The organism is Ferrimicrobium sp. (assembly GCA_022690815.1).
Taxonomy (GTDB): domain Bacteria; phylum Actinomycetota; class Acidimicrobiia; order Acidimicrobiales; family Acidimicrobiaceae; genus Ferrimicrobium.
In genome coordinates this window covers 1-57,671 of the sequence record JALCZJ010000001.1, presented here as the reverse complement: position 1 = coordinate 57,671, position 57,671 = coordinate 1, and the positions used below count along the sequence as shown (strand labels likewise).

General features: G+C 57.7%; 40 protein-coding genes and 1 tRNA gene. 15 read left to right on the top strand and 26 right to left on the bottom strand.

The window, feature by feature from the left end; genetic code table 11:
* Positions 1 to 38: 38 nt before the first annotated feature.
* Positions 39 to 1,280 carry a glycosyltransferase gene (locus MP439_00205; GenBank protein MCI2974496.1) on the bottom strand — a complete coding sequence of 414 codons (1,242 nt, stop codon included), beginning with the start codon at positions 1,278 to 1,280 and terminating at the stop codon, positions 39 to 41.
* Between the two features lie 86 nt (positions 1,281 to 1,366).
* Positions 1,367 to 1,864, bottom strand: coding sequence for a hypothetical protein (locus MP439_00200; protein ID MCI2974495.1), 498 nt, complete (start codon positions 1,862 to 1,864; stop codon positions 1,367 to 1,369).
* 503 nt (positions 1,865 to 2,367) lie between these two features.
* On the opposite strand from MP439_00200, the gene sodN reads away from it, so the two are divergent.
* Both sodN and MP439_00190 read left to right on the top strand, forming a co-directional pair.
* Positions 2,368 to 2,781: a superoxide dismutase, Ni gene (sodN, locus tag MP439_00195; GenBank protein ID MCI2974494.1), complete on the top strand. Its 414-nt coding sequence runs from the start codon at positions 2,368 to 2,370 to the stop codon at positions 2,779 to 2,781.
* A gap of 38 nt (positions 2,782 to 2,819) precedes the next feature.
* Positions 2,820 to 2,892, top strand: a tRNA-Lys gene (locus MP439_00190).
* An 825-nt stretch (positions 2,893 to 3,717) separates the two neighbouring features.
* Here the strand turns inward: MP439_00190 and MP439_00185 are convergent.
* The 5 genes from MP439_00185 to MP439_00165 form a co-directional block, all read right to left on the bottom strand.
* Positions 3,718 to 4,614, bottom strand: a complete 897-nt coding sequence (locus MP439_00185) for a biotin-dependent carboxyltransferase family protein (protein ID MCI2974493.1) — start codon at positions 4,612 to 4,614, stop codon at positions 3,718 to 3,720.
* A 13-nt stretch (positions 4,615 to 4,627) separates the two neighbouring features.
* A complete protein-coding gene (locus MP439_00180; protein MCI2974492.1) occupies positions 4,628 to 5,242 on the bottom strand; it encodes an allophanate hydrolase subunit 1 in 615 nt (204 codons plus the stop codon).
* A 179-nt stretch (positions 5,243 to 5,421) separates the two neighbouring features.
* On the bottom strand, positions 5,422 to 6,189 hold the full coding sequence (locus MP439_00175; protein MCI2974491.1) for a LamB/YcsF family protein: 768 nt from the start codon (positions 6,187 to 6,189) through the stop codon (positions 5,422 to 5,424).
* A gap of 1,036 nt (positions 6,190 to 7,225) precedes the next feature.
* The gene (locus tag MP439_00170) at positions 7,226 to 8,470 is read right to left on the bottom strand and encodes an amidohydrolase (GenBank protein ID MCI2974490.1); all 1,245 of its coding nucleotides are present in this window, start codon (positions 8,468 to 8,470) and stop codon (positions 7,226 to 7,228) included.
* Between the two features lie 157 nt (positions 8,471 to 8,627).
* Positions 8,628 to 10,574, bottom strand: a complete 1,947-nt coding sequence (locus MP439_00165) for a S9 family peptidase (protein ID MCI2974489.1) — start codon at positions 10,572 to 10,574, stop codon at positions 8,628 to 8,630.
* Between the two features lie 1,067 nt (positions 10,575 to 11,641).
* On the opposite strand from MP439_00165, the gene MP439_00160 reads away from it, so the two are divergent.
* Complete coding sequence (locus tag MP439_00160; protein MCI2974488.1) at positions 11,642 to 14,212, top strand: M1 family metallopeptidase; 2,571 nt, start codon at positions 11,642 to 11,644, stop codon at positions 14,210 to 14,212.
* A 689-nt stretch (positions 14,213 to 14,901) separates the two neighbouring features.
* Here MP439_00160 and MP439_00155 read toward each other — a convergent pair.
* Positions 14,902 to 17,442: a polynucleotide kinase-phosphatase gene (locus MP439_00155; protein ID MCI2974487.1), complete on the bottom strand. Its 2,541-nt coding sequence runs from the start codon at positions 17,440 to 17,442 to the stop codon at positions 14,902 to 14,904.
* On the bottom strand, positions 17,439 to 18,884 hold the full coding sequence (locus tag MP439_00150; protein MCI2974486.1) for a 3' terminal RNA ribose 2'-O-methyltransferase Hen1: 1,446 nt from the start codon (positions 18,882 to 18,884) through the stop codon (positions 17,439 to 17,441). Before MP439_00150 ends, MP439_00155 begins: the two co-directional genes overlap by 4 nt.
* A gap of 552 nt (positions 18,885 to 19,436) precedes the next feature.
* Between MP439_00150 and MP439_00145 the strand changes: the two genes are divergently transcribed.
* From MP439_00145 to MP439_00135, 3 genes are all read left to right on the top strand, one after another.
* Positions 19,437 to 20,540, top strand: coding sequence for a DUF58 domain-containing protein (locus tag MP439_00145; GenBank protein MCI2974485.1), 1,104 nt, complete (start codon positions 19,437 to 19,439; stop codon positions 20,538 to 20,540).
* Positions 20,537 to 22,612 carry a DUF3488 and transglutaminase-like domain-containing protein gene (locus tag MP439_00140; GenBank protein ID MCI2974484.1) on the top strand — a complete coding sequence of 692 codons (2,076 nt, stop codon included), beginning with the start codon at positions 20,537 to 20,539 and terminating at the stop codon, positions 22,610 to 22,612. Before MP439_00145 ends, MP439_00140 begins: the two co-directional genes overlap by 4 nt.
* A 518-nt stretch (positions 22,613 to 23,130) precedes the next feature.
* Positions 23,131 to 24,093, top strand: coding sequence for a MoxR family ATPase (locus tag MP439_00135; GenBank protein ID MCI2974483.1), 963 nt, complete (start codon positions 23,131 to 23,133; stop codon positions 24,091 to 24,093).
* A 374-nt stretch (positions 24,094 to 24,467) separates the two neighbouring features.
* Here MP439_00135 and katG read toward each other — a convergent pair whose 3' ends face one another.
* On the bottom strand, positions 24,468 to 26,678 hold the full coding sequence (gene katG, locus MP439_00130) for a catalase/peroxidase HPI (GenBank protein ID MCI2974482.1): 2,211 nt from the start codon (positions 26,676 to 26,678) through the stop codon (positions 24,468 to 24,470).
* Between the two features lie 115 nt (positions 26,679 to 26,793).
* Positions 26,794 to 27,243, bottom strand: a complete 450-nt coding sequence (locus MP439_00125; GenBank protein ID MCI2974481.1) for a transcriptional repressor — start codon at positions 27,241 to 27,243, stop codon at positions 26,794 to 26,796.
* A gap of 186 nt (positions 27,244 to 27,429) precedes the next feature.
* On the opposite strand from MP439_00125, the gene MP439_00120 reads away from it, so the two are divergent.
* Both MP439_00120 and MP439_00115 read left to right on the top strand, forming a co-directional pair.
* Positions 27,430 to 29,004: an AAA family ATPase gene (locus tag MP439_00120; GenBank protein MCI2974480.1), complete on the top strand. Its 1,575-nt coding sequence runs from the start codon at positions 27,430 to 27,432 to the stop codon at positions 29,002 to 29,004.
* 263 nt (positions 29,005 to 29,267) lie between these two features.
* On the top strand, positions 29,268 to 30,767 hold the full coding sequence (locus MP439_00115) for a beta-lactamase family protein (GenBank protein MCI2974479.1): 1,500 nt from the start codon (positions 29,268 to 29,270) through the stop codon (positions 30,765 to 30,767).
* 355 nt (positions 30,768 to 31,122) lie between these two features.
* Here MP439_00115 and MP439_00110 read toward each other — a convergent pair whose 3' ends face one another.
* Positions 31,123 to 31,554 carry an OsmC family peroxiredoxin gene (locus MP439_00110; protein MCI2974478.1) on the bottom strand — a complete coding sequence of 144 codons (432 nt, stop codon included), beginning with the start codon at positions 31,552 to 31,554 and terminating at the stop codon, positions 31,123 to 31,125.
* 349 nt (positions 31,555 to 31,903) lie between these two features.
* Between MP439_00110 and aspS the strand changes: the two genes are divergently transcribed.
* Positions 31,904 to 33,673, top strand: a complete 1,770-nt coding sequence (aspS, locus tag MP439_00105; GenBank protein ID MCI2974477.1) for an aspartate--tRNA ligase — start codon at positions 31,904 to 31,906, stop codon at positions 33,671 to 33,673.
* A 2-nt stretch (positions 33,674 to 33,675) separates the two neighbouring features.
* Positions 33,676 to 34,815: an AAA family ATPase gene (locus tag MP439_00100; protein MCI2974476.1), complete on the top strand. Its 1,140-nt coding sequence runs from the start codon at positions 33,676 to 33,678 to the stop codon at positions 34,813 to 34,815.
* An 8-nt stretch (positions 34,816 to 34,823) separates the two neighbouring features.
* Here MP439_00100 and MP439_00095 read toward each other — a convergent pair whose 3' ends face one another.
* From MP439_00095 to MP439_00085, 3 genes are all read right to left on the bottom strand, one after another.
* Positions 34,824 to 36,098: a cytochrome P450 gene (locus tag MP439_00095; GenBank protein ID MCI2974475.1), complete on the bottom strand. Its 1,275-nt coding sequence runs from the start codon at positions 36,096 to 36,098 to the stop codon at positions 34,824 to 34,826.
* 214 nt (positions 36,099 to 36,312) lie between these two features.
* Positions 36,313 to 37,719 (bottom strand): M20/M25/M40 family metallo-hydrolase, encoded by a 1,407-nt coding sequence (locus MP439_00090; GenBank protein MCI2974474.1) that lies wholly within the window; start codon positions 37,717 to 37,719, stop codon positions 36,313 to 36,315.
* 117 nt (positions 37,720 to 37,836) lie between these two features.
* A complete protein-coding gene (locus MP439_00085) occupies positions 37,837 to 38,439 on the bottom strand; it encodes an MBL fold metallo-hydrolase (GenBank protein MCI2974473.1) in 603 nt (200 codons plus the stop codon).
* Between the two features lie 264 nt (positions 38,440 to 38,703).
* Here MP439_00085 and MP439_00080 point away from each other — a divergent pair, with 264 nt between their 5' ends.
* Positions 38,704 to 40,827 (top strand): hypothetical protein, encoded by a 2,124-nt coding sequence (locus MP439_00080; GenBank protein ID MCI2974472.1) that lies wholly within the window; start codon positions 38,704 to 38,706, stop codon positions 40,825 to 40,827.
* 142 nt (positions 40,828 to 40,969) lie between these two features.
* On the opposite strand, the gene MP439_00075 is transcribed toward MP439_00080, so the two are convergent.
* The 6 genes from MP439_00075 to MP439_00050 form a co-directional block, all read right to left on the bottom strand.
* Positions 40,970 to 41,614: a response regulator transcription factor gene (locus MP439_00075; protein ID MCI2974471.1), complete on the bottom strand. Its 645-nt coding sequence runs from the start codon at positions 41,612 to 41,614 to the stop codon at positions 40,970 to 40,972.
* Positions 41,572 to 42,768: a sensor histidine kinase gene (locus MP439_00070; GenBank protein ID MCI2974470.1), complete on the bottom strand. Its 1,197-nt coding sequence runs from the start codon at positions 42,766 to 42,768 to the stop codon at positions 41,572 to 41,574. The genes MP439_00075 and MP439_00070 overlap by 43 nt, the downstream gene beginning before the upstream one ends.
* Before the next feature lie 53 nt (positions 42,769 to 42,821).
* Positions 42,822 to 43,547, bottom strand: a complete 726-nt coding sequence (locus MP439_00065; protein ID MCI2974469.1) for an ABC transporter permease — start codon at positions 43,545 to 43,547, stop codon at positions 42,822 to 42,824.
* Positions 43,547 to 44,452, bottom strand: a complete 906-nt coding sequence (locus tag MP439_00060; GenBank protein MCI2974468.1) for an ABC transporter ATP-binding protein — start codon at positions 44,450 to 44,452, stop codon at positions 43,547 to 43,549. The genes MP439_00065 and MP439_00060 overlap by 1 nt, the downstream gene beginning before the upstream one ends.
* 936 nt (positions 44,453 to 45,388) lie before the next feature.
* A complete protein-coding gene (locus MP439_00055; GenBank protein ID MCI2974467.1) occupies positions 45,389 to 47,251 on the bottom strand; it encodes an MFS transporter in 1,863 nt (620 codons plus the stop codon).
* A 292-nt stretch (positions 47,252 to 47,543) separates the two neighbouring features.
* Positions 47,544 to 48,332, bottom strand: a complete 789-nt coding sequence (locus MP439_00050) for a dioxygenase (protein MCI2974466.1) — start codon at positions 48,330 to 48,332, stop codon at positions 47,544 to 47,546.
* An 80-nt stretch (positions 48,333 to 48,412) separates the two neighbouring features.
* On the opposite strand from MP439_00050, the gene MP439_00045 reads away from it, so the two are divergent.
* Both MP439_00045 and MP439_00040 read left to right on the top strand, forming a co-directional pair.
* A complete protein-coding gene (locus MP439_00045) occupies positions 48,413 to 49,318 on the top strand; it encodes a DMT family transporter (protein MCI2974465.1) in 906 nt (301 codons plus the stop codon).
* 152 nt (positions 49,319 to 49,470) lie between these two features.
* On the top strand, positions 49,471 to 50,307 hold the full coding sequence (locus MP439_00040) for a hypothetical protein (GenBank protein ID MCI2974464.1): 837 nt from the start codon (positions 49,471 to 49,473) through the stop codon (positions 50,305 to 50,307).
* A 153-nt stretch (positions 50,308 to 50,460) separates the two neighbouring features.
* On the opposite strand, the gene MP439_00035 is transcribed toward MP439_00040, so the two are convergent.
* The 5 genes from MP439_00035 to MP439_00015 form a co-directional block, all read right to left on the bottom strand.
* Positions 50,461 to 50,916, bottom strand: coding sequence for a hypothetical protein (locus tag MP439_00035; protein ID MCI2974463.1), 456 nt, complete (start codon positions 50,914 to 50,916; stop codon positions 50,461 to 50,463).
* 93 nt (positions 50,917 to 51,009) lie between these two features.
* Positions 51,010 to 52,056, bottom strand: a complete 1,047-nt coding sequence (locus tag MP439_00030; GenBank protein ID MCI2974462.1) for a helix-turn-helix domain-containing protein — start codon at positions 52,054 to 52,056, stop codon at positions 51,010 to 51,012.
* A complete protein-coding gene (locus tag MP439_00025) occupies positions 52,053 to 53,072 on the bottom strand; it encodes an ATP-binding cassette domain-containing protein (GenBank protein ID MCI2974461.1) in 1,020 nt (339 codons plus the stop codon). The genes MP439_00030 and MP439_00025 overlap by 4 nt, the downstream gene beginning before the upstream one ends.
* On the bottom strand, positions 53,059 to 53,841 hold the full coding sequence (locus MP439_00020; GenBank protein MCI2974460.1) for an ABC transporter permease subunit: 783 nt from the start codon (positions 53,839 to 53,841) through the stop codon (positions 53,059 to 53,061). The genes MP439_00025 and MP439_00020 overlap by 14 nt, the downstream gene beginning before the upstream one ends.
* Before the next feature lie 6 nt (positions 53,842 to 53,847).
* Entirely contained in the window at positions 53,848 to 54,834 is a 987-nt protein-coding gene (locus MP439_00015; GenBank protein MCI2974459.1) for an extracellular solute-binding protein, read from the bottom strand.
* Positions 54,835 to 55,439: 605 nt separating this feature from the next.
* Between MP439_00015 and MP439_00010 the strand changes: the two genes are divergently transcribed.
* Both MP439_00010 and MP439_00005 read left to right on the top strand, forming a co-directional pair.
* Complete coding sequence (locus tag MP439_00010) at positions 55,440 to 56,786, top strand: FAD-binding oxidoreductase (protein MCI2974458.1); 1,347 nt, start codon at positions 55,440 to 55,442, stop codon at positions 56,784 to 56,786.
* Entirely contained in the window at positions 56,779 to 57,366 is a 588-nt protein-coding gene (locus tag MP439_00005) for a class I SAM-dependent methyltransferase (protein ID MCI2974457.1), read from the top strand. Before MP439_00010 ends, MP439_00005 begins: the two co-directional genes overlap by 8 nt.
* Positions 57,367 to 57,671 lie beyond the last annotated feature (305 nt).

Here is a 57,671-nt window from a genome sequence, read left to right as displayed (position 1 = left end):
AAGGGTAGTCGCGCTACTCAGTACGGGGAAGTTGCAAACTATGCACAACTCGTGCAGCTGGCCAACACCCCTTGTTGCACGACGCGTTCGACAACGCCCGTCAATCTCTCAGCACTCGCAGCCCAGGTAAACTCCTCAGCCCGAGTTGCAGCACGCTTGGCCATCACTCGATACTGCACAGGGTTGCATAGCAACCGCTCAATGGCGTCGGCAAATGCGCCGGCACGACGTTCTTGTACCAAGATGCCGGTCTTGCCGTCATCTACGACTGTCCTGAGTCCACCGACATCGGTGGCAACGACCGGCGTGCCACACCCCATCGCCTCGAGCGCAACCAACCCAAAAGACTCGCTCACCGAAGGCACCAACACCACATCAGCAGCCCGGTAGTACGTCGAGAGGATTTCATGTGGCATCGGATCAAGCACGGTCACCCAATCCTCAAGGTGATAACGATGAATCAGACTTTGCACGCGATCGAACTCTTGCGCGCCATCGTGACCAGACGGCCCACCCACGATCAGCAACCGAGCATTGCGATGAGCACGCATGGCAACCAATGTCTCCACCGCGAGCGCAGTACCCTTTAATGACTGAATGCGCCCAACGTAGAGTACAATCGGAACACCATCATTGAAACCAATGGCTTCGCGCGCTGGTCCAGATGACCCAGGTGAGAAAAACGCGCGATCGATGCCAAGTGGCAGATGGACGATCTTGGCTTCAGGCGCCTGATACATGTCGAGTAACCACCGCGCCTCATCCTGGCCAGATGCTAGTACCGCATCGGAGCAGCCCAAGATGCGTGACTCCTGGTGAATACGTAGGCTCGATCGATCGTCCACCGATGCACCAACGGATCGTTTGGCCTTTTCCAACGTGTGAAACGTAGTAATCATTGGAATGTTGAGATCATGCTTGACGCGATGTGCAGCGACTCCAGAGAGCCAGTAGTTCGCGTGCACGGCATCGTAACGAACTGACGATCGAAGCATGTGTTCGATCACACGATCCGCAAACTCGGGAATTCCCAGATAGTCCGGCCCTGCAGCTTGGCCCTCGCCAGATCGAACAGGCAAGGAGTGCAGCCAGAGGCCAGACTCGAGGCGGAATGACTGTTGATCAGCGGTACCGACATTAGCCGAATAAACGTCACAGTCGACACCAGCGCGGGCAAGATGGGTCGCAAGGGCCCTCACGTAAACATTCATGCCACCGTTGACTCCCGACCCTGGCACCGCCACGGGAGAGGCGTGGTAGCTAATTACTGCTAGTCTCAAGATGCTTTACCCCTGGCACAAGTAGCTATCATGGCTAGCCTAACCGCCAGACCAAGCCACTTGTTCCGAAACAACAGCGAGGCTGACTAGGTGCCGCTGACCGGATGCTGTTGATAACGCCTCACAAGCTCGCTGCCAAGGAGGTCTAGACGCTGGTGCAGCTGCCTTCGCAACCCAGAAATCGTTCGCTCACCTTCTTGCAAACGTGCCTGATAGCTGACAAGCTGAGATGCATCGAGAAGGTCGAGCGAATGCGTTCGATCACCTCCAACGAGCAGGCGCAAATAGGCCTCCGCGCTGACCATATCGTCCTCTGGGATCTCAACCTCCACATGGCGCTCGGCCAAAGGCGCAGGATCCGAATGCGGCGTTACCACAGAAACGATGGCACCTGTCCCCGCAGTATGGAGTTCAGTCGCGATATCGAGTCGCGCCTGGAGGACTCGTCGTGCATACGACACCGAGTTTTCAAGTCTGCGGCCTGCTTCACGCATCGACCGGAGGGTCTCAACGGGAGCCGCGCTCAATTCGAGCTCGTCTGCCTCCTGAAGCCACTCATTGATCTGAACCCGGAGGTCCACCATGCTCACCCCTTTGTCACTACCAGCTTACTCTACCCACCCAGCAGGCTTCCCACTCTCTCCGGAGGATAATATCGGTAAACGGCCCATCCGATCACGCTATCACGCGGGAGCCAACCTAACTGGCGACTATCCGTCGAGTATTTATCGTTGTCTCCCTGCACCCAGACCTTTGCGCGGCGACGAAATCGTAACCGTTTGACCATGTCATCGCTGGAACGTGCATCCCGAACGATGATGATCTTGCCAATTGGTGGCCAAGGAAACTTCACCACCAAGAGCCGATCGCCGTTCAACAACGTAGGTTCCATCGATGGACCGCTCACCTCGTACCTGCTAATCGCAAACAATGTCGAGGCTAACGCCATTGTGGCTAACGACAGCACAGCTCGATTCCGCCTTTTTGACCGACGAGCCCGTGGGTCGCACCTGCCACTGGTCCGATTCATGCGGCGCACCCCTGGTAAGATACTGGTGTCCATGCATAACAAGAGAAAGGACAACCTATGTTGCTCACAAAAATGCTCACGTTGGTAGATACACTACGCGCCCCGGCACAGGCCTCGGCGCACTGCGATCTGCCCTGCGGTGTCTACGACCCAGCGCAAGCAAGGATTGAGGCCGAGTCGATCAAGGCAATCGTTGAGAAATATAACGCGTCTGATGACCAATACTTCCGCGACCGGGCAACGCTCATCAAAGAGGAGCGCGCCGCAGAGGTCAATCGTCATCTTGACGTCCTTTGGTATCAGTACTTTCAGCCGGCCCACCTCGAAAAGTATCCGCAGTTGCATGAGGTCTTTTGGAATGCCAAGAAGCTGACGAGCCAGGTGAAGCGCACCAATGACACCGCAGTGGCTGATCAACTTCTTGCCAGCATTGGGCAGATCAGTGACATTTTCTGGGAGACCAAGAAGTAGTATCTTCCGGGACCGTGCCCGCTCCAGCGGGCACCGCCGGGCCGCTAGCTCATCCGGTAGAGCAGGGGACTTTTAATCCCAAGGTGCAGGGTTCGAGACCCTGGCGGCCCACCGTTTGACCAGGGATAATCGACTTTGTGACATGAGTTGCAAGCTAATGTGACATGAGTTGTGACATGGCGAGACTTGCGAACCCCCAGCTAAGCAATAAAATTGTCCGATGCGCGGCAGTATCGCACCTCACAAGGGTCAACCAGACGTTTGGAGGCTTCGCGTCTATCTCGGAACAGATCCAGTTACAGGCAAAGAACCGTACCGCTCGAAGGTAGTTCACGCACCCAAACGTCGGGCCGAGAAGATCCTGAATCAGATGGACCAGGAGGCAAATGCCCCAGTCTCGACTACCTCGTCTATGGCGGCAGAGCAACTTCTGGGCCACCTAATCAACTACCTTCGCACCAACGGACGATCACACACGACAAAAAAGCGGGCTACGAGTGACGAATCCGCGACCATCTAGTACCGGCGATAGGTGATATCCCCATTGGACCTCCTCACCAGATGGGACACACAACTCTGCTTAGCTATGCGGTCTTTACTCCCGCATTTCTATGGATACCCTGATCGCTGACACGCATTCCAGCGCTAACGGTCAGGCTGCTCTCGATAGTTATCAGAACTTCGCGGCCCTACAACTCCCCGTTGTCTACCAACCGAAGGCACCGTACATGCTGTCGATGATATCGAGCAAGCTTAAGGGCGTCGTGCAGAGTCCATATCTGGAGCTGAATGCCCAAGATTGGTACTTCACGAAATGAGCCACGTGTTGTCGTTAGCGAACACATCATGCAACAGTGAACGACCCAGCTTCAATGGCTCAGCCCTATCATAGGCTTGGTCGGCCAACCCGAATCGGCGAGATCCGGCCAACGCAAATCAGATTTGGCCCTCTCGGGTTCTCCATGACCGCGCGCGCACGAGATTGACTTCGTCTCCGGAGCGAAGCTGAGCACAGAGGCTCGCCGAGGCCTCGTCGACGACACCGATCACCGGATAACCCCCGGTGGTCGGATGGTCAGCTAGAAAGACCACGATGTCCCCAGTTGGTAAGAGCTCCAGCGCGCCCCACACCACCGCCTCACTAGCGAGCTCTTCGTTCGAGTCTCGATCGATTGGGTTGCCCTTTAAGCGCAGAGCTATCCGATTACTTTCCGGTAGCACCTGGTAAGTTTGGCCAAAGAGAGCGTGCTCTGCCGCTCTTGTCAGGTATTCGCGACGGGGTCCAGGGTGCACCTCTACTTTCAGGTAGTCGCCAAGAGGGAGGTAGGGTGCAAAGTCGACGGCCGGCATGCTCGGTGGGCATGGGCCGATCTTAATCAACTGATTGGCTACCAACGGAGGTGGACCAAGGCCAGAGAGCAGGTCTCGTGAGCGACTGGAGAGTACCGGCGTAACTTGAAATCCACCCGCTACCGCGACATAGTTACGCAAACCGACCGCTGCCGTGCCAACATTCAGGCGACCCCCTGGCGGCACGTACACAGGCATGCTCCAGCTGACCGTTTGATCATTGACACTCACGTCAGCCAAAGCTCCGGTCACCGCAACGAGGGCGCCCGAAGAAAAAGAGAGTGAGACGCCATCGAAGGTGGTTTCAAGAACGGCGGCTCCCACCTGGTTGCCAACCAGGCGGTTTGCGAGATGGTAGCTCTTGGGGTCCAAGGCACCGGAGCGAGGTACTCCAAGATGGGCGAAACCTGGTCGTCCAGCATCTTGAAAGGTCGTGAGCATCCCAGGGCGTACAACAGTGACAAAGTCTTGCTCGCGCTCCATCAGTCACCCTGTCTCAGATCGGTACGAAGATGACGCGAGTGCCCGGGGTGAGAAGCGCTGGAGGTTCTCGGTTCTCGTCCCAGATACTGGTGTCACTACGACCGATCAACTGCCAGCCCCCGGGAGAGGATCGGGGGTAGATGCCAGTGTATGAACGTGCAAGTCCAACACTGCCGGCACCAACGTTCCCCCTTGGGGAGGCTCGACGTGGTACCAAGTGATCCTGGTCCAGGCTTTGGATGTATGCGAACCCGGGCGCAAACCCACAGAATGCCACTCGATGGGGAAGTCGCGAGTGGTAGTACACTACATCTTCGTTCGACATCTCCCAAAGTTCGCCGACTCTGTCAAGGTCCGGGCCGTCGTAGCGACATTCGATCTCCACGGTTGTTGTGGGCCGAACTTCACCAGCTTGAAGTTGCCACGAGCACACGTCAGCCTTCGCAGTATGAAGATCGGTGACGCCGTCGAAGAGCACCGTGCGTTCGCCGGGCACAATATCGACCACTTGGGCGATCCAGCCGGTGTCGTTACGATTCGCCACCTCGTTAAGCAAAGCCATGACCTGTGAATCGTCCTCTACCTCGACGAGAAACGCCTTCGGTCCTGATGGAAGGATGCGGAGCATTAGAACACTTCACACAAGATGGCAATCGTTCTCATTACCCTCGTGTCGACAGATACCAGCCCGGCATTTGTGTGATGACTTGAGCTGATAAGCTTCTCGGCCAATATGAGTCCTCCTCTCAATTCTGTTGCGGATGGTCTTCTCCTTGTCGGCGCAGCTCGTGTAGGTTCATCGTTGTGCTATCCAAAGGAAGCGACAAGCACTTGCGCATCCTCCAGGGTCTTGCGCACCGCCGCTGCGAGAGTTAGCGCCCCGGGGCTGTCGCTATGAATACAGATGGATTCACAGTCAACGGTGACCGGAGCTCCGTGGATATCGTAAATTGGTTGATGAGAGGCGAGCGCTAGTCCTCGTGCAGCAACGACTTCTGGATCGGTCACGACGGCCCCGGGTGTTGTACGCGATACCAGTCGACCCTCCGAGGTGTAGGCTCGATCTGCAAATCCCTCTGAAATGGTCCTGATACCAGCTTCACCAAATACCTGAACAGATGGACTCTTAGCAAGGGTGAGAACGGGTAGCGATGGGTCATACTCCAACACCGCGGTGGCCATCGCCTTTGCCAAGGTTGCATCGACGGCCAAATCGTTGTAGAGAGCACCGTGGGCTTTGATATAGCGAAGTCGAGTTCCGTGACGTTGACAGAATGCCTGCAAGGCACCAATCTGGAAAGTCACGTCGGTGATAAGCTCAAGCGGGCTGACTTGGATGTGGCGCCGACCGAAGCCTACGAGGTCTGGGTACGAGACGTGTGCCCCGATCGCCACGCCGTGTGCTGTGGCAAGCGCTACGGTGGCATCCATCGTTCTGGGGTCACCAGCATGGAAGCCACACGCAATGTTGGCACTCGTCACGAAATCTAAGAGCTCTTCGTCCTTGGCGACATGGTAGAGGCCAAAGCCCTCTCCCATGTCGCAGTTAAGGTCGATGTGCATTTGTCCACTCAAGTCGCTGGCACCCCTTGCAATCTGGCATTTACCCGCATTCTAGTAGACCAAGTCTTGCGCCAGAATGGGACCGCACGCCTGGGCTAAGGACGCTGAATCTCGATGGGTGGCATGTCTGCGGATAATCGGCGACTGTGGTGGGAATCGACGCTAACTCACTCTGGAAAGAGCGGAAAGTGCCAGCCGTTCAATTCCCGTCTACGAGACGAACTCTTGAAACGGTGAGCTGTTCACCTTATGTCGAGTGAGCACAACTATTGACTAACAACTATCGCCACGACTACAACCAGACCCAAAGCGCATAGCTCTCTTGGCTACCTCAGTCCCTACGAGTTCTTGGCCCCAGACATTAGGACCCAACTGATGGTGCTCACTCACGTCACGCAAACCCGAGGCCACAACGGGCGAGAACTACTTGGGATCTAGGACCCCGTAGGAGCGAGGCAGGTAAAGCGTGGGTGGTCTTCTCACAAACGAAGTGGACCGCGCCCAAGGGGCGGTCCAGATATCGCTCGTCCCTCTAGAGTTTTGGATAAACAGGATGATTGACACCTGGCAGCCGTTTTCCGTCATAGATACGTGAGCGTTAGTGAATCAGCTCGGTCTCGTTGGGCAGCACTTCAGCCAGGGACTGATCAAACGTTGCGAGTGAACTACCCCCACCTGAAGGTGGAGGCTTCGTAAGCTAGTCTCGGTCACGCTGCAACCGTCCTCTGGCTCACGCTGTTTTCCCGCTTCCGCGGCCCGTAGAAGCCGCAAAGCTAAGCAGAGTTGCGTGTCCCATTTAATGCGGAACTCCAAATTCTTCCCCCACACCACTGGCGGTATCCCGCCGCCTTCTCAGTGTGGGACATGAACACAGCGGCGTCCACTACCACACGTCGACTCATGATGCTACAGCACTCCGTGAATTGGTGAACCCAAGGCCCACGCACTGTTCGGTGCTCCCGAAGTCCTCGGAGGGCTCTCGAAAGCACCGCCCAGGCAACACCGCAACAACACCATCAGGAGCCCACACCCACCGACCGCATGATGACTAAATCGCTTCAACAAATTCCCCACAACCGAGCTCGGGATCGTATCGATACACACAACGACCACGAGAAAACGCTAGCTCAACACGTGACATGACATCAAGAGGATCACCTGACCAGACGCAGAGTTCAGCATCTTTACCAACGGCCAAAGAGCCAACTCTGTCAGCAATGCCAACGATCCGAGCCGGGTTGATCGTTATGGCCTCAAGAGCCGTTCTGCGGTCCAAGCCTTCCTTCACTGCAAGGGTCGCCTGATGGACCAAGAAGTGCAAGGGGACAACCGGATGATCGGTAGTTATGGCAATCGTTACCCCGGCCTTGGCCAGCCTGCCCGGGTTACGGAGCGATCGATTGATCAGCTCGGCCTTCGATCGCGAGGTAAAGAGCGGACCGATGATCACCGGGATGGATCGGGCAGCGAGACGATCAGCCACGAGGTACGCTTCAGTCCCGTGGTCGATCACCAAATCATATCCAAACTCTTCGGCAATCCGAACTGCCGTCATGATGTCGTCGGCACGATGGCTGTGTTGTCGCCATGGTATCTCGCGACGTAGAACTCTTCCCAGAGCTTCAAGCTTGAGATCTCTGTCGGGAGCTTTTGCATCGTCTTCTCCCTGCGTCGCTCGCTCCTTAGACCGCTCGTAGTTTTGGGCCTTTGTCAGTGCGTCTCGAATGACGCTCGCCGTCCCGAGTCTGGTACTCGGCATCTGCTTGCGATCTCCATACACGCGCTTTGGGTTCTCTCCCAAAGCGGACTTCATCCCACTCGGCTCCCGAAGCACCATTTCATCTACAACGCGTCCAAAGCACCGTAATGCAACGGTCTGTCCACCAATAGGATTACCAGATCCTGGATTCACGTTGACGACGAGCACGCCGCCTTCGATTGCGTCACGAAAGCCTATATCGTCAGGATTGATCGCGTCGAGAGCCCGAACCTGTGCAGTCACCGGCTCGGTCATCTCGTTCGTGTCATTACCGGCCCAACCACCAGCTTCTTGGTGAACACCGACGTGGGTATGGGCATCAATAAATCCAGGAACCACCCACCGTCCCTCAAGATCAATGACGTTAGCGTTCTCCGGCACAGCAACAGAACTATCGCCTACCGCCGTGATAGCTCCATCAACGAAGACAATTGTGCCGCCGTGAATTGGATCTCCTTCTATTGGAACGATCACTCCGTTACGAAGTGCTATCGGCCGATCACTTCCGGCTCCCAAAATCGCCAAGGTACTCATACGCCTTCATCCTTCTTTCTCTCTCCACCCACTGTTCGTTTAGCGCGCGTCAGCGTCGCTTGTTAAACGCTCATCGTTCAGCCGATGCTCTTGGGGACCTTAGCTTGGTTTGCCTTAGAGCAGGGCACGAACTGCGTTAACGCTCAGCTATCCACCCTCAGCGGTGCGCTGAAAACCACGAAAGGTGACGCTCGATATAGTCGCACATCTGAGATGGCGTACGCGCCACGTGGAATCCTCCGGGATACCGCACCATCTGTGCTTCCTTACCGAGCTTGAGCAGTCCCTGAAAGATCTCCTCGCCTTGGCCAATCGGACAGCGCAGGTCACCCTCCCAATGGAGGACTTGCACCGGAGTGGTCACGTTCGGAAGATACGTGATCGGGGAACGCTCCCGGTAATATTGAGGGGCATCCCATGGCGAACCACCGGACTCAAACTCATTGAAATAAGGAATATCGGTGGTGCCGTACATACTCACAAGGTTCGAGACCGGGGCCGAGATGCAAGCTGCCTTAAAGCGTTCAGTGTGGCCAACTACCCAGGCCGTCATGAAACCACCGTAGGAGTAGCCTGCGACGTACATGTGCTCGGGATCTACCTCGCCTTGTTCCACAAGAGCATCGACAGCGCCCATAATGTCGAGATAGTCTTCGCCGCCCCAGTCTTTGGTGCAAGCCATGGCGAAGGCCTCTCCGAAGCTCTGACTACCGCGGGGATTTGGAAGCAGTACCGCGTAACCAGCGCTTGCGAGCGCCTGATAAAGCGCCATCATCGAGCCTTGGGGATGCCATCCATGAGGTCCACCATGAATCTCCAACACTAGCGGCAACGCCTTTCCTGGAGTGTGGTTCGATGGGTAGAGGACAAAGGATGCGATCTCCATGCCATCGTGTGCACGATGAGAGACGCGGCGCAGCTCAGCGAGCTCAACCTCTTGAACTAGGTCCAAGTTCACACGAGACACCTCTTTCTCGTGTGAACCGCTCGCATCAGAGCAGAACAGTTCAGGAAATCGAGACGGCCAGGTTGCAACGTAGGCTAAGACCCCAGCCTTGGCATCCACTGTTCCAATCTGTCGATCTCCACCAACAACAAATTGGGGGGTTCCTTCCACGCCATCGGTGCGCACTGAATAGACGCTCTGTGCCCCCTGATCAGCCACGAGAAACACCGCCTCGTTCTCGTCACGCCAAGCAAATGGGCGTCCGAGCGCTGGGAGGAGGCCCCAGACCGGCCTATCTAACGATGTCGTGAGACATAGCGGAGGGCGCTCAGCGCCGAGAGTCACCACAAAGAGATGTGAATTACGGCTCGAGTCGCCAGGTTGATTGGTGTGACCCACAAAACAGACCTGTCCGCCACCCGGAGAGAAACGTGGAGACCCACAGGTCGCTACCGGACCGGAGATTGCAATTGGTTCCCCACCAGCAAGTGCTAGCAGCCAAATCGAACGTTGCAACACCGTATTACGCGTCAGAGATCTATCTGAGGCGAATACAAGGCTATCACCACTCGGCGACCAGCTCGGGTCTACATCGTCCCAGTCCCCGAAGGTAACTTGTCGGTCCAGTCCGCTATCAGCATCCACCACGAAGATATGCTGACGACGCTCGTCGAAGCGACCAATATTGTCAAATCGGTTATAGAGACTCGTCCAGACCGTTGGTGCTGACTTCTCAACAGCAGACCGTTCATCGAGCGATCTCCACTCGCCTGTTTTAGCGCTTACCGCAAGCGCGGTTCCGTCTGGGGACCACGAAAATGCACTCACGCCGTGAGCCATAGAGGTCAGCTGGCGCGCCTCACCACCATCACTTGGCAACAGATAGACCTGCTTCTCCTTGCCTCTGTCAGAGAGAAATGCAAGAAAACGACCGTCCGGAGACCAACGCGGAGCGGTGTCTTTCGGACCAACGGTCACCTGGCGCGCGCTCCCGCCTCCATCAGTCCCCGAGATCCAAATCGATGTCTCTACTCGATCATCTGCCTCGGCTGCGTTACCAACGACATAGGCAACCTGCGTCCCGTCGAAGGAGAGGTCAGGATCGGCCAAAGTCCTAATCCTCCAAAAGTCCTTCACCTCAAAAGCTCGCTTACGCAACGTCATCACCCTGTTTTCGTCATTCCATCCTCGTGTCCCGCTAAGCCCCCGCAGTGACCAAGATCATGCAGGCAGACCTTTGTTCCGCAGTTGTTTCCGGACTCAACGTCACAGCGAACGCTCTCAAACGGCCAGTCCACTCGTACCCTCAGCGTTCGTGAGACAGTCCCACAGCCAAAGAATCAAAAACCGAAGACCAAGGAACTCAGACGAATCCCGCAAAGCTGCAGTCAGGTCTCAGAATCTAAACGAGCCACACTTGTCCACCTTCAGCGTCCCGACCGTACGGGGCACACAACCTTGTTCACTTAGTATTGCACAGACCGCCAAGGGGCTGCAAGCAAATACTCTGTTTTCAGCACTGAAAGGTAGAGCACTACGAGCTTGTCCCGGCGCGCCGAGTCGCAAAACTCAGTACCTGCTCAATCAGGGGAGAGTGACAGCAAACGGAATATCCGACACCGAAATCGCACGAGACTGGCTCCTCCTGGGCACACTGCTCCTGTGACATCTCAGGGCCAGTACTTCGCCGATCTTAGGATCAACAGTTCGCCAAACTCGAGGCATACACGAATATTGCGCAACGGAGCCGACAAAACCGTGACCGGAACCAGTTTGGGTGCGGTTGATAACCAGTTAACTAATTGGGCATGATTCCGACAAGAGCGTCCACAGGCGCGCTAGCAGGAGACACCAGAATGCAGTGCGAGCAGTTGACGGGTTTCGGACCAACAGCCATGGTTCGAGTGTCGGGCCCAGCTGATGAAGCTTGTGGCCTTCATCAGCGCTTCGGCGCTGCGGGCTCCTTTACCCACTCTGTCAACGAAAACAACGCCAGCGATGACTTCGGCAATCTGCAAAAATTGATGTAATGTGATGCGACGCACAGGACGCACCCCCGTTAAAGAGAGCTTTCCGTTGCCCTCTAACGGTCCTATCAGCTTGGCCGTGAGATGGGGGCATCACCGGCGGTTCAACCGCCCACGAAAAGGAGCCGCGCAAGGCCATGCCGGGCCTTGCTCGATTGGTATTTGCTCCAAGCCTCACGCTCGATTAGCGTAGAGGCGATGAGAGATGGAAATCCATACCGGCTCGACCCGGCAGTCCGCCCTGAAAATTACGCCCTGGATCTACGAATTGATCCCGACAAAGACGACTACTCAGGCAAAGTCGAGATACTCTGCACTACGACGACCGAGGTAACCCAGGTTGAGATCAACGCCTGCGATCTAGCGGTCGACGACGTTGCGATCAAGGTCGGTTCGACTTTGACGAAGGCTGAGGCCTCGCTTGACAACGAAAGAGAGATCCTGACCATCACGTGCCCATCTCCCCTGCCGCTGGGCGCGTTCACACTTGTTGTTTCGTTTCGGGGCACCCTTCGAAGGGACCTACGTGGCCTCTATCTTTCAACCTACCTAGACGAACAGAGACAAACCCGCCGTTTGGCGACCACGCAGTTCGAATCGACAGATGCCAGGCGTGCCTTCCCCTGCTTTGACGAACCCGATGCAAAGGCAACCTTTGCCTTAACCGTCGAAATTCCGGACTCATGTCAAGCGGTTTCGAACTACTCCATCACGACACAAGGCCCCGCAGATACGACTGGGTGGCGTCGGGTCACCTTCGCACAGACGATGAAGATGTCTACCTATCTATTGGCGCTCGTCGTTGGCCACCTTGAATGTACCCCGGAACAGAAAGTGCGCGGCATCCCGGTGCGTCTTGTCGCGACCCCTGGGAAGTCGACGATGTCTGCCTTTGCACTCAGGGTCGCTGCTCACGCACTGGAGTTCTTTGAAGATTGGTTCGGAATACCGTATCCTGCGCCCAAGCTCGACCTCATCGCCATACCCGACTTTGCAGCTGGTGCCATGGAAAACCTGGGTGCGGTAACCTTTCGCGAGACAGACCTCCTGGTGACCGAAGACGATGCCTCAGAGGCCGAACTTGAACGAGTGTGTGCTGTGGTTTCTCATGAAATTGCCCACATGTGGTTTGGCGATCTTGTCACCATGAAATGGTGGAACGGAATCTGGCTCAATGAAGCCTTCGCCACTTATATGGAGGTCACCGCCAGTAACGACTTTGCTCCCCAATGGCATAGCTGGGCCTCGTTTGGAGTCGGACGTGTTCGCTCGCTGCTTACCGACTCTCTTCCCTCGACACGTGCGATCGAATATGATGTCATTGCCCCAAGCGATGCCGAGAACATGTTTGACGAACTGACCTACGAAAAGGGAGCTTCAATCCTCAAGATGACCGAGGTCTATCTCGGCAAGGAGGTCTTCCAGCGAGGCATACGCAAATACCTCAGTGATCACCGGTACGCCAACACCGAGACATCGGATCTCTGGCATGCCCTCGATGACGCCAGTGGTCAGGCCGTCTCTGAGATGATGGACACTTGGATCTTTCAGGGAGGTCATCCTGTCGTTACAGTCGAACCCCACCCCGACGGGGTTCGCCTAACGCAGTCGGCATTTCGCCTTCTTGGCGAAACGTCAGACCCACGAGGTGCAATTGGCTCACTGTGGCACGTGCCCGTAGTCGTTAGGGATCACGCAGGCATCGAGTCCAGAGTCCTCATGACGCAGGAGGAGCAGACGGTGCAGGTCGCCTCGCTACCCGCGATTGTCAATGCCGGCGGGCTCGGGGTCTACCGTACTCACTACACTCAACCCCTTTTTGCACAGCTCCAGGAGATCTATCATGATCTCGCCCCGATGGAACGTTTCAATCTCGTCGCCGACACCTGGTGGAGCGCGATTGCCGACTTGGGCAGCCTCGAAGGAGCAATTGATCTCATGCGACGGTGCCAAGACGAGGATGATCCAAGAGTGCTTGGGGTAGTCTCAGAGGCGCTAGGTTTCCTTGATCAGATCGCCGATGACCAGCAGCACGAGCTTGTCGCCAACCTCACGCGCTCTACCTTTGGTCCCGTCATCGAACGTATCGGTCTCGAGCCAACCAAGGAGGACACGTCGGACACCAGGCGGTCTCGTGCAGTGGCTTTCTTGACCCTCGGCACAATCGGAGAGGACTCTTCCGTCCGCGAGATGGCCACGCAGTGGTTCCGCGAAGATATGAGCGGTGTCGGAGGGGCCAGTGGCGACCTCGTGAGCCCCGTCCTTGCCACGATCGCTTCGCGAGGGGATGAATCCGAGTTTGCCTTCGTGTTAGACCGATACCGCAACGCCAAGGATCCCCACGATGAGCATCGACATCTCTTTGCCCTCGCCCAGTTCAACAACAAGACATTGGCAGGGCGTGTTCTCGATGCCTGTCTGGAAGAGATTCGCTCACAAGACGCCCCTTACCTGATCAACGGGGTTCTCGCCAACCGCAAAACAGGGACGGTTGCTGTGGACTTCATCTTCGAGCACTATCAGCAGCTTCTCGAGAAGTTCCCCAACAACTCGCACGCGAGGATGCTGGAATCTCTCGCTCTCCTCATTGGACCAGAATCCTCTCGGCGTGCGGCCGAAATCTTCGAGTTTTTCGGGCAACGGCATCTACCGGCACAGGATCAGTTATTGAGACGCGCACTCGAGCGATATCGCGCAAACCTGCGCGCCAGAGACAGATTTGCCCCGATCCTTACGGCGCTCCTTGCGAGAGATGAACCCAGCGACTAGCTAGCCTCAAGGCCCCAGTCGAGGTTCCAAGTAGTCTCACGGTCTACCTCAGCGTCGCATTGCGCGCAGCTCTCGACGCCATCACGGCGTTGGGCGCTACGCTCCTGGGTCGTCCGCGTCCGATGCATCGACAATCGTTGGTAGTTGAGACCCCCGATACCGGTCGGAACTCGTGGTTGCGCTTACCCGTTTATTCTTGTGGTGCTCCTCAGAGCGGGGCGTGAAACCTGGCACAGTTGCTCGAACAGGCCGTCCAACAACACCAAGGTGGCGCGAGGTAGCGATGAGGAACTAGTTTTAGGCAGCGGTTTGGTATCCACGTCGAGGGCGTTGCTCGGGATCGCAGGAGCATCCAAGCGCAACTTGCTTGGCTTTGAATTTCTCCTTGCAATCCAAGGGCGCAAACGCGTCGCTGACTCAGCCAGGCCATTGTCACCATGCGATTTCATCACGACCGTCAGGTCTTACAGGTTCAGCAATCGATGGGGCCCGAAGACTCACACTTTACTGTTAATGATATCTTGGCGGCATCTAGATGTCGTCTCTGTTCACCAAACGTGTGCGAGGCTCTTTGGGTCAGCGACCTTACTACGTAGTTGGATTACTCCAAACGAGAATCCTACCCTCGGACGGCAAGTATCGCAGCTCGCAGGTACTATTAGCTGCTCTGGAGGGTCCAATTTCTGCGATCAAAGGCGTGGGTCCACCGCTTCGCTCTCCAATGCGAGCACACCAAAGACACACTCGTGAACCCGATACAGCGGTTCGTTTGCCACGAAGCGCTCCAAGGCCTCAAAACCAAGTGAAAACTCGCGCAGCGCGAGAGAACGCTTTCGACCAAGGAAGCGGTCACGCAACCGGACAAGGTTCTCAGGACTGGTATATTCAGGGCCGTAGACAAGTCGTAAGTACTCTCGCCCTCGCACCTTGATTCCAGGCTGTGTCAACCCCTTGTCCCCACAGTGGATCACCTCGGCGGGCTTGACCACCATTCCTTCGCCTCCATCTCGCGTGAGATTCTCCCACCATAGGGTTCCTCGCTCCTGCGATAGGGTATCCCCAAGGTCGACGACTATCGACTTCGTCTCACGGAAGGTGATCGGATCGACCCTCGCAAGACGCGCCAGCAGGTCGAGATGCCACTCGTGGCCCTTGACGGCGTGAACACAACCTTCCCCAGCCAGAATCTGGAATGGTGCAAATTTCAAGTCTTCGATCGACGCCACCGGCCAGGCGTAACGGCGGTAGGCGCTCGCAAAGCTCTCGATGTCCGCGATGCGCACATCTAGTTGGGCTAACGTGTTGCCAACATCAATCCCTCGGGCAGCCACCTCCTGAAAGATCATCCGTTCCGCGGCGAGAGAGCGACAGCCCGAGGCTCCCACGGCGGCGTATTGCTGTCTCAGCAGATCCTGCGCCTTGAAGGACCATGGGAGCATCTCACCGTCGAGAACCAACCAATCGGTAGCCAACTCCTCCCAGATATCAGTCGCCTCAATCCCTTCACGTATCTTGTCGAGGAATCTAGCCTCAAACTCACCTCCGGGGAAGAAGGAACGTCCTGTTCTCGTGTAGATCACGCCGCCGCTCGGCGAGTCAAAACCAAACCGACGACACGCTACGTCGGGGTCGCGCATGATGACCACCACGGCTCGTGACCCCATGTGCTTCTCTTCACAGACAGCTCGTTCGACGCCGGCTTGCTTGAAATAAGAGAATGCCTCGTCTGGATGCTCGAGCAAGTCACTGCGGGCCGACGTAGCTGGTGGCGACATGGTTGCAGGAAGGTAGACAAGCCATCGCGGGTCAATCGCAAACCGGCTCATGACCTCAAGGGCAGCAAGGGAGTTCTCTTCCCGCATGGTGACCGAATGGGCATATCGCGTCTCAATCACACGCCGACCGATGACATCTTCAATATCAAGATCTCCTGATCCGCGGCCTGCCGTGCCCACAGCTTCATGGTTGAGCGGCCTTACCGGCTCGTAATGGACGCGCTGCGCGGGTACCGACACGATCTCACGCTCAGGGTAACGAAGAGCAGTCAGGTTCCCGCCAAACACACAGCCAGTATCGATGCAGATCGTTCTGTTGCGCCACTGGGGCTCCATCACGGGAGTGTGGCCATAGACCACGGTTGCACTTCCACGATAATCCTGAGCCCACGAATAGCGAACTGGCAAACCGAACTCATCTGACTCGCCAGACGTATCACCGTACATCGCGAAGGCCCTTACGGCCCCAGAGGTTCTCCCGTGCATGTTCTCCGGCAGACCTGCATGGGCGACCACCAAGTTGCCGTCGTCGAGGACAAAGTGGCTGATCAACCCATCTAGAAACTCCACGACGCCAGCGGTGAATTCAGGGGATTCCTGACTCAGTTGTTCGAGGCTCTCCGCTAGTCCATGACGCGCCTCGACTTTTTGGCCACGCAAAGCCCGCAAGAGTTTCGCCTCGTGATTGCCCACAATGCAAAGAGCGCTACCGGTCGCAACCATCTCCATCACGAGTCGCAGCACCGCAGGAGTTGCCGGCCCGCGATCAACGAGATCACCCAGAAAAATCGCACGACGACCCTCCGGGTGGCGATATGGCTGACCTTCGCCGGCGCGACGATACCCCAGGGTTTCGAGAAGCGCAACAAGCTCGTCGTGACACCCATGGACGTCACCGACGATATCGAAGGGTCCGTGTTCGACTCGCCGGTCATTCCAGACGGGTTCACGCACGATAACGACCTCGGCAACCTCGTCCACCTGCGTCAAATGATACACCCGATGAAATCCCTCACGCCTCAATCTCTTGAGAGATCGGCTGAGCTGAGAGCTTTGGTTATGGAGAACATGTGCTCCAAACTGGCGGTCCTTGCGAGCCCTGTTCCGGCTGGCACAGAGCTCTATGGGCATATCGAGTACGATCGCGACAGCGAGAACATGGTTACGTTTGGCCAACTCGACGAGTGAGCGCCGGGCCTCGGACTGCACGTTGGTGGCGTCGACGACGGTAAGTTTCCCACGCTCTAGACGGCGCTCGGCGATATAGTCCAGCACATCAAAGGCTGCTTTGGTCGCGGACTGATCATTCTCGTCATCCGCCACCAGTGCACGGCAAAAATCCGAGGACAGCACTTCAGTGGGCAAGAAGTGTTGCTGCGCAAACGTCGACTTCCCTGATCCAGAGACCCCAACGAGGACAACCAAGCAAAGATCCGGTAGTTTCAGCGTGCTCATCGCGAAAAGACCCCCATCTGCGTAGGAGCGCCGAGCTCACGATCCTCGCCTCCGATGCCGGATATGGCGAGCCCGTAGCCATACTCCTGTGCCAAGCGCTGGCACCAACGAGAGAACTCATCTCTGGTCCACTCGAATCGGTGATCCCGATGGCGAAACTCGTTGGCCCCAAGATGGGGGTAAAGGACGTTGTACTCCGCATTCGGTGTCGTCACAACGACGGTTCCAGGGCAGGCAAAGCCGAAAATGTTCCGTTCAAAGGCTCCGAGACGCGAAGGTTCCAGATGCTCCACAACCTCTAGGGCCACCGCGGCATCAAAACCCAAGAGCCGCCGATCCCGATAGGTGATCGAACCATGCAACAGTTCCACCCTGCTGCGCTGACGCGGGGTCATGGTATCGAGATGCAGGTGAGCAGATGCTCGTTTGAGTGCTTGGTTCGAGACATCTAGCCCAACGACGTAGTCAACCCCTCGTTCACCCAAGAGCTCCCCGACCAGTCGGCCCTCCCCGCAGCCAAGATCAACAATGCGTCGTGCACCCCGCGTGTGCAAGACCTCGCGCACCGCCTGTAGACGCCGTGCGCTCAGCTGCATCGAGTCAACCTTGGGGCCAGACGCAGGGCTAGTAAGTGGCTCTGTGGTCTGGGCATCGGTGGTCTGGGCATCGGTGGTCTGGGCATCGGTGGTCTGGGCATCGGTGAGCTCGTCACCAATCAAACGGGTCAACGCCTGATCGGTGAGATCTCGGTCGTAGCGAAGGTAACTACGGACAATCAACTCACGCTCGGCGTGATCACCCAACCACGCGTCCCCCTGCCGCAGTAGCTTGTCCACCTCGTCCGACCCAACCCAATAGTGCTTACCATCATCGAGAACCGGCAACAATACATAAAGGTGTGACAGAAGGCTCTTCACCGTCACCTCACCTCGCAGAGTTAGGTCGTACAAGTCGCTGTCTCCTGGTTCCAACACGAGCTCACCCAACGGAATCGGGGCAATCTCCACTTCGTATCCCAGCGGTTCAAAAAGTCTTTGGATGAACTGGCCCCCTCGGCGGCACGAGGTGGTCGGCAGGTGCACGTCGAGGTTGAGAGGCACATCAACGAGATCCGGCCTTTCCTTGCTGCGACCCGCCATGGCGGTTGAGAACGCCTTAACCAATGCGACCGACATCAGCGATGAGGTGGTGTAGGGGCGGTCGTTAACGTACTGAGAAAGCAACGAATCATCACCACCTAAACCCCGGTGTGATCGCACAAGGGAGATGGGATCGACGTCCACGATCAGCGCTACGGTACAACGATCATCACGAGCCTCAGGGTACACGATGTGTGCAGTGCCCCAGGAGAGCTCCACCACAACGTTAGAACTCGGGTTTTTGTGCAGTAGGTACCCCAGGTCTGTCGCTGGTCGTGAGGTAGTTGAGATTGTCAGCAGCACCGTTTAACCTCTGCCAACAGGTTATTCTGCATGCAAGGAGCCCTCGTTTGGGCAGAGTTGTGCACCGGATATTACACCTTGGCCTTTCTCCATCTCCGCCCCCTGGGCCCACTTGAGCCAGAAGCGAAAACGTAGTTGAAGGATACTGAGTCTATGCCCAGGTGCCGAACCATTGACCGACATCTCGAATTGGTGCTCCCAAACTTGCCCCAAAATGCGTAGGAAGCAGAATTGCACTGGTCGAAGTCAACAATGCCGAAGCTGTTGACGTCGCGTTGGAGATGCGTTTGCTTACCGCATACGCATCCCAGCCGCGAGCGATCGTTGTCACCCCTGGAGGGTCTACTTTCGGTTGTCAGGAAGGGGCTTCTCAGCAGGTCAATCCGCTCAAATTTGCCCCCACCCCCACTCGAACACCTGCCAATAACGTGTTTGACCATCGCGTCGTTGCAAAGCCACACCGGCCCAACTCGCACCTCAGTGAGCGTTGGCTTCGCCCTGCATGCAGGGCAATCATTATGTTGTAACGTAGTTTTGCTAGCCTTAGTGCTCATGAGCATTCGGTTCCGGGGGGTAGTGGTTCTTGCGGGTACCCTCGTGTCGCTCTTGGTTGCACTTGCAGCCGGCGGCGCACTCGCTTGGCATTTGTTTGGCTTTCTTGCAGTTATCCTCGTCATCGTCGGCTACAGCCAGCTAGGGCCCCTCTCGGCGGTTGTCGTGACTCGACAACTAGCGCCTGGCCCTTACTACGCAGGCAGTTGGCTAGACGTCTCCCTCACCGTGTCGGGGACACGCTGGCCCTGGCTGCATCTGACAATGGTCGATTCCATCAAATCCTCCAACAACGAGTCAGAGCATCGATTCGTCCTCACCACAGTGGGGCGCACACGTCAGAATCTTCAGTATCGGCTCACCGACCTGCAACGCGGCCCATTGGAATTTGGACAGATAACGGTAGCGACAAGCGACTTCTTCGGCTTCTTCGAGCGATCGATCACGCTTGAGGATGAGTTGATTCACCTAAGAGTCTGGCCTAGAGTGCAGGCGCTGAGCAAAAGCGAGCTCAACAACTATCTTTGGCATGGCGACCAGCTCAACTCGAGTCGCACGCGCGCAGAACTCACCCATCTCCAAGGCATTCGTGAATACGTACCAGGCGATCGCCTCTCCCACGTGCACTGGAAGACGACAGCACACACTGGTGACTTCAAGGTCAAGTATTTCGAGCCAGAGAACAAGGCGGAGTTCATCGTCTTGTTGGATGCCTCGCATCATTTCACAGCAAACGACTGGGAACTAGCCGTTTCAATCGCGGCCTCGCTTGTGCTTCGGGCAAGTCGTTCACAACTCCTGTTGCGTGTTGTGGCACTCGACCAACCCATCCATCAGGCCCCACCAGCCGTCGGCCCTGAGACACTGAACATGGCGATGGATTTCTTGAGCGATCTGGGCCACCGCACTAGCGGCACGGCCGATGCAATTGAACCAACTCGCTTTGGCCAACACATGTTGGTCATCATTACCCAAGAGCGACGAGAGGCCTGGAGAGGACTAGCTGACTCAATTGTCGTCGTCGGGAGCGGCGGTACCACCAGTCTGGGTGACTGGCGAGCTAGCATCGCGCGAACCCCGATGCGTGCGAGCGTTGTGCGATGAATCGATCACTTTTACTCGGCCTCTGGGCAACCGCGCTACTGTGGCCATTCGTTCACTCGGGAGGCTACGCCGATGCATCGGTGCTGGCCCTCACACCTCTCTTACTCGAGCTCGCTGAAAACTGGCGACATTGGGTACTGCGGCTGATCCACTGGGGCGCAGTCCTCTATCTCCAACTTTGCCTCGCCTGGGGACGTTGGGCATCGATACGCTACATAGCAGCAGCCCTGCATCAGGTAACCCACAAGCTCGCTACGCTTCCACCGAGCCGGTGGACCCACATCAGTGCGCACCTTGGGACACCCGTCATCTTGATCGGTTGTTTGCTGGGTTGGTTGCTCTTTCGACCCTGCAAAAACTATGCAAGTGTGTTGACACTGTTGGTGGCGGGTATCGTTCTGATCGGCCTCGGCCACGCTGTTTGGGACCTGCCGGCCGAGTTCCCCCTCGCCGCCTATCTCATCGTTGGCATGATCATCCTGATCAGCGTCCATCACTCTGAGTCCGGTGGAACCGGCGTCGATATCGCGCGTCGGCCAGTCATCAACACGCTCGCCGCTGTGGTCGTGCTCGTTCCCCTCGCCATCGGGTTCGAACTCCCTGCACGGCCACCGGTCGATCTGGCGAACCTATTTCCTGGTCGCCTGAGCTCCTTTGGCACCACTTCGGCTACGACCGGATACGGAAATGGCGTCACCGTGATCGACCACTCCCTTGTACCGAGCAATGCACCCGTCTTCGTGGCACACTCAGAGGTGCCCTACTATTGGCAGGCCGCCACCTACAACACCTTTAACGGGCTGGGGTGGTCCAACAAAGGCCGATCCTCCACCTTCGAGCAACTGGCAGGCGGTAGCGACGTGCCAATACTCAGCCCCTACTTTGAGGGCAACAATGTCATCCAGGTTAGTACCACAATCTCAGATGCCTCCTCGCGCCCGCTCACCAACCTCTTTTATGCCGGCGACCCACTAAAGTTTTCCGTGACCGCGACTGTCCACGCAAGATCGGGGCGCATCGATGTCAATGGGGTGCGAAGCTATCGATTGACCGCCTTGGAACCCCTCGAGAACCCCGCTAGCCTGCGAGCCCAACGCCGGGGATCGACGCCTAAAGACCTCGCCGTCGACCTCGAGGTACCTTCGAATCTTTCTCCGAAGGTAAAGCAGTTGGCCCAGCGTGTCGCTCAAGGACTCCATGGAACCTATAACATCGCAACGGCGATCAAACGCTACCTCGACTCACATGATCGTTACTCCTACCAGGTCGGTCCAACAGCCCACGACATCGTCAATGAGTTTCTGTTCGTGGACCGTCAAGGGTATTGTGATCAATTTTCCACATCTTTCATCATGATGATGCGATCGCTTGGAATTCCGGCGCGTTGGGTCGTCGGATACGATCCCGGCACCTACGTCAGCAGCCGCGGGGGCTACCTCATCCGTCAAGTCGATGCCCATTCGTGGGCCGAGATTTGGATCAACGGCGCAGGCTGGGTGCCATTTGATCCAACCCCAGGCTTCAACTTCCCCAGCTACTCTCGGTCTTCGGCGACCAGCGGCACCAAACCGACGATCACAACACGAACACCAGCGACTCCGACTGCCGCCTACACCCCGCCGTCCTCTCTCAACGCCGATGCCCATCTCCGCAAAGTCTCGACTCCCCTGGGTCCCCGGAACGTTCATCACCCCGCCTCAACAAACGTCGGCGACGACGTCCTTGGGGCCCTGGCCTTACTCGTGTTGGTAAGTGCCCTCGTTTGGGGGTGGAGACAACACCGCACTGCCAATGACACGGTGCGCCAATGGATCGACCTTCAACGCGTATCCCGTCGTAGTTTCGGTGCCTCCGAATGGGAATCGGACAGTCCCCGAGAATGGGGGCGGGTTTGGATCCGACGTTTTCCAAGCGATAGCACGTTGATCTGGCCATTGGTGCGGCTTTTTGAACAGTCGTTCTACTCGAAAAAGCCCTTATCCGCACAGGAGGAGTCCGAGGCAAAGCAGCTCTGGCGCGTTCTTCGAGGGCGGGCACGCCGCCTCCATCGCTCCAACAAGGTCTCGACGTAAGAGCTGTTACATCCTTGTGTGTGATTGCAACAAGCACGTCTCACCGTCGCCTTGGCGCTAGCCACCAGATGACAGGGTTATCCACATCATCGATCGCGCTCTATTGTTGTTCACACGCCGAGTTGGGAAGTCATTGGCGGCGTGCACCGAGATACCTCCTCGACATGATCACCCGATGTTCATGTGCTGGTAGTGAACCGCAGTGGTGATGTCGTGTGATCTTCCTAGCGCCATCGTAGCGCGGGCCTCTTGGCCGAGCTCTGCGCCCCGACCCGACAGTCTCGCCAAGACCGGCATGAGCCTGATAGACGCTGATCGCTCGTTGTCACTGCTATCGTCGAAGTCGAGTAACCATAAACCCAGGTCGACACCATGAGCTAAGAGACACAAACTCCCAACCACCTTGGCAACCGCTCGCCGTCACGAGCCACGATTGCCGATTGTCCCAACAACTCTGTAGGATTTGTAATCAGTGCCAGCCAGCTTAAAAAATGGGGGTCCCGTTGGCGAATCGTTCGATGATCTCAGACACTTTGGATCAACTTGATCCTCAACTCGGCGGGATCGTCGACAATCTGGAGCGCAAAATCATCGGCAAGCGCCCGCTGATGGAGTTCATGGTCACCGCAGTGCTGGCCGAGGGTCACGTCCTCCTAGATGACGTACCAGGGGTCGGCAAGACAACGGCGGCTACCATGCTGGCGAGAAGTCTTGATCTCACCTATCGCCGCATCCAGTGCACACCGGACCTACTGCCAACCGACATCACCGGCGTCACGATCTTTCATCCTGGCACCCGCCAGTTCGAGTTTCACCCTGGTCCAGTCTTTGCAAACCTGGTCATTGCGGACGAGATCAATCGCACCTCGCCCAGAACCCAGAGCGCACTTTTGGAGGTCATGGAGGAGGGCCAGGTAACAGTCGATGGGGTCACCCACGTCCTGGCGCCGCCCTTCTTGGTCGTTGCCACCCAAAATCCAATCGAATACGAAGGGACGTTCTCGTTACCCGAGAGCCAGCTTGACAGGTTCCTCTTTAAGCTCTCAGTCGGCTATCCAACCGTCGACGAAGAGTCATCCATCCTCGCCCAATCCGACGATGAACTCTCCATCGACTCCGTGGAATCAGTCATCAGCCGCGACGATCTGTTGACTCGTATGAAAGCCGTACGCGAGGTGCATGTTTCCGATACGCTACGCAGCTACATCGCCAAACTCGCGGATGCGACTCGGACTTCCCCGCTGCTTGAGTTGGGAATGAGCCCACGCGCATCGTTAGCACTCTACCGAGCCTCGCAAGCCTGGGCGTTGTTGCATGCCCGTCAGTATGTTGTGCCAGACGATGTGGTAGCACTTGCCCCATTCGTGATCAAACACCGGCTCATCCTGTCGCGCACCGCAGGCAACCCCAGCACCCATCTCATGGATGATGTTTTTACCACTATCCTGCGAAGCGTGCCGATACCCCCTCTCGCCAAATAACTCCAGCAAACAAGCAGCTGAGCCACCGCTGAGGCAATTACTCCCGACCATGTCAATCCCATGAGTCCGGATGGGCGTCTCACGATCGTAGGTACAGAGAGCACCCCACTCCGACAACGCCAGCAATCGCGTAGCTCCTATCGCTTATGGTCCACCCAACCGACATCGAGCGCCATTGATGCAACAGACGCTCCACCAGGTGAGCCACCATCTCATTGGTCCAGTTCAACCGCGACAATGGCAAGTCATCGGCCACAGCTTGTCCATTGACAAGGCTGTCCATTGACAAGGCTGATCGAATGGGCGGGCAGTACGTCACCTGCCCGCCCAATCGATCAGCTACGTGCGTCTACATGGCCAGTCGATCGGTTCGATCAATCAAGATCGAATCGATCCAGGTTCATGACCTTGTCCCACGCTGTGACGAAGTCGTGAACGAATCGTGCTTGGGCATCGTCGTAAGCGTAGACCTCCCCGAGTGCTCGGAGTTGCGAGTTGGCACCAAACACGAGATCGACCGATGTCGCTGTCCAGCGGCGCTGGCCTGAGGCACGATCAAAGCCCTCGAACACCTGGTCATCATCCACAGCAGGCCGCCACTCAGTGCCCATATCGAGCAGATTGACGAAGAAGTCGTTGGTGAGGTTTCCCGGTCTCGCCGTCAATACTCCATGTGTCGAGTCCTGATAGTTGGCACCGATGACTCGCATACCACCAACGAGCACCGTCATCTCGGCCGCCGTAAGCGTCAGGAGATCGGCCCGCTCGACGAGCAAATGTTCGGCCGGGAGCTTTTCGGCCGCTCGGCGATAGTTACGGAATCCATCCGCGGTTGGCTCCAAGACGGCAAAGGAGGCAGCATCGGTCTGCTCGACGAGAGCGTCTGTGCGTCCAGGACGGAACGGAACGGAGATTTGATGACCGGCGTTGCGAGCTGCCTGCTCAACCCCCGCGCATCCGCCCAGGACGATCATGTCGGCCAACGAGATTCGTGTGCCATCCGAGGTCGAGGCGTTGAACTCACGGCGCAACCGCTCCAAGACCTCAAGCACCCTGGCCAACTCCGCTGGATTGTTGACCTCCCAGCTGCGCTGGGGCTCCAACCTGATCCGTGCTCCGTTGGCGCCGCCTCGCATATCGGTGCCGCGGAAGGTCACGGCCGACGCCCAAGCCGTCCGCACCAGTTGTGCGATCGATAGCTCGGACTCTGACACCATACGCTTGACGGTGGCAATCGCCACCTCGTCGACCAGTTTGTGATCGACTTTGGGCACCGGGTCTTGCCATATCTGGGGCTCGGACGGTACCAGTGGCCCCACATAGCGGGTGATCGGACCCATGTCACGATGGATCAGTTTGAACCAAGCCTTGGCGAACTCTTGACTCAACTCCTCGGGGTGCTCGTAGAAACGACGAGCGATCGGAGCGTAGATCGGGTCCTCTTTCAAGGCAATATCCGTCGTTAACATGACCGGTGCATGGCGCCTTGACGGATCGTGAGCATCAGGAACGGCGTCGCGAGCAGCGCCGCCTTTGGGTATCCACTGTTTGGCTCCGGAGGGGCTTGTGGTGAGCTCCCAGTCGAAACTGAACAGGTTCTCAAAGAATCCGTTGTCCCAGCGGATCGGATCATTGGTCCACGCACCCTCGAGCCCGCTGGTCCAGGCATCGCCTCCTTTGCCGGTCCCATACAGATTCTTCCATCCAAGCCCCTGTTGCTCAAGTGGTGCACCCTCAGGTTCGGGCCCGATATAGCGCTCTGGATCAGGAACAGCGCCATGCGTCTTCCCAAAGGTATGACCACCAGCTATCAATGCGACGGTCTCAACATCGTTCATCGCCATCCTGGCAAACGTCTCCCTGATATCTCGAGCCGCAGCCAAGGGGTCAGGGTTGCCGTTTGGCCCCTCCGGGTTGACGTAAATGAGTCCCATCTGCACAGCGCCGAGAGGATTGGCCAACTCTCGGTCTCCGCTGTAGCGTTCATCGCCAAGCCAAGTATCCTCTGGACCCCAATAGGCGTCCTCTTCAGGACCCCAGATGTCCTCACGGCCAAAGCCGAAACCGAAGGTCTTAAACCCCATCGACTCTAACGCACAGTTTCCAGCAAAGACGATCAAATCTGCCCACGAGAGGTTACGGCCGTACTTTTGCTTCACTGGCCACAGGAGTCGGCGCGCCTTGTCAAGGCTGACATTGTCTGGCCAGCTATTGATCGGAGCAAAACGCTGATCACCGTTACCAGCTCCACCACGACCATCAGCGATCCGGTAGGTGCCGGCGTCGTGCCATGCCATGCGAATGAAGAGGGGACCGTAATGACCATAGTCAGCCGGCCACCACTCCTTTGAATCACGCATCACCGCATCGATATCGCGGCGCAATTGCTCAACGTCGAGACTCTGCAGCGCCCGTGCGTAGTTAAACCCATCATCGAATGGGTCCTTTGGCGCCGCGTGCTGTGCAAGTATCCGAAGATTGAGTTGATCGGGCCACCAGTCTCGAATTGACCTACTCCCGAGCGCCGTCGGGCTGTGCAACACCGGGCATGTACCTTCTTCTTCATGAGGTTGTTGTATGGACATCTTCTACCTTCCTTTCTTGTACTTCCTTCTCCGAAATCGGTCAACATAGACCGATTGACCATGAATGAGACCTTGTTTGCTAGCTGGTCCTGGGCCAAATTGAAGCGATGCCAGCTCATCCGAGCGCCTTAACCTGGTCAATGCTGACCTGGCAACGAGGACAGACACCCCAATACGTCACCTCAGCTTCATCAAGTATGAACCCATGAGCCTGCGATGGAGTGAGGCACGGGCGCTCTCCCACCGCACAATCAACGTCTTGGATGACGCCACAGCCACGACACACCACATGGTGGTGGTTGTCTTGCACGCGCAGCTCATAGAGCGGGACACTTCCGGCTGGTTCGATGCGCCGTACTACACCAACCCTGGCAAACGCGCCCAACGCATTGTAAACCGCCTGCGGAGAGACCGATCCAAGGTCGATGCTGACCTGATGGATGATAGCTTCGGTGGTCGCGTGAGGATGCGAATCCAGGGCAACCAAGACCGCAACGCGCACCGCAGTGACCCTCAGGCCATTGGCACGCAGCAATTGAATCAGCTGTTCGCGATCGCTCGACACATCCCCTCCAACAATCAGTATAGACCCATTTCTTTCTTAGATCGACTCCATTATAGCACTGGGCACCACATTGTGAGATCATGCCCTTTGTTACCATCCTGGTCTGCATCTCAGGCGTTGGGACACCCGAGCAGTCAAATCGCCGTCGATGTCCACTTGCCAGCTCGACCTGGTAGGGTCTCTGTGATGCGACAGGCACAAGCGATGACGAGGCTCATGGCAGGCGACTCTGTCTTCCTCACGGGTGCACCGGGATCTGGAAAATCCTATGTCCTGCGCCAGTTCGTCGGTTTGGCTGCCCGTGGCGGCAAGGTCGTCGCCGTGACCGCGTCGACAGGGATTGCCGCAACCCAGATCGGTGGGCAGACGATTCACTCATGGTCCGGAATCGGCATTCGCGACCGACTCAGCGAACGCGACCTCGAAACTCTAGTGTCCAAGGATCGCTTGGTACACCGTTACATTACGACCGATATCCTCATCATCGACGAGGTCTCGATGCTTGCCGGCAACTTCTTGGCGATGCTGGACACCTTGGCTCGAGCCATGCGAGGTATGGATGCGCCATTCGGGGGGATCCAAATGGTTCTCGTTGGCGACATGTTCCAGTTGCCCCCGATCAATCGCGAGTCGAGCGAGAGCGACTTCGCCTTTCAATCCGCCGCGTGGCGGGATCTTGACCCCGTTTCCTGCTACCTAACCGAACAACACCGCCAGTCAGACAGCATCGATGACAAGCTCGCAACCGTGCTAGGGGCGATGCGGAACGGGAGTTTTGATCCATCCCATCGCGAGATCCTCAACGAGCGCATCGGCCTTCGACCAAGTGGCAACTTCGACCCCACCCATCTGTACTCACATAACGTCGATGTTGATGCCATGAACGCCCGCCGGCTTGCGAGTCTTAACGCCACAGCACGCACCTACGTAATGGAGGTGCGTGGCCCCAAGGCGCTGACCGAACCGATGCAACGTGGAATTCTTGCGCCGCAAGAGCTGGTACTCAAAGTCGGCGCTGAGGTGATGTTTGTGGCCAATGACCAAAACCTTCGCTATGCCAACGGTTCTCTTGGACGAGTCGTCGACCTATCCGGCACATGGCCAAGTATCGAATTGTTGACGAGTTCGCGCACGATCACCGTCGAGCCCCATGCCTGGGTACTCGAAGAAGACGGAGTCAATCGGGCCGAGATACGTCAGGTACCACTGCGCTTAGCCTGGGCGATAACGATCCACAAGAGCCAGGGCATGAGCTTGGACGCCGCAGAGATCGATCTCTCTCGGTCATTCACCCCGGGGATGGGCTATGTGGCGCTTTCACGCCTTCGGAGCCTCGACGGTCTCTACCTCAAAGGTCTCAATGCCATGGCCCTGAAACTGCACCCAGCGATCTTTGATTTTGACGCCAAAGCCCAACAACGATCGAAGCAACTCGAAGCAACGACCGAGGACTTTGTCGCCGATGCCAAGCCAAGTCACGAGTCATCCGTGCCCTCATTGCAGGTTGACCTGGACCTGGACCTCTTGGGAAGGCTCAAAGCATGGCGGCGAGAGCAAGCGCAGCGAGAGGGTGTACCGGCCTACGTCATCGCCCATGACATCATGTTGGCCGAGCTCACTATGCGCCTGCCGAGAAACGCCTTTGACCTCCGACGCGTCAAGGGAATGGGGGCTACCAGGGTAGAGCGGTATGGCGACGCCATTATCGCGATCATCACGAACCACCTGGAGCCATCGCCAACACAGGACTCGCTCTTCTAGCCGCTCCCTTTTTGATCGCCGACAGCATAATCAAAGATACGGAGCTATTGCGAGCAAAGCAAGAGACTTGCACGTTAGCTGCCCAATGCGGCGCGGCTGGCCGAAGCGAACTTGCCAGCGGGGCTCCTTACCAAGACTCGATGCGTCCCTTTGTTGCGCGCCACCGAGCCCCAGTGCGTGGCCGATCTCTGGGCGCCCACCATCTTGGACATCTCGCGAGTGCCAACGATGGTTTGTCCCGCGCGATCAGGTAGGGTTCCACTATGTCAGAACTCCAACACCCGAATCCCTTCGGTGGGGCCGACGACCTCGCTGCCTCACCGGTTGGTCCCCTCCTCGCCAGCAGCGCTGTGGCGATCGATGACCTGTTCTTGCGTTTTCTCGAGATCCACCCGACGCCAGGATTAGCCTGGGGTCTCGTCGACCGAGCAGGGCTCGTGCACACCGGTGCCCACGGCTATGCCGACGTGTCCGCCAAAGCCAGCGCCAGCGGGCATCATGTTTTTCGGATTGCGTCGATGACGAAGAGCTTTACTGCGCTGAGCGTCCTAAGCCTACGCGATGCAAACAAGCTCCACCTCGACGACCCGGCACAACATTGGCTCGCCGAACTCCAAATCTGCGAAGGTCTCGATGACGACTCCAGCCCTATCACGATTCGCCAACTCTTGTCGATGGCAGCTGGCCTCGTCGAGGACGACCCTTGGGCCGATCGGCAACTCTCAATGTCCGAGCACTCCTTTGGGGAGCTACTCGCCGCTGGAATCGGTCTCGACCTCGCTCCATCGTCAGCGTTCGAATATTCCAACCTCGGCTACGCCATGCTCGGAGCGATTCTCAAAAGGGCGAGCGGATACGATCTTGGTTCGTTTGCGACCGAACACATTCTTGGACCGCTCCAAATGTCGGCAACCACGTGGAATCTACCGGAGGTTGATCCCAGAGTCCTTGCCAAAGGTTACAGCCTCAAGAGCGATCAATGGTTGCCAGAACCGCTTCTCCACGACGGAGCATTCGGCGCCATGGGCGGACTCGCCTCAACCATCGAGGATCTTGCCCGATGGGTCTCACTGCATCTCAATGCATGGCCGGTAGGGACGCATGCCGTCCCCTCCGAACTTTTTGGCATCAAAGCATCAACCCTTCGCGAAATGGCCACCGTTCACACCGTCATGGCTCACCCGAGAAACGAGCAGCCAGGTGTTGTGGCGCAAGGATACGGTTACGGATTGATGATTGCCCATCATCAGCAGCTTGGACGAATCGTGGGCCATAGCGGTGGCCTCCCTGGGTTTGGTTCTCGGATGGAGTGGCTTCCCGACTATGGCGTGGGTCTTATCGCCTTAGCCAATCGCACCTACACTCCCCTCACCGACGTCGTACGACAGGGATTGACGTACCTTGTCGACAAGGGATTCGTCTCCACAGAGCCTCACGTCGTCTCCGACGACTTACACCGGGTCTACGATGCGATCATCATGACCTACGAACAGCCAGAACAGACGCAAACGCTCTACGACGTGGCTCTGCCTACCTATTTTCTTGATCGTGACGACGACCGCAGACCACCGAACTTCGCTGCACTCCGGGCCAGGTACGGACCACTCATCGCACCTGCTCCCCTCGTCGCAACAGGTCTGTTACGCGGATCCTGGTCGATGCCGTGCGAGGCCGGCACGTTCACCGTTGAGGCGATGCTTGGACCCATCAAGCCCCACAAACTCCAGTTCCTCCGGGTCACTGAGGAGCCACAGCAAGGATAACATCCGTTGCCATCAGCGCCTTCGACCTGCAATGGTCGGGTGTAAGCAAAGGTGTTGTAAGCAAAGGTATCGTACTCACCTGTTGAATACAGCCAATCAAACCTATGACCGATCGAAGGCCGTGTGGCTGTTAGCACAGCTCCACAGCCCAGGGCCGGTCAGCTCAGGTTAGACCGTACCAGGTCGGTCAGGCTCACCACGTTCAACGGGGACCCGTTGTCGAGGGTGGTCATCAACCCAAGGGTTTGTAGCCGACAACAGAAGTACTTCGCACGCGACATAACTCTGCGTGCTTGGTGACCCTGCACACCAGGTCGCTCTGGGTGCTTGATGGCGATTATTTCGAAACGTTGATCTAGCGGAACGTCAAATCGATCGTGGTGCCTGCAAGTGCCTTACTCACCGGGCAGCCGTCTTTTGCAGCGTCGGCAATATCGCGGAACTGGGTCTCGTCGACTCCATCCGCGTGACCACCGACAGATAACTCGATGCGCCCAATCTCGAACCCGCCGGCCGAATCCGGCCCAAGATGCACCTTCGCACCAATTTCGAGATGGATATCAGTACCACCTGCAGCCCCGAGTAGGGCAGAAAACTGCATGGCAAAACACGACGTGTGCGCTGCCGCAATGAGCTCCTCTGGGCTGGTAACCCCACCAGCAACATCACGAGCCCGGGTCGGAAAGGAGACATCGTAGCTCGCTAGCCCTGAGCTTGTTAGCGTGACGACACCACGACCCTCCTCTAACGTTCCGTTCCAGACGGTTTCGGCTTCTCGCATTGGCATGATCTTTCCCTCTCATTCTCGACTACAACACACTCTAGGTTCGACTTGCGGCGAACGCCAACGTCCAATCGGGGATACAAGCTGAACGCGCGAACCATTCGGCCGACTTGCGACCACCAACCTGCGATCCCCATTGGCTTCATCGGCGGTGTTATTTTTATTCAATCGCATCAAAACTCTTGGGAGTACCCACCACGACGATGCCCGATGCATCGCATATGGCGACCGAACTCTGGCACTGGTTGGTGATGGGCAATGAGCAAGGTCGCCCCGGAGCAGGCGTATCGCTGGCATTCTCCCGTAGGATGGTAGGTCGATTCGCTTGCATCCTATGGAAGGAATTCTTCTCATGTTATCATTCGACTATCAGGACAAGCTGCCTGAGCCAGCCGGCCTTAGGACAGCCTATGCCGGTTCGCTCAACGAGTCCAACATCGATGCGGTAGTTAAGGTCTGTGGCTGGGTTAATCGCATCCGCGAACACGGCGAGCATCTCGTGTTCGTCGACGTCCGCGATTACACCGGTATCATCCAATGCGTCGTCCCGAGGACCGAAAACCTCCACCCTGAATGGGTGGTGCAGATCACCGGCACTGTGACCCGACGTCCAGAGGGCACCGAGAACACCCAGATCGCATCGGGTCGGATTGAATTACGCGATCCCAGCGTGAAGGTTCTCGCGCAATCCGACCCCCTGCCGTTCTCTCTCGATGATCGGATCGAGCTCGATGAAGCAACGCGACTGCACTATCGATACGTCGACCTACGCAGATCCCGCATGCAACGCAACCTTCGACTACGATCAGTCGTCAACGGCGCCATTCGGAGATCGATGGACGAGCAGGGCTTTGTCGAAATTGAAACGCCACTGCTTTGGACCCCTACCCCTGAAGGAGCTCGTGAATTTCTCGTTCCATCGCGTACGCAACCCCAGAACTTCTACGTGTTACCGCAATCTCCACAGATCGCAAAACAGCTGCTCATGGTGGCTGGCTTTGACCGTTATTATCAGATTGCACGTTGTCTGCGAGACGAGGATCTGCGAGCCGATCGGCAGTTCGAATTCACCCAACTCGACCTTGAGGCCTCATTCGTCACCCAAGATGATATTCATAGCTTCATATCCCACTCGATCCGAGCAGTCGTCGCCGCCGTCAGTCCTGAGACGACCGTCGACATCGACAAAATCACCTGGCGAGAGGCGATGAACCGTTACGGCACCGACAAGCCTGATCGTCGTTTCGGCGCCGAGCTCCACGATGTAACCGCCGTCTTCGCCACGACCAGCGTGAACGCCTTGCGTGCGCCAAGCGTGCAGGCCATGATCGCACCGTTGGCACTGAGTCGAGCACGCCTCGACGAGCTGGTGGAGCGCGCAAAGGCGCTAGGAGCCAAGGGGCTCCTCTGGCTTCGCGTTGAGGAGGGGGACGCTGGACTGGTGCTGAACTCGCCGGTATCAAAATTCTTAACCGACGCCGAACAAGGCCAGCTCACGGGCGCCCTGAACGCCAAGGCAGGAGACACCATCTTGATGGTAGCCGACGAGTGGGAGCGTGCGGTGACGATCCTAGGGCAGATTCGACTCGGCCTCGGCAGGCAACTCGCAAGCGATGATGTCCTCGACTTCTTTTGGGTGGTGGATTTCCCGCTCTTTGAAGGACTCGACGACTCCGGTTCACCGGTCTCGGCACACCACCCCTTCACGATGCCCAACGAAGAGGACTTCGCGCTCCTCGACACGGACCCACTCGCGGTTCGCTCACAGTCCTACGATCTGGTGCTCAATGGCTGGGAGCTTGGCTCGGGATCCATCCGTATCCACGACTCCTCGATCCAGTCGAGAATCTTCAAGGTGCTTGGCATCGACGAGGAGACCGCGCGGTCACGTTTTGGCTTCCTGCTCGACGCCTTCAAGTATGGCGCCCCACCACATGGGGGCTTCGCTTTTGGCATCGATCGCCTCAGTGCGCTGCTGGCTGGAGAGGAGAATATCCGCGAACTCATCGCCTTCCCGAAGACTCAAAGTGGTTCGGATCTCATGACTGGCGCACCCAAGCAAATCGCAACCGAGACGCTGACACAGCTCGGGTTGCGAACAACCACACGCGCCAAGGACTGATCATGGACGAGCTGTTCCGCCAAGAACTCGATCCCAAACGGATTCCATTGGCGGTGCGGCTTCGTCCAACATCGCTTGATAGCGTTCGTGGACACGAGGATCTCACCGGCGTCGATGGCCTCCTCCGGCGTAGTGTCACGGGATTGGCTCCCTTTGCTATCGTGCTCACCGGCCCACCAGGAGTCGGGAAGACCACCATTAGCTCCTTGCTGGCCAGTGAGCGTAAGGCGCGCTTTGTCCCTCTTTCGGCCACGACACTCGGCGTCAAAGACATCAAAGATCTCGCTATGTCTGGTCAACGGCTTCGAGAACTCGGCGACGTTGAGCCCGTCTGCTTCATCGACGAGATTCATCGTCTCACACGAACCCAACAGGACGCGCTATTGCACCCCGTGGAGGACGGCGCATTCTCGCTCGTAGGTGCCACTACCGAGAATCCCTATGTCACACTCAGCCCTGCTCTGCTCTCACGCATCGACGTCGTTCGTCTTGGACCGCTTCCCGACGAGGTACTTGGCGATCTCATTCGCAACGCAGCCGAATCCGAGGGGATGGCCATCCACACCTCGGCTGTCCGCCAGATCGTCGATCACGCTAACGGTGATGCTCGTTCAGCACTGCGTATGCTGGAGCGGGCGATCATCTACACGCCGAAGCGCCCTGGGGGCACACCGACGATCGAGCGGTTGGAATCGTTGCCAGAATCGGTTGGCATCGACCGGTCGTCACACTACGAGATGACCTCTGCACTGATCAAATCGATGCGCGCCTCCGACACCGCTGGCGCGATCGATTGGCTCGCCCACCTACTGGTCGCCGGCGACGATCCGCGATTTATCGCCAGACGACTCGTCATCTTCGCAGCAGAAGATATCGGTCCAGATGACCCCGATGCGCTGCACTACAGCGATGCCGCCTACTCCACCGTTGAACGGATCGGCATGCCCGAGGCCAGAATCGTGCTGGCGGCGGCCGTCCTGCGCCTGTGCGAGGCACCAAAGTCGCGACGTGCCATTGATGCAATCGATGAGGCGATGGGCCGAGCGGCCAAATCGCAGAGCCAACCGGTGCCACAACACCTTCGAGGGTCCATCACCGGTATCGAGGAGCGGTACCAGTCTCGCCCATCAAGCGATGTCTGACATCTGTGCTACCCGCACATCGGGAGCCGCTTGACACCGGCTATGAAGTTCGACACCAGCATCTCAGGCTCACCCAGGAGCTCATGATCGGGCATCGACGTCAGGACTTCGCGAAGCACGGCGACGATCTCGGCACGAGCAAGGTGGGCACCAAGACAGTAGTGGGGCCCATAGCCGCCAAAACCAAGATGTCGGGTACCTTCACGATCAAGGCGGAACCGATACGGATCAGCAAAGACCGACTCATCACGGTTCGCCGATGGATACATCAACAGCACTCGATCGCCCGTCGCCAACGGTATCCCTGACAGCTCGGTGGGGCGTGCGACCGTCCGACGCATCCAGACCACGGGGGACGCCAGGCGGACAACCTCGTCGGCGGCGTTGTTGAGCTTGCTGGCACTCATATCCGCGATCAGCGCACGACGCTCAGCCGCAAACGCCGAAAGCGCCACCATCCCGACACTCAGCGCGTTGCGTGTCGTCTCGTTACCCGCAACGAGCAAGAGAATAAAGAACGATGCCAGTTCACTGGGTGAGAGATGGGTGCCATCCACGTCGGCGTCAAGGAGCGCGCTCATGACGGTATCCGGATCATGGTTGGTCCGAGCCAAGTCACCCATGAATTCAGTCAGCTCCAACGCAGCTGTCAGGATCGACTCATCCGGGCTCATCTCTGGGGCCAGAAACTCTGGGTCAAGTGCACCGAGAATACGTTGGGATCGCTCGAGGACAAACTGGTCATCGTCTGGCGAAATGCCCATAATCTCACCGATAATGCGCAGCGGGAGTGGAGCCGCGATCGCACGCACAAAGTCAAAGGTACCCTGTTCTTTGGCCTCACGGACGAGACGTTGGGCGACGATACCAATCTCGGCGTCGAGGCGCTCAATGCGCCGCGGCGTAAACGCGCGCAACACGACCCGCCTCAGGTGGGCATGCCGTGGATCATCGGTGTTGATCAACGATCCAAAGAACTCCAAGAACTCCTCTGGCAGATCGATGATCGAAACGGCACCACGGCCAGACATGAAGGTCTCCGGATCACGTGATGCCGACAACACATCGCCATAGCGCATTACAGCGTAGTACGAGCCCTGTTGGGTCTCGTCGGCGAGCAGCCACTCAGGGATTGGGAATTCGGACACCGGCCGCTCTCTGCGAAGCGTCCTGAAGGCTCCTTCGCGTAGTGCGTGCGGCAGCTGCCAAAAACCAAGATCGGAGAGATCGATTTCATGGGCTGCGAGTTCCTCGACTGGTTCGAACCAACCGTCTACCGACATCTTGCACCTCGATTCGACAACGCCATCGCCTATCCAAGGTTAGTGGGCCAAAAGCAAGTGAGCAAGGCTGGATCAACTAATAAGACTACTACGACAAGGCCCTGACTGAATAAACCGTAACGAGCTAACCCCTGCTGATCTCACGTAGACAAGGGGTGGCTCATCGCATCGGTGCGCCCATGCTGACAAGGTTCGAGCTCAGCGAAAACCGTGCTCAGCTTGGGAACGACGCTAACAGATGGGCCAAGCTCGTTGCGACACCGATGGCGGCGGGAAGATGCAGCGACTCATCCGGCCCATGGGCATTGCTCTTGGGTCCAAGTGCACCAGTGGCGACAAAATCGGCGTTCGGGAACCGCTCGCCCAAGGTCGCCATGAACGGAATCGAACCGCCCTCACCACAGAACGCTACTGGTGCCCCAAAACCCAACCTCGACCCCTCATCGAGCGCTCGTGCAAGCCATGGGCTTGGATCCTTTGCCACCCACCCTTGCGCCGGTGACTCCACCTCCACCTCAACCTCGCAACGATAGGGCACGTCAGCCGTTAGCAACGCAACCAGCTGCTGCTGTGCCAACACGGCATCCACCGTCGGTGGCAGTCGCAATGAGATCTTGCCAGTGGTGTGTGGCCGCAACACGTTGCCGCCATCGCTCACCGAAGGTACTCCATCGATACCGATGAACGACAACGATGGACGCCAGGTCTGATTCAGGATTCGATCCGCTCCGTCTGTCCCCATGAGCTGCGTGGAGCCAACGAGCGGAAAAAGCTCCTGCAGCGGATCACCTAACTCGCGCGCGAGTTTCTCAGCCTGGTCGCGATGGAACGCTGGAATCTCTCCGTTGAGGAAAGCCGGTTGCACGACACCAGTCTCGGCGTCCTCGATACGAGATAGCAAGGTGCGCAGAATGCGAAAAGACGAGGGTACCACACCACCAGCCTCTCCGGAGTGAACCCCATTACTAAGGACACTGACCTTGATCGCCATCACGAGGTTTCCTCGCAACGATGACGTCACCCACAGGCGCCCAAAGTCAAGTCCCCCTGAGTCCAAGCACACGACCAGACGGATGTCACCGACCCCAGGGAGTAACTCGTCGAGGTGAGCATCGAGGTCAGGGCTGCCGCTCTCCTCACAGGCCTCAACCACAAGGACGCAACGAGGATAGCTAGCACCCCTCTTGGCCAACTCCTCGAGCACTGTGATCACCAGAGGAGCCGCGTAACCATCGTCGACCATCCCACGTCCGAAGAGATTGTCACCGACCAACCGAGGGTGGAACGGATCAAACCCCGACGACCATGGATCATTGGCTGGCTGTTTGTCTAGATGCCCATAGAGCAGGACGGCCCCATCGCCTGCATCCTGGGTGCCAGGAACTTCCACAACGAGGAGTGGAGTTCTACCTTCAATCCGTTGAATCCGGGTCGTTAAACCAGGGATTGCTTTCGTCGCAATCCAGTCCTGATAGAGCGCCATCGCTCGTTCGATGTGCCCACTCGCGCTCCACTCATGATCAAAGGCTGGGGACAATGAGGGGATCGTACCGTAATCGGATAGCAGGGAGACCACGTCTCCTTTAATCGTCGCTTCAAGACTGTTGCGTAAAGACTCCATGACCTCGACCCTAGCGGCTTGGTGGCCTCCCGGCCACAGCTCCATCGTCTTGCGCCCACGCGGCCGTCTCCATACTCACAACCATCTTTGATGCTGGTGGCGATGTACCGTCAACGTCTAGAGGACCGGCTCCTTGGAGCTCAATCGAAACGGCCTCCCATGCCCTGGGATAATCCAATCCGGAGCCAGCTCGAGGACCCGACGACGCGATTGGAGCAACTGATCAGCACTGGGCGCATAGGGATCTTCTAGTGGCCCATCCTCGGTCCACCACAGATGGGTGTACACGCAAAGACCATCGCTGGTCGAGACCGCCACGCTCATATCCTCGCGAGTATGGCCAGGCGTCTCAAGGAGGAGAACATGGGGAGCAACCCGATACCCCTCTGCCGGGCGACTTGTCCACTGATCACCTCGGTAGATGGCGTGATAGTCATGCACCCGGGCGCGTTCGAACAAACCGACATGGAAGGTATGGTCCAAATGATGATGACTCAGCACCACATCGGTCACCTTCTCGGGACCGATCCCAATGCTCGCCATCGGTCCAAGGATTTCATCCCTGGACGCAACCATGCCGGGATCGATGACGATCACTCGCTCCTCTTCTAGCAACAACAACACAGTGCCGGTCACGCCTGGCTCGAGGCTGCCTACATGTACCACAAGGCACAGACATTGTTCGCCTAAAACTCCGAAGCGTTGCAAAAATCTCTCCATCTATCGTCGCTATCGACGCATTCCGTTGTCCAAACCCTTAATGCGATCGTAACCCGCTGAAAAGCCAGCAGCGTCAACATCACATATTCAGACCGACCGATCACCCAGCGAACCGTCATTGAGCGCTATCCGCTGTGGTGCAGCCACAATCGGTCGTCGACCAAAAAACAGCTGATGCCGCGTGAAAAAACTTGACGTTCTGCCTGGCGAAGCCACGCCGCAATGGCTACCGTTGTCTCATCTAACGTTGAAAGGACGAACGAGATGAGGACCGCGACCCACCGCCCGCTCCGGAGTTCAATTGCTGTCGCCCTCAGCCTCGCCGGGGTAACCGCGCTGACCGCAGTCGGCGTGGGTGCATCACTACCCGCCACCACCACCGCTGGCTCAGGTATCGCTATGCCAAGCGCGAGACTGACGAATGCCGCGTTATCGTCGACCGATAGCACCATCACCAAGACAGGGACCGTCGATGGTGCAGCCTATGAAGTGCAGGTTCCACAGAACTTCAACGGCACCGTCCTTCTCTATTCGCATGGTTATGTCTTTGACGAAGCTCCAGATCCGACGCCGATTGATGCCTCCGATCCGGTCAGTCAGGCGATTCTCCTCCAACAGGGGTATGCGCTGGCGGGCTCAAGCTATTCTCAGCAGGGTTGGGCGGTCAAGGCCGCCCTCAAGGATCAAATTGCTACCCTCGATGTTGCAAAGCGCTACATTGCCAAACACACCACGACCCCAGTGTCGTCGGTGATTCCCTGGGGGGTTTCGATGGGTGGCGATGTCACTGCCGGACTCCTACAACAAAACATCGGCACCTTTTCTGGCGCGATGCTCGCCTGTGGTGTCGATGGTGGAGCCGTTCCCATCTGGAACCAACAACTCACCGCCCTCTTTGCCTTCAAGCAACTGATCGACCCGAACCTACACATCGTCAACCTCCCGTCAACGGCTGTAGCCGATGCCCAGCTGGCTCAGGCGATCGAGGCGACTGCTGCGGCTGCTGCGACACCGGTGGGTCGGGCGCGACTCAGCCTGGTGGCGGCCCTTGGAGATATCCCCGGCTGGTTCTGGAATGGCTCCATCACCACACAACCAGCGGCGACGGACGTTGCAACAGAGATCACGGACCAGATCGAGTGGCTTGAGACCACCGATCTTCCCTTCTCGTTCCTTGGACGTGAGGACCTTGAGGCCAAGGCGGGCGGCAACCCGAGCTGGACGACCGGCATCCAGTACGCCTCCCTACTCAAGCAGTCCATCGACGCAAACGAGGTCGAGGCGCTCTATGCGACGCTGGGGACATCTGCTGGGGTGAGTTTGAAGGGTGACCTCGCGACTCTGCAGAAGGCACCCCAGATCACCGCGGATCCGTCAGCCGTGACCTATCTCCAGAGCGCGATTGACATCAATGGCGAGACCGGTGACATCCCGATTCTTACTATGCACACCATTGGAGATGGACTGGTCTCTCCTCAGAACGAAACCGCCTATAAGGACGCTCTTGACGCTGCCGGCAACGGCAACAACCTCGCGCAGGTCTTCGTCGACACCGCCGGTCACTGCGAATTCAACCCCGCTGAACTCGTGGCCGGAATCGACACGGTGAGCGCCCGCATCCACACAGGTATATGGGATCCGACTCCAGCCAATCTCAACAAAGTCGCTGATGCCATCGTCGCCCAGGTCCCGCAAGCCGAGGACGTCTCAGTCACCACGTACAGCCCCACAGATCCGCTATCGAGCACCTCCACTCTTGAGCCAGACCCTCCAGCCTTCGTCGCCTACCATCCTGGCCAATTGCTCCGTCCCTATCGTCAGGGCTATACCGTCGTCACGGCCTCCGGCACGCTCAGCTATCATGAATCGCCTCCTCGCGGATCGCTCGACAGCAGCGCCGCAGATGGGCCGATTGTTGGCATCGCATCCACCCCAGCTGGCAATGGTTATTGGCTGGTCAGTGCCACTGGTAAGGTTTCCGCCCTTGGTAGCGCCAAGTTCTATGGACAGCTCCCGGCCATGAACCCGGCCCATCCAGGCATGCCAGTACCTCCGGGACCCTTAGCCAACATCGTTGGCATCGCCGCGACGCCGAATGGTCATGGGTATTGGCTGACCTCAGCGAGCGGTAAGGTCTATAACTTTGGTAGCGCCAAGTTCTATGGACAGCTCCCGGCCATGAACCCGGCCCATCCAGGCATGCCAGTGCCTCCGGGACCTCCAGCAAATATCGTTGGCATCGCCGCGACGCCCTATGGGGCTGGCTACTGGCTATTTGCATCGAACGGGGTGGTCTACCCCTTCGGCGGAGCTCCAACATACCCGACGACAGCGATGAGTGCAACGGGGCCAGCGTCGATGGCCATTACCGCCGCCACCATTGGATAAAGGACCTGGCTCAGCCGCTTACTTGAGTCAGCGACACGTGTTACGAATACCGAGCGTACAACCGAATTGGCCAGCGGCCAGCAGCGTCGGGGTCAAGACACGTGGCCCGGGTGGTCGGCAAATACCGATAACGAACCATCGGTCAGATCCACCCGAGATCCTCAGCTCGGTCCACGGCGCCTGCACTGTTGCGCGCACCTGTCTTTGCGATGGCCGACGAAAGGTAATTACGCACCGTACCCTCGGACAGATACAACCTGTCCGCGATCACTCCAACTGGAGTTCCCCCGCGAGCGGCGGCGAGCACTTCGGTCTCGCGAGGCGTCAGTGGCGACGTTCCAACGGCAAGGGCTAAGCCTGCGAGCGCTGGATCGACCACCACCTCGCCATTGGCGACCGAGCGGATCGCCGTGCCCAGCGTCGCTGCTGGCGCATCTTTGACGACAAAACCTGAAGCCCCTGCCTCCAGCGCACGTCGCAGGTAACCAGGTCGGCCAAAAGTCGTGAGTATGATGACCTTACAAGCAGGATGCAGATCACGCAATGTGGCCGCCACACTGAGACCGTCTAACCCAGGCATCTCGATATCGACGAGTGCCACCGTGGGTTGAAGCGCCTCAACTGCGGGGATGACCTCGTCACCGCGACCGACGGTTGCAACCACCACAAAGTCGTCCTCAAGATCCAAGAGCGCCGCTAGCGCAGTGCACACCAATTCTTGATCCTCCGCAAGAAGGATCCGAATCACGGCAACCCAGTCTCGGCCGATGAGAGCTTCACCTGCCAACCGCGGGGCTCGATAGGCCCGGCCTCAAACCGACCCCCAGTACGCCAGACACGCTCTTGTAGGCCCCTAAGGCCGTCTCCATATGGCGTCGATATGCCAAGACCATCGTCGCGAACACACAGTGACGATCTCGCGATCACTATCGTGCACGTTGTCGCCCTGGCATGCCTGACGACATTGGTCACCGACTCACGAATCACCCAGGCAAATAGCTCGCGAGTTCCTGGTGATGTCGGTTCGCTGACCACATCGATCACCACCTCAACCCCCGCCGCAGCCAAGAGTTCGCTCGCTGTCACCAGTTCGGTCTCGAGCGAGCGACCCCGGTACCCTGCCACGGTCGCCCGTACATCGGCCAGCGACTGACGCGCCAACGCTTCAACTTGCCCGATCTCCACCTGCGCACGATCAACATCTCGATCAATAAGTTTCCCAGCTAACTCGGCCTTGATGGCGATCGAGACCAACGTATGACCGAGCACATCGTGCAGATCTCGTGCGATCTGGAGGCGTTCACTCGCTCGACTCATTCGTTCGAGCGCCTCCTGTGCCCTCTCCAATGCGTCGATCACACACACCAGTTGCCCAAACGTGAGCACCAACAAGCTCACAGCAAGGATCTGGACGGGTATCGACAGGTCTCCAGCCATCCTCCAGCTCGGCTCTACGAAGGGCAAAAGATACGACAGCAGCACAATGCCGGCAATGATGGGACCAGAACGTAGTTTGTACCTGATGATCAGCGGCGCCACGAGCAACATCCACATGAACATGGCATTCCCACCAATGAGAGTCAGCTCTGCGACACTGCAGGCAACCATCACCGCTTCGATGACCCACACGACCGATCGGCGACCACCGCCCACTTGGAACATCGCCACCAAATAGAGCAGACAAAAGACAACCAGAATCGCCACCGCGACCAGGAACCGCCCTCCACGAACGTGATCCTTCGGACCCGGCAGCACCTCATAGGCATAGATCACCATCAGCAGTGGCAAAAGCACCCGGCGCCACCATCGACTGGTAAAGAACGAACGCCGCAATGGATCAGATCGGGAGTCGGTTTCACCAGCACGATTGGCAGCTGCGCTACGATCGGCATCGCCTTCACTAAGGGTCGCAATGGCCGGGTCGGCCACATGGCTACCCACCCAGGACACCTTCGCATCTCGAGTAACCTCCGTGGATCGACGCATCAATGACTTCACAGCCGCGCCGTATCACGGCGATAGATCACCCTCGCCAACATGGCAAAGGCGAGTGACCACACCACAACAACGACCCATCCCTCGAGAGTCCAAGGCGAGCCGCCCAAGGAGACGGCGCCGGCTCGGATCAACCAGTACGAGGGCACGAGCTCAAAGAGTTTGTGGACAAATCCAGTACCCCCAAGATTCCCAAAACCTCCGCCGATCAAGATAAACACGGTGGCAAGTCCACCGGTGACCGGGCCTAGAGTGTCAGGCTTCAAGAGGTGACCAATCATCACACCGATGAGCGTGAAAGGAAACAACCCGACGAGAAAGAGTCCGGTCATGATAATCCAGTGCGACCCAGAGAGTTCGACACCATAAGCCAAACCCGTCAGGTAAAGCACCACCAAGGTCAGACATGCAATCATATAGCCAGCCAAGATTTTGGCTACGAAATAGTACCAGGTCGGCATGGGGGTAAGTCGCATCTGACGCGTCCAGCCCCGTTGTCGCTCCGCTGAGATCCGTGGTCCAATCGAGACAGCAGCGATCAATGCACCAAAGCTCGCCATCGCAATCATGTAATAGAGCGGGAAAGGAACACCACCGATTTTGTCATGACGATCTGGTGAGGTGAAGGCAATGTAGAGAATCAACGGAAAGATAAAGGAGAAAATCACGAACCGGCGGTTACGCAGCGTACGCTGCAACTCCGCCCGAATATAGCGACCACCCATCAGACACCCTCCTCGCTCGTCAGCTCCACAAACGCCTCCTCAAGACTGCTCCCCGTGACCTCGATATCTGTGAGCCCAGGGAAACGGTTGAGCAGCTGGTAAAGGGCACGATCCGAGTCTGAACAGCTAAGAACGATGGTCGGCCCATGCCGTTCAGCCCCCAACACACCTACAAGCCCTAGCAACTCAGCGAGATCACCGTCCGGAAGTGTTGCTCGAATCGTCTTCGTGCCCACCTTGGATTTGATTTGGCTCGGGGTTCCATCAGCGACGATCGCCCCATTGGCCATGAGGACCACTCGATCGGCGTAGCTGTCAGCCTCTTCCAGGTAATGCGTTGCGAATACAACCGTCTTGTGCTCCTCGACGACTGCGCGCATCGCCCGCCAAAACTCCCTCCGACCCTCAACATCAATGGCAGCCGTTGGTTCATCGAGGACCAAGAGTTCCGGATTGCCCACAAGTGCAGCAGCAAAGCGAACGCGCTGGGCCTGACCGCCTGAAAGTCCGGTTGTCATCTGGTTTTGGAAGGCGTCGCATCCGGTCAACTCCAAGACATCGTCCACCGGTCGTGGCTTGGGATAGAGCGATGCCATGACCTCGACCAACTCGCGGACCCGGAGATAATCGAGCGGGACACCGGTCTGAAGCATTCCACCGACCAAACCCTTCGCGATCGCCTTTGCTGGAGGTACCCCAAAGAGCTCCACCGAGCCTGCGTCCGGTCGAACCAGGCCCAGTGCCACGTCAAGCGTGGTCGTCTTGCCAGCGCCGTTTGGGCCGAGTAAGGCGATCGTCTCACCCGGTTCAATGACCAGGTCGACTCCCTTCACAGCCTGGATAGTGCCATAACCCTTGACGACCCCTTGAAGGGAGATGGACGGTGACTGCTGTGTTGTGATCATTCCACTTACGTTAGTCGACAGTAGGTTTCGTACACGGTGCGAATATGCATGAACATTCAATGACAATTGTCATGGCAGCCGACAACATCGCTGCTGATCGACGACGGTCGATCACAGAACATAGTGCTCAGGTGGTCGTTTGAGGTCGCCCTCAAGAGATGTCTCTCGATACGTGTTGCATCGAACTCCGCAAGGACGGCGAACGCTGGAATGGCACCAGTGGCCACAACGTGGTTGACGACGTTCGATAGATTATCTGACCCGGCTCGCTCGCCACCATCACGACGCAACGGCCCAATCGTGTGGTACTTCGCTCGATACTTTAACCTAGGCAATAGTCACCTCAGTTGACACGGCTCTGTTGGCAGTTAGGTGCCCTCACTTTGCAACATCGTAGCTACGATCTCAACCGGGCGTTGTCGTAGACAGGTCGGCCTTACCCTCTTGTTCCCATCGCCGCAGGCCACCAGGGTCAACGCCAAGCTCATTGACAGCAGTTCCGACCAAGACACGTGAGCTCGCGTGCTATGTTCCCAAAGGCGAGGGGCAGGAAGCGCCGAAAAAGGATATGGCTGTTACTGAGTCCCATACAGGTTCTCGACTCCTTAGAGCCATGCCTTATCCGCATCCAACCCGTGGGCACCACCGTCTCGTGTCGGTGTGCGTGAGCGTGCAGGTTGTAGCCAACGATCAGGGCGGTACAGAGCGAAAGGTACATGTGCACCAATCCGGTTGGCCACGGCGAGGGCCAGTGACTTCTTCGTCACGACCATCTCGCCTGACGCGGACAGCGGCACAGCCCAGACGGTGCGGGTCAACACCAACGATGCGCAGGTATCGTGAAAGCCGACGACCACAATGCTCGTTGGTCGCAAGCCGGCAAAAATAGAAGAAGGACCCCGGCTCGGGGCCCTTCTTCCTATCGTGATCAACGCGTCAGTCAGAGAGTGTCGAATCGAACTCCGCTGGAGCGACAGACTCATCAGCACCGGCGACCGGCTCGACAACCTTGTCCTCGACACCGCGCTCGTGGGATGCTGCATGCTTAGCGGCATGCTCGGCATGGAGATGCTCCATAGCGTTTTCGGCATCGGTTGCGTTGTACTTACCACCACGCAGCCACGAGGCGACCGCAGCGATGAGGCAGGCAATCGCCGCAAAGGTGAAGGCCTCCGCGAGCCCGTGACCAAACGCCGGGGAGATCAGGCTAGGGAAAAACGATCGCCCGATCAGGTAATGGGCGTTCGCCGCTGGGAGCGTGTTCAACACCTTGGAACCCAAAAGCTTCGACATTGGATTGTACCCAAGGAACGCTGCGAACAACGTGCTCACTGGGGGCAGAGAGGCCACCTGTTTGGCCAACGCCACCGGTACATGTTGCTTTGTCAAACCCGAGAGTAACGCGCTCGAAAGATGAGATCGCAGCCCAAAGATCATAAGGCTAAAGAACACACCAATCGATAGCACCATCGCGGAGTTCATGAAGGTGGCGCTCATGCCTGAACCGACACCCCGCTGGTTCGCCGGCAGACTGTTCATGATCCCAGCGCGGTTCGGTGAGGCAAACAACCCCATCGCGAGCCCGTTGATGGCCAACAGTGCAGCGAAATCGAAGTACGAGAAGTTAACCGGTAAGAAGATGAGGCCAATGAAGGAGCCAGCTGCGATGATCATGCCACCAGTCGCGAACGGACGGGCACCAAACCGGTCGGATAGAAATCCAGACACCGGACCAGCCACCAGGAAGCCAATCGTCAACGGGACAAGATAGATACCGGCCCACAACGGGGTTTGAGAGTAGCTAAATCCATGGCGTGGCAACCAGATACCCTGCAACCAGATGATCAGGATAAACATCATTCCACCTCGACCCAGCGCAGCAAGGAGGCTGGCGAGGTTACCTGCGGTGAAGGCACGAATCTTAAAGAGCCTGACGTTGATCATCGGTTCATCGAGTCGCAACTCCAACCAGATAAAGACACCAAGAGTCGCGAAACCACCGACAATCGCAGCGATGACACCCGGGTTGGTCCAACCCATCGTCTGGTTGCCGTAGGGCTGAATGCCGTAAGTGATGCCAACGAGGACCGAGATGAGCCCAGCGGCAAACAGGAAGTTACCAAGCCAGTCAATCTTGGCCTTGATCCTGATACCAGTGTCATGGAGCACCATATACGCCCAGATGGTCCCAGCGATACCAACAGGCACCGAAACGAGGAAGATCAATCGCCACGAGATCGGAGCCAAGACCCCACCGAGAATCAGACCGATGAACGAGCCAGCGATCGCCGTCACGTTGTTGATCCCCAGTGCCAAACCGCGTTGGTTCGCCGGGAACACGTCGGTCAAGAGGGCTGCTGAGTTCGCAAACAGCAAGGCACCGCCGAGGCCCTGGAAAATACGCATTGCGATCAACCAAAGCGCACCGGCACTTCCATGCATCCAGGTGATCGAGAGCATGATCGAGAAGAAGGTGAAGATGGCAAAACCCATGTTGTACATGCGAGAGCGGCCAAACATGTCACCGAGCCGACCGAAGTTGACCACCATCACGGCGGTCACCACGAGGTATCCCATCAGCACCCAGAGGAAATAGGAGGTGTTCCCAGGTGCCAACGGGTTGAGATGGATACCATTAAAAATTTCAGGAAGCGAGATCAGCGCGATCGACGAGTCGATCATCACCATCAGCACCCCGAGGGTGGTATTGGAGAGAACGAGCCACTTATACCGTGGGTGATCTCTCATCGCAGCGCTTCGCTGCCGAAACGAGGGTTTCCCCTCCACTGCTGTCGCCATAATGTACTCCTTTTTTTGTCGTCATCAACCACGTGTTATTGTCGAAAAGCTATCGCCACTCACTAACACTCTTAATGTCTACGTCACAACCACCGACCAGATGCACTCGTTATCGGAGAAAAACCCACCAAACGAACCACATCGACCACCGGAAACCTCCGCTGGAACGATCACCGGCGAACCCCAGACCCCCTAACAGCCTGAGCGCTCTCCGTTTTGCAACCACAGCTTAGTTGTTAGTTGCTTGCATCCTGCAACTACTTAGGGAATCATTTTTATTCCCGTCTGGGCCTCAATCTGTTTGGACCCCGACAGAAAGCGATCGCTTTGCCAGACCATACCAGAACCCCTCGATCTCGCTAATGATCTGGTCTGTGCCACCAGCACCGAGGGTCACAAACAGCGGCGCGAAGTGTTCGGTACGGGGATGGGCAAGTGTTGGGGCAGGCGCCAAACGTGCAAAATCCAGCAAGGTGTCAATCTCGCCCGCGGCCAACGCCTCGGCGCCCCACTCATCGAACTCTCGCGACCAGGAAGGTGGCTCGGTGCTGGACCCCAGCTCCCAACGAAGGGCTCGGAGGTTGTGGGTAAAGAATCCACTGCCAATAATCATCACGCCTTCGTCACGCAATGGAGCGAGCATCGCCCCCAGTTGGAAAAGTTCCCTGGGATCAAGGGTCGGCAGCGATAGCTGCATGACCGGTATCGTCGCCTCCGGATACATGACCATGAGCGGCACCCAGGCGCCGTGATCGAGGCCACGCCCTTCGTCGTGATCGACCGAGAGCTTGGCCTGGTGGAGCAGCCGATCAACCGCACCCGCTAGGGTCGCAGACCCCGAAGCCGGATACTGGAGTTCGTAAAAACGGTCCTCAAAGCCCCAGAAGTCGTAGACCAGCGGCGCCTTCCCCGAGGAGCTGAGGCTGATTGGCCTCGACTCCCAGTGTGCAGAGATAATCAAGATCGCCTCAGGGACTGGCAACCGCTCGCGCCACGCCTTGAGCTCGGCAACCCATAGCGAATCGTCGAGCAGCGGTGGGGCACCGTGGCTGAGGTAGAGAGCTGGCATGCTGGTTGACATGCAATCAGTATAGTTGCAGATGCACATACTTGGTCGTTCGCAAGGAAACACTGCGATCGCCCTAACGCTGGCTGGTGTCTATGTTAGACTTACGTTTACCTTCTGTTTACCTACAACAAACGGTCGACACCGCCAAGGAGCCGATAAGGAGGCTCGTCACGATAACGATTGACGTATTGGCCATCGTACTCATGGCTTCCTTCGCCCACGCCAGCTGGAATGCACTCGCGAAGTACATCGACAACGCAAGCCTAGCCTTTGCGTGGATCAACCTGACGGTTGCGGTCGTTGGCGTGGCGTTCCTCGCGGTCGTCGGCCTCCCTAACAGCGCAGCTCTCCCGTTCCTGTTGGTCTCTTTTGCGATCCACATCGCCTACAACGTCTTCCTGTTGAACTCCTATCGATTTGGCGACCTATCCCAGGTCTACCCACTCGCGCGCGGCCTGGCTCCGATCCTGGTGACGCTCGGAGCCTTCCTGTTCGCAGGCGAGCACCTTAGCGCTGGTGAAATTGTTGGCATCATCATCATCGCAGGGGCGCTCGCTTCGATCGCGCAGTTTCGCGCGAGCAAGGCACTGTGGCTCTCGATCGCGACGGGCGTCGCCATTGGCGCCTACAGTCTGATCGACGGTCTCGGCGTGCGACATTCTGACTCCCCCTTTGCCTACGCCGGGCTGTTGTTTCTCCTTGAGGGAGGCACCCTTGGTCTCGGCATCTCTTGGATGCGCCTTCGCCAGCAACGACCAATCATCACCACAAAGCTCCCACTCGGCATTGTCGCGGGGCTCCTTTCCTATCTCGCCTATGCGGCGGTCCTGTGGGCTCAACAACGAGCACCGCTGGGAGTCGTCTCTGCTCTGCGTGAAACCAGCGTGATCTTCGCAGCACTGATGGGTGGCTATCTACTCAAAGAGGGGCTTGGCAGACGACGGGCCGTTGCTGCACTCGTCGTCTGCATCGGCGTCGCCATCCTTGTATTGACGTGACCGCGGCAGATCTTTGACACCACCGAGCTCACAAGGCAGTCAATCGGGCCAGTTGGTACCTCTGGTGGTGGTCGGACCCATACACACCAGGGTGAGGTCCAGCGAACGTGACGACGTGAGAAGGCGTTGGCGTCTTGCCCTAAGGTGATCTTATGGATCGCGGACCACTACTTTATGCTCATCAACTGGCCGACTTCACACAACCACTGATTCTCGACGTTCGCTGGTACCTCGATGGCCGTGACGGCTATCAAAGCTATCTCAACGGCCACTACCCCGGCGCCGTCTTCGTCAATCTCGATCTCGTCGCTACCGCTGCTGACGGACCAGCTGCGGGGCGTCACCCCTTACCCTCTACCGAACGCTTCGTCCAGGCGATCGCTACACTTGGCGTGGAACCACGGCGTCAAGTCATCGTCATGGACGATGTACGCGGCTCCGTTGCCGCCAGAATCTGGTGGATGCTCGACGCTCTGGGAATCGAGGCATACGTCCTTGGGGAAGGGCTCGACAGCCTCAACGACGTTGTGCTGTGCAAGGCGCCGTGCGACTCGACCCCCGTCTCACCTTGGCCCTCACCAAGGGACACGTGGCCTGAGCACAGCATCGTGACGACCAACGAGCTCGAATCGGACCCATCACGTTTTCTCCTGCTTGACGCTCGGGCTAGGCCGCGCTACCTCGGTGATGAGGAGCCAATCGACCGGGTCGGGGGCCATATACCCGGCGCAACGTCGCTGCCCTGGTCGGAGATGCTCGACCTGCTCGCTAGCGAGCGGTGGCAATCAAGCCCGCTTCTTCAAGACATTCTCGCTAACGATCGCGTTCCAGTCGCCTATTGTGGGTCAGGCGTAACCGCCTGCACCCTCATTCTCGCCTTTCGAACTCTCGGTCGAGACGTGAAGCTCTATCCACCCTCGTACTCAGGGTGGTCAAGCGACCCTGCACACCCCATCTGTCGGGTCGACTGCGGCCACAATATCGACTGACGCCGCTAGCGCCACCGATCTCACGAGCGTACATTGAGCTGGCCTACGCTGGCCGCCCTCTTTACTGGACCTCGTCGCGCGAAACCCCAAGCCCCATCGTCGAAGTGTACGCGTCATCGACGTCGATCCACCGCAACCAACAGCGAGGCCGCCTCAGAGAAGCTGAATAATATCGGCGATCACCAGGTAGAGAACGAGCCCAATGACGGCGAGGTAGATGCCGCTCATCTGCCATCGCCACTTGTGGTTTGCCACCCAGAAGCGCCGGATTCCCTTGATATCAAAGAAGAGCGCAGCGACACCGATCGGGATGCCGATCTCTGGACCAACACCGGCTAAGAAACCAATGCCAAGGGCCGGCAAAATAAACGGGACAATGACATAGCTCAGCGTACAACGAAGACCTGAGATCACCATCGCGACGCTAAAGAGCCGCTCCGCAGCCTCCTCTCTTCGTACCGTGGGTTGGACCTCCGGTATCCTAAGCACCTTGCGGGCAAGGGCATCGTAACGAGATCCAGAAACCGGCTGGTTGATAATGCATTGCTGTTTCGACACCGATTGTTGTCCTGCAACGATCGACTGTTCTGGCACTAGAGCCTCATCCATGTATCCATCCTATCGGTTGAGCCTCAGCACACAAAGCTGGAACGACCCAAGCTTTCACAGAAACCAAGGCATACCCACCCGCGCTGGTGGAATCTACACGATCGGTTCCCCGCTCCGTTCGACCTCGAGATACCCTCGGATCGCCGACAGCTGCGACCGGAACTCCTGGCCCGTCAAGGCTCGAAACAGCACCCTAACCGCCGGGGTAGCCACGAACGCGGCAGGGATGGCGAGCAAGAAATTCTCGAGAGCTCGAGTGTGAAAGTCGAGCCCAAACGTCAGGGCAACCGGTTCGGTCGTCACCCCGAAATCCGCCAGCCCCGCAGCAAGCGCGCTGCCGACCAACGCGTGAGCACTCACCGAGGATGGGTATCCCGTAACCTCATCGTTGGTCAGTCCGAGATCCACGATAAGTTCATCAACCATGCGCCGAGCCTCAGAACCTGGCTGCCGATTCGCCAACCGTAGTCCCTTCCGCACGGTGACGGCAGTCGGCCACACATCACGAAAAGCCACCCCTTCACGCCAACGAGCAAACCGAAACAACTCGGCATTCACAGCAGGAACTGGCGCACCATCAGCGACATGAAACCCAGCGACATGGACGAGTCCACCCGCCAGCAGGGCCAACGCCTCAGCATTCGATGACGGCCACCAGACAAACTCCAGATGTGGGTCAAGATGGGCGATGATACTCGAGAGCAACGCCAAGGCCGGATCACAGCCAGCGACGATGAGTGCAGAGGCAGCCTCTCGGTTGGGGATAAGCCTCACGCCCTGATGGCCACCGTTACGCACGTTCGCGTCAGCAGCTCCAAAGCCCACCGTCAGACTGTGGTCCCCTGCAAGAGGCAATGCGACCGTCTGGCCACCGACATCACCAAACTGAGCTCTCGGTGCATCGAGATCGGGCGCAATGGAAGTTGCCATAACTTCTGGGTACTCCACCACTGGCGAAAACAGCTCTTCAACACCGGACCCCAACGCTCTCGCAAGGGCGATTGCAACCTTGAGTGAGGGATCAAAGGACCCTGCCTCGATCGCTGCGATCGCCTGTCGAGAGACGCCGACGTGGGCAGCGAGCTGTTGTTGTGAGAGCCCCAACCCAATTCTGGCAAGGCGAACCCGATCTCCTGTCAACGCCCTTGCCTCCCATCATCTCGACCGATGACCGATCCTATCCATCTGCGCACAAATACGCCATCACTGGTAAAGACCGGTGGGTCGAGCAGGGTAACTTGGGGGTCGGCCTGGGTGGCGAGCCGATCATCCGGGAAGGTAACAGTGACCTCCTGATCGTGAAGCTGCAGACGGAATCGCACGCCGGTACCGACATCGCGCATGGCACGGATTGAGACAGAGGCAACATAGCCGGCTCGAGGGAGGGCCTCCGGGACGATCCGATCCGGACGCACCCCGATCAGCGTCGCTCGATCGAGTGCAAAAAAGTTCGTATACCCTACATAGCTGGCCACCGAGATCGTCGGAGGCTCCCTCAGCAACGTCTGGACCGATCCTGCCCCGACTGCTTGGCCGTCGGCGATGACGACGAGATCATCAGCGAAGAGTGCCACCAACTCCAACTCGTGTGCGACCATCACCACCGGTATCATCAATGGGGCTAACAGCTCATCAAGTAGGTCGAGAAGCTCACGGCGGAGGCGCTCATCGAGTCCTTGAAACGGCTCATCAAGCAACAGCGCCTTGTTGACACGAGCCAAGGTGCGAGCGATCGCCACTCGTTGAGCCTGTCCCCCTGAAAGTCGGCTCGGCCGCTCGTCGAGGAGCGAACCCAGCTCCAAACGCTCAATGAGAGCATCCACCTGCTCCATCGGCAGAACATTCTTGCCATAGAGGACATTGCGGCGAACATTGAGATGAGGAAACAGCTGGGGACGCTGCGCGATAAGACCAATACAGCGCTCATTGGGTGGGACAAATGTAGCTGGGGCATGGGACCCAACATCGCTCAGCAGCACATCCCCAAGCCTCACGCTCCCTGATGTCGGCACCACCAAACCAGCCAGCACCTCAAGTGCCGTTGTCTTTCCAGCACCGGATGGGCCAAAGATACCCAGGCGACGCCCGGGCTCGACCGACAGCGACAACGCCACCCGGCTCGCAGGTCGCCTTACAAGGAATTCAGCCTCGAGCACGTCGACTCCACGTATAAGCAAAAAGTGGCAGAGGAAGCGAGACGACCAGCAACACAAGGGCGAAAGGGAGAGCACGCGCCAGTCCGACCTCGTTGAGCGTCGTCCAGACCTGCATCGGCAGCCCGTAGGGGTGATACGCGATAATGATCACTGCTCCAAAGGCCCCAATCGCCCGGGCCCAGGCGATCGCGAGGCTCGAGGTCAGCTGAGGGCGCGCGAGCGGAAGCGAAAGCCGGAAAAACCGCTGCCGCGGCGTATCCCCTAACAACGACGCCTGATCGAGTATGCCTTGATCGAGGCCAACAAACGCCGATTGTGCACCAAGGACGTAATAGGGGGCCGCCTCGTAGACCTCGGCCACCACGAGTGCAAAGAAGGTGTTTGTCGCCGAGAGATGAATGCTGCCCAACGCCAGCCCCAGTGGCGTCAATGGCCCCAACATGAACACCAGCAACAATCCGATCACCAACGGGGGCATCAACAACAGCAATAACATCCCTGCCTCAAGCAAGCGAACACCACGCCACGATGAACGTGCCAGTACGTAGCCAAGTGGCGTACCGACCAGAACGAGGAACCCCAATGCGATGATCGCCGATCCCACTGAGACACCAAGTGGAGTGAACGCCCCTGGTGCGCGCAAGGCACTGATGATTTGGCTCGGCTGGATTTTTGCGACGAGGGTGATCAAAGGACCGACCAACACCAACCAAATGACGATAGTGCCCGCCAGCGAAGCCCAGACCGAGAGCGACCGCCGATACGCCAAGATTCGCTACTCAGCCTGCTGCTTGACCGAGGCTGGAATGTCGGATCCAACAAAGATAGGGCGAAAAACGGTGTACCCGGCATTAGTGAAGGCTCGTCGGCCAGCCGTGTCAAGCTGATACCGAAGAAAGGCGACACTCGCTCGCAAATCGTGGTGGCCAATAATGGTGGCATCCACCACCAGCGGGACCCCGTGCACGACCGAGCCATTGGCGAGTTTCAGGCTGGCGCTCGCGTAGACCCGCGCGAGACGTGGGTCGCCAAAGTTGATGCTGGCTGGCAACTTGATGTAGGGAAGGTGTAGTTGAATGGCCTGCGACTCAAACGCGCTCGCCGCATCAAGCTGTCCTGCGCCCAGCCTCGCCTCCAAGGAGGTCTCTGAGAAGACCTGCGCTGGGTTGTCTGGCTGCCCAAGAATCTTCGCTACCTGGCTTGTCGGGAGATGATAGCGCTTGACCGCGAGCTCGATCATCTCATAGAACGCCTGCCCCTGAGGATCGGTGTTGGGGTTCGTGCGACCCAAAAGGAAGCCCCGAGAGCCGAGCAGCGCAAAGACTCGTGCCAGTGGGAGCTTGCCTTGGCTGATCAATTTAAGTGTCGGCGCGTAGGAAGTCGTCGGATTGTAGGCAATCACAATCGGGGAGGACGCAAACGAGACGTACCAACTGGTCTTCGAGGGCTCCAACTGGGTGATAGGGGCGGCTCCGATGCTTTCAAAGACGTTAGGGGTAATCTCACCGGCGGCGATCTCCTTTGACAGCCCAAAGGAGCCCGCACCTCGGCCAACATATCCATAGCCGCTGGCTTTAGAAAAGTCCGGACCGATCGTCTGATCATTGAGCAGCTGCAACGAACCTGCATAGGCGACATTTGCGACTTCGTGCTTCGCGGAAGTTTGGGAGGAGCTGGCAGGCGAACTCGTCGAGCCACAGGCCGCCAGCGCAAGCGCTGCGACCAATGCGATCGAGAGGACTAGCATCACGTGTCGAAACATGCCACCAATACTAGCATAAAGCAATTGCTACTTGCGATATCACGCCCGACAATGCGATGCTCCTAGGGTTTCTTAACCCGGTCACCTTTCCGCGCACGGGACCAATCCCGGAATCGACCGGACGCAAGGCCAATCATGACCACCACAACGGCTCACCGAAGCCGACAGTCGATCATCGGCCTACACTCGCTGGCTGGGGTGCCACGACATCACAGCCACCAAGGAGCGACTCGACCGACGTCGAGAGGGCCAACTGAGCCAAGAAAATGAGAGGCCCGAAGCGGCCAAGTTACTACCGTTCGTTGCCTTCATGGCGCCATCCGGTTCATCGTTCACCACGAGATCATCGCTGCGTCAACAACGCCGCTGCGTGAGCAACATCGCTGTGCGAAGAACACCGTGTGTGTTCGCATCGATGCGTGACAAGGAGGTCCTTTAGTCCTAGACTTGCCAAATAAAAGCCACAGCCTAGGCGATGATCACCATCCACGTTGGTTACGCGGCCCCCACGAGCGCCGTGCGTTCGATGTTGTGATGTCGCGAGGTGAACGCTCGTGCACCGCAGGTACGATCTCACGCCCACGACGTGCCACTAAGGTGGGTTTGTGGCCCGCAATCTTGACCTGCCCGACTCTATCGCGGCTGACATCTGCGTGAGCGATCCAGACATCATTGGACCCTATTGTCGCGACTGGACTGGTCGTGTTCGCGGGACGACCGATCTTCTCGTGCGACCTCGCACGCACTCCGAGGTCGTTCAACTGCTTGACCAGATCAAGAGACAACACATGCACGTACAGGTACAAGGTGGCAACACGTCGTTGGCTGGAGGGTCGGTACCACTTGATGGCGAGATTCTCCTCACGACTCAACGGCTGACCCAACTCGTGGTCGAGCCTGACACCATGACTGCTACTGCAGGAGCCGGCGTAACACTAGCTCAACTCCAAGCCGAAATCGCCCGCTTCGGGCTCTCCTTTGGCGTCGACATCGCATCGCGAGGATCAGCAACGCTCGGTGGCATGACTGCGACCAATGCAGGTGGCATTCACGTGCTACGTTATGGACCAATGGCCGATAACATCGTAGGGCTTACCTGCGCCTTCGGGGACGGATCGACGATTGATCCTCACTCGCCACTCGTCAAGGATGCCACTGGACCATCACTGACGCGTCTCCTCGTCGGGTCGGAAGGTATCTTCGGTGTCATCACCTCGATCACACTTCGACTTTTTGCCTCACCGCGACAGCGGGTCGTAGCTCTCACCTCGCTGGCCTCAATCAACGAAGGGGTGGAGCTTGCCAGCAAGCTACGGAGACTCCTTCCTGAGATCGATGCGATCGAGTACCTCGGCCCCGAATCCATCAGGCTTGCCCCGATCGATCCACCCTGGAACGTCACATCAGGAGGTGCACTCCTGGTCGAAGCGCTCATGGATGCGTCAAGCCTCGCCGACCAGCTTGAGAGCCTTGACACCGAGCAAGGATGGATCCTCGCCGAGGAGTCATGGCGGACCAAGGAATTGTGGTACTGGCGCGAAAGTATTCCGGAATGGGTGTCCAAAATCGGCGAGCCACTGAAACTTGACCTCTCGGTGCCGATCAAACGCGTAGGCGAGCTCTATCGAAGGGCCCATGCGTTAGCCGATGATGCCGGGGTCGCGTGCTACTGCTTTGGTCACCTTGGCGACGGGAATCTCCACGTCAACCTGATCGGTGACGACCTCCTGCTCGGACGCGCAGCCAAGGGCCTCTATGCAGCGGTGGTCCAGCTTGAGGGATCAGTAAGCGCCGAGCACGGGATCGGGACCCTGAAAAAGGAGGCGCTCCAGCTCATGCGCTCCCCAAGCGAGCTTGCAAGGCTCGCAACCATAATCGAAACTTTCAACCCTGGCCGCCTCGTCAACCCGAACATTATGCTCAACACCAACAAAGGAGATATCTGTGACTGAAGCGCAAGCCTGGAACGAACGTTATAGCCAAAGTGACCGGCTCTGGATCCCGGACGCCGACCCCAGTTTGAAAGAGGCAATCATCGGCATTGAGCCAACAAACGCGTTGGACCTTGGTTGTGGTGAGGGTCGCAACGCCCTCTACCTTGCCCGAGCTGGTTTTCACGTGACAGCTGTGGATTTTGCCGACGTAGCGCTTGAACGACTCCGAAACGTTGCTCGCAGCGAAGAGCTCTCGATCGAGACGGTCTGTGAGGATATGTTCACCTTCCTGGAGTCTCCACACCAGTTTGACTTCGTCGTGCTCGCCAACATTCATCCTCCCAGAGATCGTCGGCTGGCCCTCTACCGATCCATACAAGACGTCGTCGCTCCTGGTGGGAGGCTGTATTTGATCGGCCATCATGTCGATTCCTTTGGTGTTGCAGGACCTCCTAACAAGGACCTTCTCATCGACGAGGATGAGATCCAGCGAGCCTTTGGGCAATATCGTGTTGTGACACTCAAAAAGGTCTCCGACGTGGCCGACCATGGACATGCTGCCCCGTCACTGGTCGCCATCCTCGATCGTCCTCACTAGCCAACCCAGCCTCATCTCGCGCTTGCGGTGACACCGCCGCAGTGCCCCTTAGCCCCGCCGATACCCCCCGGGCCCTTGGTCCCTCCGTGTTCCCTCCCTTTGCCACTTGGTCGATCGCCTTCGTCTTCCTAGACCAAAAGGTAGCTCTCCAATGAGCGCTTGCTCCAGGCATTATGAGTGCCTGGGTGTACGTGCCTTATTGCAAGCATCTGATGGGAAAGGAATGATCATGACAAATCTTAAGAGTCGACGTCATCTCGAATCGGTAGATACCCACGAGAACATCGATGTTACCAACATCGAAG

Coding starts and splice junctions, on each gene's coding strand:
- MP439_00200 (MCI2974495.1), bottom strand. CDS start 1,864: ATGGTGGACCTCCGGGTTCAGATCAATGAGTGGCTTCAGGAGGCAGAC.
- sodN (MCI2974494.1), top strand. CDS start 2,368: ATGTTGCTCACAAAAATGCTCACGTTGGTAGATACACTACGCGCCCCG.
- MP439_00185 (MCI2974493.1), bottom strand. CDS start 4,614: ATGGAGCGCGAGCAAGACTTTGTCACTGTTGTACGCCCTGGGATGCTC.
- MP439_00180 (MCI2974492.1), bottom strand. CDS start 5,242: ATGCTCCGCATCCTTCCATCAGGACCGAAGGCGTTTCTCGTCGAGGTA.
- MP439_00170 (MCI2974490.1), bottom strand. CDS start 8,470: ATGAGTACCTTGGCGATTTTGGGAGCCGGAAGTGATCGGCCGATAGCA.
- MP439_00160 (MCI2974488.1), top strand. CDS start 11,642: ATGAGAGATGGAAATCCATACCGGCTCGACCCGGCAGTCCGCCCTGAA.
- MP439_00155 (MCI2974487.1), bottom strand. CDS start 17,442: ATGAGCACGCTGAAACTACCGGATCTTTGCTTGGTTGTCCTCGTTGGG.
- MP439_00145 (MCI2974485.1), top strand. CDS start 19,437: ATGAGCATTCGGTTCCGGGGGGTAGTGGTTCTTGCGGGTACCCTCGTG.
- MP439_00140 (MCI2974484.1), top strand. CDS start 20,537: ATGAATCGATCACTTTTACTCGGCCTCTGGGCAACCGCGCTACTGTGG.
- MP439_00135 (MCI2974483.1), top strand. CDS start 23,131: ATGATCTCAGACACTTTGGATCAACTTGATCCTCAACTCGGCGGGATC.
- katG (MCI2974482.1), bottom strand. CDS start 26,678: ATGTCCATACAACAACCTCATGAAGAAGAAGGTACATGCCCGGTGTTG.
- MP439_00120 (MCI2974480.1), top strand. CDS start 27,430: ATGCGACAGGCACAAGCGATGACGAGGCTCATGGCAGGCGACTCTGTC.
- MP439_00115 (MCI2974479.1), top strand. CDS start 29,268: ATGTCAGAACTCCAACACCCGAATCCCTTCGGTGGGGCCGACGACCTC.
- MP439_00110 (MCI2974478.1), bottom strand. CDS start 31,554: ATGCCAATGCGAGAAGCCGAAACCGTCTGGAACGGAACGTTAGAGGAG.
- aspS (MCI2974477.1), top strand. CDS start 31,904: ATGTTATCATTCGACTATCAGGACAAGCTGCCTGAGCCAGCCGGCCTT.
- MP439_00100 (MCI2974476.1), top strand. CDS start 33,676: ATGGACGAGCTGTTCCGCCAAGAACTCGATCCCAAACGGATTCCATTG.
- MP439_00095 (MCI2974475.1), bottom strand. CDS start 36,098: ATGTCGGTAGACGGTTGGTTCGAACCAGTCGAGGAACTCGCAGCCCAT.
- MP439_00090 (MCI2974474.1), bottom strand. CDS start 37,719: ATGGAGTCTTTACGCAACAGTCTTGAAGCGACGATTAAAGGAGACGTG.
- MP439_00085 (MCI2974473.1), bottom strand. CDS start 38,439: ATGGAGAGATTTTTGCAACGCTTCGGAGTTTTAGGCGAACAATGTCTG.
- MP439_00080 (MCI2974472.1), top strand. CDS start 38,704: ATGAGGACCGCGACCCACCGCCCGCTCCGGAGTTCAATTGCTGTCGCC.
- MP439_00065 (MCI2974469.1), bottom strand. CDS start 43,547: ATGGGTGGTCGCTATATTCGGGCGGAGTTGCAGCGTACGCTGCGTAAC.
- MP439_00060 (MCI2974468.1), bottom strand. CDS start 44,452: ATGATCACAACACAGCAGTCACCGTCCATCTCCCTTCAAGGGGTCGTC.
- MP439_00055 (MCI2974467.1), bottom strand. CDS start 47,251: ATGGCGACAGCAGTGGAGGGGAAACCCTCGTTTCGGCAGCGAAGCGCT.
- MP439_00050 (MCI2974466.1), bottom strand. CDS start 48,332: ATGTCAACCAGCATGCCAGCTCTCTACCTCAGCCACGGTGCCCCACCG.
- MP439_00045 (MCI2974465.1), top strand. CDS start 48,413: ATGTTAGACTTACGTTTACCTTCTGTTTACCTACAACAAACGGTCGAC.
- MP439_00040 (MCI2974464.1), top strand. CDS start 49,471: ATGGATCGCGGACCACTACTTTATGCTCATCAACTGGCCGACTTCACA.
- MP439_00035 (MCI2974463.1), bottom strand. CDS start 50,916: ATGGATGAGGCTCTAGTGCCAGAACAGTCGATCGTTGCAGGACAACAA.
- MP439_00015 (MCI2974459.1), bottom strand. CDS start 54,834: ATGTTTCGACACGTGATGCTAGTCCTCTCGATCGCATTGGTCGCAGCG.